Annotated in this window: 59 protein-coding genes; 45 read left to right on the top strand and 14 right to left on the bottom strand. The window is 61.2% G+C overall.

Annotation, left to right across the window (positions count from 1 at the left end):
* Positions 1–365: 365 nt before the first annotated feature.
* The 4 genes from YH64_RS09045 (at position 366) to YH64_RS09030 (ending at position 2,047) form a co-directional block, all read left to right on the top strand.
* On the top strand, positions 366–791 hold the full coding sequence (locus tag YH64_RS09045) for a hypothetical protein (protein ID WP_052945947.1): 426 nt from the start codon (positions 366–368) through the stop codon (positions 789–791).
* Positions 792–855: 64 nt separating this feature from the next.
* On the top strand, positions 856–1,107 hold the full coding sequence (locus YH64_RS09040) for a hypothetical protein (RefSeq protein ID WP_046803599.1): 252 nt from the start codon (positions 856–858) through the stop codon (positions 1,105–1,107).
* A gap of 479 nt (positions 1,108–1,586) precedes the next feature.
* On the top strand, positions 1,587–1,862 hold the full coding sequence (locus YH64_RS09035; protein ID WP_046803598.1) for a DUF1902 domain-containing protein: 276 nt from the start codon (positions 1,587–1,589) through the stop codon (positions 1,860–1,862).
* The gene (locus YH64_RS09030; protein WP_046803597.1) at positions 1,859–2,047 is read left to right on the top strand and encodes a type II toxin-antitoxin system HicA family toxin; all 189 of its coding nucleotides are present in this window, start codon (positions 1,859–1,861) and stop codon (positions 2,045–2,047) included. Before YH64_RS09035 ends, YH64_RS09030 begins: the two co-directional genes overlap by 4 nt.
* Positions 2,048–2,080: 33 nt before the next feature.
* Here YH64_RS09030 and YH64_RS09025 read toward each other — a convergent pair whose 3' ends face one another.
* From YH64_RS09025 to YH64_RS30125, 3 genes are all read right to left on the bottom strand, one after another.
* A complete protein-coding gene (locus YH64_RS09025; RefSeq protein ID WP_046803596.1) occupies positions 2,081–3,154 on the bottom strand; it encodes a LexA family transcriptional regulator in 1,074 nt (357 codons plus the stop codon).
* A 295-nt stretch (positions 3,155–3,449) separates the two neighbouring features.
* Positions 3,450–3,614, bottom strand: a complete 165-nt coding sequence (locus YH64_RS30130; protein ID WP_185975353.1) for a hypothetical protein — start codon at positions 3,612–3,614, stop codon at positions 3,450–3,452.
* On the bottom strand, positions 3,611–3,769 hold the full coding sequence (locus YH64_RS30125) for a hypothetical protein (protein WP_185975352.1): 159 nt from the start codon (positions 3,767–3,769) through the stop codon (positions 3,611–3,613). The genes YH64_RS30130 and YH64_RS30125 overlap by 4 nt, the downstream gene beginning before the upstream one ends.
* 63 nt (positions 3,770–3,832) lie before the next feature.
* On the opposite strand from YH64_RS30125, the gene YH64_RS09015 reads away from it, so the two are divergent.
* The 30 genes from YH64_RS09015 to YH64_RS08875 all read left to right on the top strand — a co-directional run bounded on the left by YH64_RS09015 (position 3,833) and on the right by YH64_RS08875 (position 29,389).
* Positions 3,833–4,351: a phage regulatory CII family protein gene (locus YH64_RS09015; RefSeq protein WP_046803594.1), complete on the top strand. Its 519-nt coding sequence runs from the start codon at positions 3,833–3,835 to the stop codon at positions 4,349–4,351.
* A gap of 2 nt (positions 4,352–4,353) precedes the next feature.
* Complete coding sequence (locus YH64_RS09010; RefSeq protein WP_046803593.1) at positions 4,354–4,875, top strand: DUF1367 family protein; 522 nt, start codon at positions 4,354–4,356, stop codon at positions 4,873–4,875.
* Entirely contained in the window at positions 4,872–5,231 is a 360-nt protein-coding gene (locus YH64_RS09005; RefSeq protein ID WP_046803592.1) for a Ref family recombination enhancement nuclease, read from the top strand. Before YH64_RS09010 ends, YH64_RS09005 begins: the two co-directional genes overlap by 4 nt.
* On the top strand, positions 5,228–6,007 hold the full coding sequence (locus tag YH64_RS09000) for a YdaU family protein (protein WP_082134383.1): 780 nt from the start codon (positions 5,228–5,230) through the stop codon (positions 6,005–6,007). The genes YH64_RS09005 and YH64_RS09000 overlap by 4 nt, the downstream gene beginning before the upstream one ends.
* Positions 5,949–6,746 carry an ATP-binding protein gene (locus YH64_RS08995; RefSeq protein WP_255444236.1) on the top strand — a complete coding sequence of 266 codons (798 nt, stop codon included), beginning with the start codon at positions 5,949–5,951 and terminating at the stop codon, positions 6,744–6,746. Before YH64_RS09000 ends, YH64_RS08995 begins: the two co-directional genes overlap by 59 nt.
* Positions 6,743–6,907, top strand: a complete 165-nt coding sequence (locus YH64_RS30120) for a hypothetical protein (RefSeq protein ID WP_185975351.1) — start codon at positions 6,743–6,745, stop codon at positions 6,905–6,907. The genes YH64_RS08995 and YH64_RS30120 overlap by 4 nt, the downstream gene beginning before the upstream one ends.
* Complete coding sequence (locus YH64_RS08990; RefSeq protein WP_046803591.1) at positions 6,904–7,269, top strand: endonuclease; 366 nt, start codon at positions 6,904–6,906, stop codon at positions 7,267–7,269. The genes YH64_RS30120 and YH64_RS08990 overlap by 4 nt, the downstream gene beginning before the upstream one ends.
* A 133-nt stretch (positions 7,270–7,402) precedes the next feature.
* Positions 7,403–7,609: a hypothetical protein gene (locus YH64_RS08985; protein WP_046803590.1), complete on the top strand. Its 207-nt coding sequence runs from the start codon at positions 7,403–7,405 to the stop codon at positions 7,607–7,609.
* Positions 7,602–7,994: a hypothetical protein gene (locus YH64_RS08980; protein ID WP_046803589.1), complete on the top strand. Its 393-nt coding sequence runs from the start codon at positions 7,602–7,604 to the stop codon at positions 7,992–7,994. Before YH64_RS08985 ends, YH64_RS08980 begins: the two co-directional genes overlap by 8 nt.
* Before the next feature lie 697 nt (positions 7,995–8,691).
* Positions 8,692–9,279, top strand: a complete 588-nt coding sequence (locus tag YH64_RS08975) for a terminase small subunit (RefSeq protein WP_046803587.1) — start codon at positions 8,692–8,694, stop codon at positions 9,277–9,279.
* Positions 9,266–10,729, top strand: coding sequence for a phage DNA Packaging protein (locus YH64_RS08970; RefSeq protein ID WP_046803586.1), 1,464 nt, complete (start codon positions 9,266–9,268; stop codon positions 10,727–10,729). The genes YH64_RS08975 and YH64_RS08970 overlap by 14 nt, the downstream gene beginning before the upstream one ends.
* Complete coding sequence (locus YH64_RS08965) at positions 10,730–10,927, top strand: hypothetical protein (protein WP_046803585.1); 198 nt, start codon at positions 10,730–10,732, stop codon at positions 10,925–10,927. It abuts the gene before it with no gap.
* Between the two features lie 2 nt (positions 10,928–10,929).
* On the top strand, positions 10,930–12,297 hold the full coding sequence (locus tag YH64_RS08960) for an anti-CBASS protein Acb1 family protein (RefSeq protein WP_046803584.1): 1,368 nt from the start codon (positions 10,930–10,932) through the stop codon (positions 12,295–12,297).
* A gap of 43 nt (positions 12,298–12,340) precedes the next feature.
* The gene (locus YH64_RS08955; RefSeq protein WP_143215304.1) at positions 12,341–13,195 is read left to right on the top strand and encodes a phage minor head protein; all 855 of its coding nucleotides are present in this window, start codon (positions 12,341–12,343) and stop codon (positions 13,193–13,195) included.
* A 2-nt stretch (positions 13,196–13,197) separates the two neighbouring features.
* Positions 13,198–14,436: a hypothetical protein gene (locus YH64_RS08950; RefSeq protein ID WP_046803582.1), complete on the top strand. Its 1,239-nt coding sequence runs from the start codon at positions 13,198–13,200 to the stop codon at positions 14,434–14,436.
* A gap of 12 nt (positions 14,437–14,448) precedes the next feature.
* Positions 14,449–14,916, top strand: coding sequence for a hypothetical protein (locus tag YH64_RS08945; protein WP_046803581.1), 468 nt, complete (start codon positions 14,449–14,451; stop codon positions 14,914–14,916).
* Positions 14,917–14,927: 11 nt separating this feature from the next.
* A complete protein-coding gene (locus YH64_RS08940) occupies positions 14,928–15,983 on the top strand; it encodes a major capsid protein (RefSeq protein WP_046803580.1) in 1,056 nt (351 codons plus the stop codon).
* Positions 15,984–15,992: 9 nt separating this feature from the next.
* A complete protein-coding gene (locus YH64_RS08935) occupies positions 15,993–16,304 on the top strand; it encodes a hypothetical protein (protein ID WP_046803579.1) in 312 nt (103 codons plus the stop codon).
* Between the two features lie 67 nt (positions 16,305–16,371).
* Positions 16,372–16,761, top strand: coding sequence for a hypothetical protein (locus YH64_RS08930; RefSeq protein WP_046803578.1), 390 nt, complete (start codon positions 16,372–16,374; stop codon positions 16,759–16,761).
* Positions 16,758–17,096, top strand: coding sequence for a hypothetical protein (locus YH64_RS08925; RefSeq protein WP_046803577.1), 339 nt, complete (start codon positions 16,758–16,760; stop codon positions 17,094–17,096). The genes YH64_RS08930 and YH64_RS08925 overlap by 4 nt, the downstream gene beginning before the upstream one ends.
* Before the next feature lies 1 nt (position 17,097).
* A complete protein-coding gene (locus YH64_RS08920) occupies positions 17,098–17,535 on the top strand; it encodes a hypothetical protein (protein ID WP_046803576.1) in 438 nt (145 codons plus the stop codon).
* Positions 17,528–17,896 (top strand): hypothetical protein, encoded by a 369-nt coding sequence (locus YH64_RS08915; protein WP_046803575.1) that lies wholly within the window; start codon positions 17,528–17,530, stop codon positions 17,894–17,896. The genes YH64_RS08920 and YH64_RS08915 overlap by 8 nt, the downstream gene beginning before the upstream one ends.
* Before the next feature lie 13 nt (positions 17,897–17,909).
* Entirely contained in the window at positions 17,910–18,908 is a 999-nt protein-coding gene (locus YH64_RS08910; RefSeq protein WP_046803574.1) for a phage tail tube protein, read from the top strand.
* A gap of 3 nt (positions 18,909–18,911) precedes the next feature.
* Entirely contained in the window at positions 18,912–19,541 is a 630-nt protein-coding gene (locus YH64_RS08905; protein ID WP_046803573.1) for a DUF6246 family protein, read from the top strand.
* An 11-nt stretch (positions 19,542–19,552) separates the two neighbouring features.
* Complete coding sequence (locus YH64_RS08900) at positions 19,553–22,510, top strand: tape measure protein (RefSeq protein WP_046803737.1); 2,958 nt, start codon at positions 19,553–19,555, stop codon at positions 22,508–22,510.
* A gap of 2 nt (positions 22,511–22,512) precedes the next feature.
* A complete protein-coding gene (locus YH64_RS08895; RefSeq protein WP_046803572.1) occupies positions 22,513–22,974 on the top strand; it encodes a hypothetical protein in 462 nt (153 codons plus the stop codon).
* Positions 22,971–23,453 carry a DUF1833 family protein gene (locus tag YH64_RS08890; protein WP_046803571.1) on the top strand — a complete coding sequence of 161 codons (483 nt, stop codon included), beginning with the start codon at positions 22,971–22,973 and terminating at the stop codon, positions 23,451–23,453. Before YH64_RS08895 ends, YH64_RS08890 begins: the two co-directional genes overlap by 4 nt.
* Complete coding sequence (locus YH64_RS30755) at positions 23,450–23,848, top strand: NlpC/P60 family protein (RefSeq protein WP_082134381.1); 399 nt, start codon at positions 23,450–23,452, stop codon at positions 23,846–23,848. Before YH64_RS08890 ends, YH64_RS30755 begins: the two co-directional genes overlap by 4 nt.
* Positions 23,838–26,498: a host specificity factor TipJ family phage tail protein gene (locus tag YH64_RS08880; protein WP_052945944.1), complete on the top strand. Its 2,661-nt coding sequence runs from the start codon at positions 23,838–23,840 to the stop codon at positions 26,496–26,498. The genes YH64_RS30755 and YH64_RS08880 overlap by 11 nt, the downstream gene beginning before the upstream one ends.
* 56 nt (positions 26,499–26,554) lie before the next feature.
* Positions 26,555–29,389, top strand: coding sequence for a hypothetical protein (locus tag YH64_RS08875; RefSeq protein WP_046803569.1), 2,835 nt, complete (start codon positions 26,555–26,557; stop codon positions 29,387–29,389).
* 311 nt (positions 29,390–29,700) lie between these two features.
* Here the strand turns inward: YH64_RS08875 and YH64_RS08870 are convergent, their stop codons facing one another.
* A complete protein-coding gene (locus YH64_RS08870) occupies positions 29,701–30,516 on the bottom strand; it encodes a bifunctional 2-polyprenyl-6-hydroxyphenol methylase/3-demethylubiquinol 3-O-methyltransferase UbiG (protein WP_082134380.1) in 816 nt (271 codons plus the stop codon).
* Positions 30,517–30,648: 132 nt separating this feature from the next.
* Between YH64_RS08870 and YH64_RS08865 the strand changes: the two genes are divergently transcribed.
* From YH64_RS08865 to YH64_RS08850, 4 genes are read left to right on the top strand one after another with little or no spacing between them, the layout of a single operon-like run.
* Complete coding sequence (locus YH64_RS08865) at positions 30,649–31,134, top strand: glycoside hydrolase family 104 protein (RefSeq protein ID WP_046803567.1); 486 nt, start codon at positions 30,649–30,651, stop codon at positions 31,132–31,134.
* A gap of 2 nt (positions 31,135–31,136) precedes the next feature.
* A complete protein-coding gene (locus YH64_RS08860) occupies positions 31,137–31,478 on the top strand; it encodes a hypothetical protein (protein ID WP_046803566.1) in 342 nt (113 codons plus the stop codon).
* Positions 31,475–31,900 (top strand): hypothetical protein, encoded by a 426-nt coding sequence (locus YH64_RS08855; protein ID WP_046803565.1) that lies wholly within the window; start codon positions 31,475–31,477, stop codon positions 31,898–31,900. The genes YH64_RS08860 and YH64_RS08855 overlap by 4 nt, the downstream gene beginning before the upstream one ends.
* Complete coding sequence (locus YH64_RS08850) at positions 31,897–32,385, top strand: hypothetical protein (RefSeq protein WP_052945943.1); 489 nt, start codon at positions 31,897–31,899, stop codon at positions 32,383–32,385. Before YH64_RS08855 ends, YH64_RS08850 begins: the two co-directional genes overlap by 4 nt.
* Here YH64_RS08850 and YH64_RS08845 read toward each other — a convergent pair.
* Positions 32,382–32,606: a hypothetical protein gene (locus YH64_RS08845; protein WP_046803564.1), complete on the bottom strand. Its 225-nt coding sequence runs from the start codon at positions 32,604–32,606 to the stop codon at positions 32,382–32,384. The two genes, YH64_RS08850 and YH64_RS08845, sit on opposite strands and share 4 nt — an antisense overlap.
* A 2-nt stretch (positions 32,607–32,608) precedes the next feature.
* Positions 32,609–33,604 (bottom strand): site-specific integrase, encoded by a 996-nt coding sequence (locus tag YH64_RS08840; protein WP_046803563.1) that lies wholly within the window; start codon positions 33,602–33,604, stop codon positions 32,609–32,611.
* A gap of 113 nt (positions 33,605–33,717) precedes the next feature.
* On the opposite strand from YH64_RS08840, the gene dusA reads away from it, so the two are divergent.
* The gene (gene dusA / locus YH64_RS08835) at positions 33,718–34,734 is read left to right on the top strand and encodes a tRNA dihydrouridine(20/20a) synthase DusA (protein WP_082134379.1); all 1,017 of its coding nucleotides are present in this window, start codon (positions 33,718–33,720) and stop codon (positions 34,732–34,734) included.
* A 63-nt stretch (positions 34,735–34,797) separates the two neighbouring features.
* Here dusA and YH64_RS08830 read toward each other — a convergent pair whose 3' ends face one another.
* Positions 34,798–35,256 carry a CBS domain-containing protein gene (locus tag YH64_RS08830; protein WP_006218678.1) on the bottom strand — a complete coding sequence of 153 codons (459 nt, stop codon included), beginning with the start codon at positions 35,254–35,256 and terminating at the stop codon, positions 34,798–34,800.
* Positions 35,257–35,292: 36 nt separating this feature from the next.
* The gene (locus YH64_RS08825; protein ID WP_046803561.1) at positions 35,293–36,606 is read right to left on the bottom strand and encodes a YihY family inner membrane protein; all 1,314 of its coding nucleotides are present in this window, start codon (positions 36,604–36,606) and stop codon (positions 35,293–35,295) included.
* 17 nt (positions 36,607–36,623) lie between these two features.
* Here YH64_RS08825 and YH64_RS08820 point away from each other — a divergent pair, with 17 nt between their 5' ends.
* The 3 genes from YH64_RS08820 to YH64_RS08810 all read left to right on the top strand — a co-directional run bounded on the left by YH64_RS08820 (position 36,624) and on the right by YH64_RS08810 (position 39,424).
* Positions 36,624–36,995, top strand: a complete 372-nt coding sequence (locus YH64_RS08820; protein WP_046803560.1) for a DUF2069 domain-containing protein — start codon at positions 36,624–36,626, stop codon at positions 36,993–36,995.
* On the top strand, positions 36,992–38,479 hold the full coding sequence (locus tag YH64_RS08815; protein ID WP_046803559.1) for a YdiU family protein: 1,488 nt from the start codon (positions 36,992–36,994) through the stop codon (positions 38,477–38,479). Before YH64_RS08820 ends, YH64_RS08815 begins: the two co-directional genes overlap by 4 nt.
* Positions 38,480–38,704: 225 nt before the next feature.
* On the top strand, positions 38,705–39,424 hold the full coding sequence (locus tag YH64_RS08810) for a response regulator transcription factor (protein ID WP_006218682.1): 720 nt from the start codon (positions 38,705–38,707) through the stop codon (positions 39,422–39,424).
* Here YH64_RS08810 and YH64_RS08805 read toward each other — a convergent pair.
* The 3 genes from YH64_RS08805 to YH64_RS30490 form a co-directional block, all read right to left on the bottom strand.
* Positions 39,406–40,965 carry a sensor histidine kinase KdpD gene (locus YH64_RS08805; protein ID WP_082134378.1) on the bottom strand — a complete coding sequence of 520 codons (1,560 nt, stop codon included), beginning with the start codon at positions 40,963–40,965 and terminating at the stop codon, positions 39,406–39,408. The two genes, YH64_RS08810 and YH64_RS08805, sit on opposite strands and share 19 nt — an antisense overlap.
* A gap of 8 nt (positions 40,966–40,973) precedes the next feature.
* The gene (locus YH64_RS08800; RefSeq protein ID WP_046803558.1) at positions 40,974–42,941 is read right to left on the bottom strand and encodes an EAL domain-containing protein; all 1,968 of its coding nucleotides are present in this window, start codon (positions 42,939–42,941) and stop codon (positions 40,974–40,976) included.
* A gap of 463 nt (positions 42,942–43,404) precedes the next feature.
* Positions 43,405–43,692, bottom strand: a complete 288-nt coding sequence (locus YH64_RS30490; RefSeq protein ID WP_255444270.1) for a hypothetical protein — start codon at positions 43,690–43,692, stop codon at positions 43,405–43,407.
* On the opposite strand from YH64_RS30490, the gene YH64_RS08795 reads away from it, so the two are divergent.
* Genes YH64_RS08795 through YH64_RS08785 form a run of 3 tightly spaced genes read left to right on the top strand, consistent with a single transcriptional unit; the run spans position 43,582 to position 46,816 of the window.
* Entirely contained in the window at positions 43,582–44,847 is a 1,266-nt protein-coding gene (locus YH64_RS08795; protein WP_255444233.1) for a bifunctional diguanylate cyclase/phosphodiesterase, read from the top strand. The two genes, YH64_RS30490 and YH64_RS08795, sit on opposite strands and share 111 nt — an antisense overlap.
* A 36-nt stretch (positions 44,848–44,883) precedes the next feature.
* Positions 44,884–45,951 carry a chorismate synthase gene (gene aroC / locus YH64_RS08790; RefSeq protein ID WP_046803557.1) on the top strand — a complete coding sequence of 356 codons (1,068 nt, stop codon included), beginning with the start codon at positions 44,884–44,886 and terminating at the stop codon, positions 45,949–45,951.
* A 37-nt stretch (positions 45,952–45,988) separates the two neighbouring features.
* Positions 45,989–46,816, top strand: a complete 828-nt coding sequence (locus YH64_RS08785; protein WP_046803556.1) for a M48 family metallopeptidase — start codon at positions 45,989–45,991, stop codon at positions 46,814–46,816.
* 100 nt (positions 46,817–46,916) lie between these two features.
* On the opposite strand, the gene YH64_RS08780 is transcribed toward YH64_RS08785, so the two are convergent.
* The 3 genes from YH64_RS08780 to YH64_RS30115 all read right to left on the bottom strand — a co-directional run.
* On the bottom strand, positions 46,917–48,869 hold the full coding sequence (locus YH64_RS08780; protein WP_046803555.1) for a LapD/MoxY N-terminal periplasmic domain-containing protein: 1,953 nt from the start codon (positions 48,867–48,869) through the stop codon (positions 46,917–46,919).
* A 17-nt stretch (positions 48,870–48,886) separates the two neighbouring features.
* Positions 48,887–49,570 (bottom strand): transglutaminase-like cysteine peptidase, encoded by a 684-nt coding sequence (locus YH64_RS08775; RefSeq protein ID WP_046803731.1) that lies wholly within the window; start codon positions 49,568–49,570, stop codon positions 48,887–48,889.
* Positions 49,571–49,675: 105 nt separating this feature from the next.
* The coding region (locus tag YH64_RS30115; RefSeq protein ID WP_185975350.1) for a VCBS domain-containing protein at positions 49,676–53,927 on the bottom strand (4,252 nt) is incomplete at its 5' end.

The raw sequence follows: 53,927 nt of genomic DNA, 5'->3' as shown, positions 1-53,927 counted from the left end.
CAGGGCGTCCTACCCTTCAATGCAACGGGCTCTCATCCGCTGCCCTGGTTTGTCCTCGTAAGGTCCCTCCCCAGGTACGACTCGTTTATCCTCCGGCCGTCAGAGCATTGCGATTTAGCGTCCTCGCCAACGACGTGCTGCACCTGGTTGGGCCAGGCCTGAGTACTACTTGTCCCGCTTCCCATTCCCACCCGACTTTGTGGCGGTAACGTCCTCTCGCTGGGATACGAGGCCGAGGGCTTGTTGCGGCGCCGTGTTTGCAGCGCATGGACGAATAATCGCATTTGCGATTGAATCTGTCAAGCGCAAATGCGATTGCGATTCCGGTTACCATGGTTGAATTGTTTTGTTACTAAGGGAGTGAAATGAAAGCCTGGATTCTGGCTATGGCCGGGTCGGTCGCGTTGCTGACGGGTTGCGCGGCGCCAAAGAAACCGCAGCCTGTTGCGCCGACGGCTCAGCTTGTCACCGCAGAAAAGGCATATGTGGACGCCAGCGTGGCCAAGCTAAAAAACTCGCTCAAAGACCCGGATTCCGCTAAGTTTTATGGAATCTACGCGATACAAAAGCCCGGGCAGCCGCGTCCCAGCATCTGCGGATTTGTGAATGCGAAGAACAGCTACGGGGGGTATACGGGGAAGACGATGTTTCTTGCTACGCCGGACGTTGCCGTTGTCGCGGGTGGCCTGATGATAAGAGGCCAGTCCCTGGGATCAGAAGTGATCGTAAGCAACTGTGCGCTTGCTGCCGGCCAGCCGGCTCCACCGAGCCAGGACATTGAGTACCGCTAGATAGGCAAAAGCCAACCGCAGGCGTCATGCTCAGGATGTACGCTTTAGCTTTCCCGGAGACCGTATGGACAAAGCCACGATCCTTGCGCTGATGGTCACAGCGAAGACGCCGAGCGGCCCCAACAGTTGGGAAACCCTGCTCGCCGCCTACGCCGAGCAACTTGAAGCGCTGACCCCCAAGCTGACCGAGGAAGAGTTGTTCCGCTTAACAGCGATAGGCGCTGCTATCTACCGGCGCTGGTGCCAGCATGCAGAGTCGGAGCGAGAAACGGCCGAAGCGCTGCTGCGCCTGGTGGGGAAGGGGCCGCTGCAATAAAAAAGCCACCCGGAGGTGACCCTCAGAGTCTCAGTGGCGATCGGAAAGGCTTTCCTGCCGCTGAAGGACGCCAGATGTAGTAGCTAGTTCGCACAGGTCTAATTCCGTCCCTTTTTGTAAGTCTTTGATAGTTAACGAACTTGGTTCTTTTTCTAAGGGTGTTAACTAAACAGCTTGTTAACTTAACGAGTAGCTAATTTCTCGCTTTTTTCCTATACTTCAGTTGCTTGTTGACGCTGTGTCAGCAAGTGCTCAAAGATAGATGCGAACTTCGTTAGCAATTGACGTTCTAAGTTAGTACGGACTTCTTGTTCGTAATGACTACGAAAGTTTGTTCGGAAGTTAGCTCAGAGTTCGCAGTAGCCGTAGAGGCGGCAAGTTCACCTCATAAACCCTCCATCTGTGCCGATTGATGTCTTCGCTCGCCCCTACGATGCGCAGCCATCCACAGATCGGCTCAATGCTCAGGGAGAGAAAGTATGTACCGAGTCGGATTACCATTTTGGAAACAAGTCGCGCGAGCCGGTCTTCGCGTGTCTTTTCGCGTGGATGTTTCATACGATAAAGAAGCTCAGGTTTACTTAGCCACCAGTCCAGACCTGAAGGGCTTCATCGTCGAGGCTGCCTCTATGGACGAGCTGGCGCGCGAGGCTAATGAGGTCGTGTGCATGTTGATGGAAACCAAGCTGCACAGTAGCAAGGCGAAGGCCGAGCCCATCTACCACCATATCGGAGCGGCGGTGGCTAGCGCGTGAACGGATACTTCGAAAAGATCATAGCCGTGCTTAAAGAGCACGGCTTTTCTTTGGTGCGTCAGGGTAAAGGCGCCCATCAAATATGGGGGAAGGGCGACGTCCATGTCGCCGTCTCCACCGGATGCAAATCGCGCCATACCGCCAACGCGATTATGAAAGACGCCGGCATCAAATACCGCTTCTGAAAGCCGCCTCTTAGGCGGCTTTTTCACGTCACCTCACGACCTCACCCACTGCCCCGCCTCGTCATCACGTAGCCGCGCGCCGGCCCAGACAACCTGACCAAGCACACGGGCAGGGTGCCCGTTCTCCAGCGGGATATCGGGGTAGGACGGGTTAAACGAGCGAGCGACCCAGCGGCCCGTGAGTTTGTCCTTAGCCACCGTCTTGACGATCATCTTGCCGTCATAGTTGATGGCATAGACGCCGCCGCCAGCCAGGTCGCGTAGAGTCAGATCCTCGTTCGGGACGACGAGAAGGGCGGCGCCGTCCTTGATGACCGGTTCCATGCTGTCGCCCTTTGCATACACCACCCGGGCCTTCCCGGCGTCTGCGCCCACCGACCGTAGGAACGACCTACGGAATTGAATCACGCCGGTTTGTGTCTCGTCGGCGTTCTCGATCCCATCGCCGGCCGCCAGGCGCACGTCTGCCAATTCCGGAACTTTCTCGAACTTGTCGTTGGCCGCGTGCGGCTCGCCTGGACCAACGTTAGCCACCACGCCTTCCTGCGTGCTGATCCGAAGCTTGGGCTCGCGCTCCGCTTGATGCGTCGTGCGTCCGCCTTCCCAAGGGGCAGGCAAGCCGGGTATCCGCATTGGGAATGCGTCGTCAGCGTGGTCCATGTCGACCAGCCCGCCGGGTTTGTGCGAGCGCAGAGCCGCAGCAGTCAGGTTTGGCAACGGCGCGGCCACAGGCGCAACATTGACACCCAACTTAAGCTGCGCAATGGCCAAGGCGAGAGCCCCTTGCAGCGCGTTCAACTGAGATGGCGCAAGCGCGCGCACGTCTCGTTCCGAAATGTCGGGGAAGGGCCAGGGGGCTACCGGCTCACGGATGGTGGAGGGTGCAGCGCCAGCGTCTCCTTTCTTAGGCCCAGCGCCGTCCATCAGCCATTCGACGTTCACATTCAAGGCGCGCGCCAAGTCCAGGAACAGGGACGACCCCTTATTCCTCCCGTTTTCGATGCTGGCAATCGTGGACTGACCCGCCCCTACGGCTTTCGCCAATTGGGCCTGGGATAGTCCTGCTTCGGTCCTCGCTTCAGCAAGGCGGTCTTTAAGGGCGCTCATATCGCAATTGTGATACTTACGGCCATCGCAATGGCGCTTGCGCGATAAGCGCAATTGCGATTAAATGACGCATGGACTGGAAAAACCTCATCTCTGATCTGCAAGCCATCGGCTGGACGCAAGTCCGAATCGCGAAAGCGATGGGAGACAAGCCTCAATCTTGGGTGGCTGACATTTGCAAGGGCCGTTACCGCGACTTGAAGTGGTCGGATGGCGAGCGCCTCATCAAATTGCACCGCCGCGAGACTCGTCGATCCGTCACGAAGCGAGCCGAAGAGGCGAGGGCGGCATGACATCAATGCACCGTCGCCGATTCGCGGCCCTCACTCGCCCACGCCATGCGGTCACGCTCGGCGCACAGCTCCTGAAAAAGATCCATGACCGACTTCTCGCTTGGTGCCTCGAAGACTCGACGGGCCAAGTCTTGCGCGTTGATCAACAGTTTTTCAGTTTCGCTCATTTCTCTTCTTCGCCTTTCAAGACGCCTTCCTCTACAGGCTCTGCTGGCGGAGTTTTGTCGGAAGGCTGCCGGGGCGGCTGACTGAGCCGGGTGGCATCGATGCGCGCGAAGAGGCGCGCTCGGGTCACTGGTTTGGATTCGTTGTTGTTTTCCATGTGCCGAACTTTATAGACGGCGCAGAAATACCGAAACGTTGAAATTTTGAAGGAATCAGCCCTATGACCGCTCACTACACAAACACCCAGTGGCGAGACACGCTCTACAACACGGTGCGCAAGGCTGATGGTGGCGTTTCGGCGGCCGCGACTTTCCTCACCGAGAGGCGTGACACGTCCATTCATCCTGAGTCTCTGCGCCGGAAGCTGAAGGGTGACGAGCAACTGGACGTGGACGTTGCGGTCCTGCTTACCGAGTGGCTGGAAAGAGACGTCACCACGTCTGGCAAGTCCCGCGATTGGTTGCTGTCGCTTTGTGCGCAGGAAGGGCTGTTCGTTGATTTCGTTCCGCCGCCGCCGACCAGCGGTCACCCGGACGAGCTGGCGGCCCTCCAAGAAAAGCTCATGGAGGTCATGGCGAAGGTCGGCAAGATCGCCGCCGAGCTGCGTGATGCGATCGCTGATGGAGTGTTGTGCCAGAACGATGCCGACATGCTCGTGCCGCTGTTCCGTGCAGGCCGAGTGATCTTGCACCGTATGGAGCGCAACGTACTGCGCGCCGTGACCAAGCGTGGAGGTTGATCATGGCCGACATCACCCTAGTTCGTCAGAACCCCACCCAGGCCTCCGAACATGAAAAGGAAGCGGCCCGACGGATGATCTTCGGCATGGTCGATGGCCTGGGCGAGCGCGGGCGCAAGCAATGGCGCCGTCTGTGGAATCAGCTTGTGCGGCTTGAGCCGGGCGAAATGCTATCGATCACCACGCACAAAGAGCGCACCGGCTGGTACCACCGAAAGCACATGGCGTTGGAATCCGCGCTGTTTGAGGCGCAGGAACGCTTTGAAGAGTTCGAAGCATTCCGTGCATGGCTTAAGACCGGCAGCGGTTTCGTTGACTGGTATCCCGGCCCGAAGGGCGGAGTGATCCCGGTGCCGCGCTCGATCAGCTACGCAAAGCTGGAGCAGGCGGATATGGAGCAATTCCATGAGGACGCCGTTGCCTTCCTGCGCACTGCACATGCCCAAAAAACTATGTGGCCGCATCTGCCGGCCGCGCGCGCCAGCGAAATGCTGGAGCTCGTCTTGCAAGGATTCGGCGAATGAAAGGCCGTAACCCCTCCGCGGAACAGAAGCGATTCTGGGATCTGCTTGTCACGAACATTGGCTGTGTGGCTTCCCGCATGGATGGCTTCTTTGATGGCCATTGCTCCATTCATCACATCGATGGCCGCACGAAGCCTGACGCCCATTGGCTGGTGTTGCCGCTGTCCGCAGGGAACCATCAGGACGGCACGGGCGCGCCTGGCCGCATCGCCGTTCATCCCTGGAAGGCTCGATTTGAGGCCCGCTACGGGCGTCAGCGCGATCTGTTGGTCTGGTGCATTGAACAACTACAGGCTCAAGGCTTGAATGTCCCTGACGGCGCCCTGCGTGCTGTTGGGATGCTGGAGCAAGCATGAATTATTACCCGCACCACATCGGAGACTTCAACAGCGCCACGCGACATTTGACGCGTATAGAGCGCAGTGTCTATCGCGACCTGATCGAGTTGTACTACGACACCGAGGCCCCTCTCTGCCCAGAATTTGAAAAGCTGTGCCGCCTGGTTCTGGCGCGTTCCGACGAGGAACGAACAGCCGTTGAACAGGTGTTGAACGAGTTCTTTACAGAATCCGAACAAGGTTGGAGCCATTCGCGCTGCGACGCTGAGATTGCCAAGTACCACGGCAACAAAGAGGCGAAATCGGCAGCGGGAAGGGCCAGCGCAGCGAAAAGGGCACAAAAAGCCCATCAACCGAGCAACGAGCCCGCAACAGATGCTCAACAGCCGTTGAACGGATGTGCAACTAACCAAGAACCAATAACCAAGAACCAAGAACCAGATAAAGAACCACCCCCTAGCCACCGCAAGCGGGGGAATGGATTTGATGCGTCGGCCATCGATCTGCCGGTCTGGCTTGATCGCGAAGACTGGCAAGGCTGGGTTGCTGACCGAAAGGCCCGCAAGAAGCCGGTGACGCAAGAAGCGGCCAAGCTCCAGCTAAAGCAGCTTGCCGACTTACGTGCCGAAGGGCACCAGCCTAGCGCGGTGATCGCCAACAGCATCGCCAGCGGATACCAGGGGCTCTACCCGCCCCGAACTCAAACCCGAACGAAATCGAATGGAGGGACAGCGCATGGAAACTTCAGCCAGCAGGACTACCACGCCGGGGTTGCAGCCGATGGCACGTTTTAAAACCGAGCAATCCACCCAGCGCTGCGAGCAGCACGGGGAATACGCGGCCATAACGTACATGGGCCATACGTCCGGCTGCCCCGCGTGCATCAAGCAGCAGCAAGAGCGCGAGGCGAGCGAGGCGCATGCGAAGTGGATGCTGGAGTTGCGCCAGCGCCGCGCCAACGAGCTGCTGGGCCGCGCCGCAATCCCGCCTCGGTTCGCCGACAGGACGTTGGAGAACTTTGTGCCGCACGCGGAAGGACCCAAGCGGGCTCTGGCGGTGGCCAAGAGTTTCGCGGATGGCTTCGATGAATGCCTGAAGACCGGGCAGAGCATCGTTTTTTGCGGCGGCGTGGGGGCCGGGAAAACGCATCTGGCCGTGGGGGTGTGCCACGAGGTCATCAAGCAAGACCGTGTAGCCGTGTTCACGTCGGTCATCGGCGCCGTTCGATCGATCAAGGATACGTATCGGAAGGGTTCCGAGCTGACTGAGGCAGAAGCAATTCAAAACCTCGTTGAACCTGACCTATTGGTCTTGGATGAGGTGGGCGTGCAGTTTGGCAGCGAAACCGAAAAGATGTACCTGTTCGAAGTGATCAACGGCCGCTATCAGGCCCTGAAGCCCACGATCGTAATCAGCAACTTGGCAAAGGATCCACTGACCGAGTACTTGGGCGAGCGTGTCATTGATCGCCTGCGGGAGGGTGGTGGCCGGATGGTGGTGTTCGACTGGCCTAGCTATAGGAGGCAAGCATGATGGAGTTGCCAGAACTCGCTGCGGTGCCGAACGAGCGGCGCTGGGCCGTGAAGATCTTGAGGGAGAGTGAGCGGGTCGGAGGCCGGCGCTACTCGATGACCGTATTGGCCATGGCCAAGCGGGCGCTTGGGATCGGGTTGAACGTGGGGGAGGCGGCATGATCGTTGTCGAATTGCCCTGGCCGCCCAAGGAACTGAGCCCCAATCACCGCGGGCACTGGGCGCCGGTTTCCCAAGCAAAGAAGCGATATCGAAACGCGGCGCGGCTGCTGGCCAGATCAGCCCTTTCCAAGGCGGACGGGTTCAGCCAGTTCCTCGGAGTGCGCATCGCGTATGAGTTCTTCCCGCCCGACGCTCGTGCCTACGACCGAGACAACCTGGCGGCCCGCATGAAGGCGGGCACGGATGGCATTGCGGACGCTATCGGCATGAATGACCGCGGGTTCCATTTCGCGCCTGCTGAGATCCGGGAAAAGGCGAAGGGCGGCATGGTCCGCGTAACTATCGAGCAGGTGACGCTATGACGATCATCGAGAAGCCCCGCGCCCGGCGGGAGGGAGGTATGTGGCTGGTGTGGTGCGCGGCGGTTGGACCCAGCCCGCGCGCGACATTCGAGTCCGCGTACTTGGCATGGGCCCGGCGTCGGGGGTGGCTGGTATGACGGTCGATCTCCAACGGTGGGAGTTGCGCGATCCGATGCTGGTGGTGATGAGCCGTCAGCAGGCCGCTCTGAAACGATCGTGCGAGGGCTGCGCGCATGCCAAGACCATCGAAACGCCCTTTATCGGCGACACGATCACGCGCTGCCTGAAGGGAAAGCCGTACGGGAAGAAGTGCGGCCGGTACGAGGTGGCCAATGGATAACAGTCTGCCGCGGTGGGTAGAGGACGAGATCCACAACTGGGCGCGCGCGCAATGGGAAGGGGAGTGGCCCGGCCCTGGTCGACCGGTGCATGACGAGCCGGCCGTATGCGCGTTCCCCGCAGAGCCCGGCCACGAGGGCGACGACGAGCCCCCGCGCATCCCCGTGAACCATGACCGCGCGCGCAAGGTGAACCGCCTGTATGAGGCGCTGCCTCTGGCGGAACAGCGCGTGATCCAGGCTGAGTACACGCGCCGCAATGAGTATGGCGACCTGCCTGCGCACCGTCGCCAGGACAAGGCGTGCCGGGTGATCGGAATCGCGCTGCCGTACTACAAGGTGGCGCTGGGCAGTTTCAAGCAGCAGGTATGGAGGGTGTTTTTATGAAGTACGCGCATGAGGTGATGGACTTGATGGCGGCCTATCCCGAGCGTCGCTTCAAGATGCGTCAGATCATTAACCACGTTGCGCCTCGGGCAGATGCTCGCCAACGTGCCGTAGTGCGCACAGGGGTATGGCGGGTCTTGCTCGCGCTGGAGGAAACCGGCCATATCGCAAGCTCAAGGGACGATGTCGTGAGTGGCGCCCATGCTGAGTACTGGTGGAAAAGCATAACATCGAGTAGTGGAAAAGCGTTTCAGAAACCATCACAATACGTCCGGGCCCTTGCGCCCTAAACAAACGAATCCCTGGCATAGCGCCGGGGCTTTTCTATTGGGGCTGCAATGTTCTACCGGTGCACCCTTGATGATGGTCGCGTTGTCTTGTCACAAGTAGTAGAGGGCCACAGTTGCTCGCCTGCTCCTGGAGCCACATGGACAGAGGCGCGTGAGCGAATCGATATGCATGCGCTGGAATATGTCCCCGGCCATGGATGGTATTGGGAAGGTAGCTTTCGAAGCTAGCGCAGGATGGTGCGCATCGGCCGTTCCGACCGCCAGGTCATAGGCCAAACCGCGCACCGCTGCCCGGACAAGCTGGCAAGTGTCCGACAACAACACCAGCAGCGCACCATACCGTTCCCCACATCTCCCGGGGCTTGGTCATGGCGGTAGGGGCGCGCAATTAACGCAAAGGAATAAACATGGCGCTGAATCCAAAACAGCGCCGCTTCGTGGATGAGTTTCTTGTTGACTTGAATGCCACGCAAGCGGCAGTCAGGGCTGGCTATAGCAAGAAAACCGCTCAGGAGCAGGGGAGCCGACTGTTATCAAATGTTATGGTCGGAAAGGCCATCGAGGCGGCCCAAGCCAAACGCTCCGAGCGCACCGAAATCACTCAAGACATGGTTCTGCGCGAATTGGCCAAGATCGGCTTCAGCGACATCCGTAAGATCGTCCGTTGGGGTAAGACGGAACTGCGCGCAACGGACGCTGGCGATGACGAGGGCGAAGTGACCGAGGCCTATCACGGTCTGGCTCTGGTGAGTGTGGACGATATTGACGATGACACCGCTGCGGCGATCTCCGAGATCTCCGAGGGCCGGGAAGGCCTGAAGGTCAAGCTGCACGACAAGAAGGGCGCGCTGGTGGACATCGGCCGCCATCTTGGGATGTTCAAGGAGCGGGTAGAACACACGGGCAAGAACGGCGGCCCGGTGGAACTCGCCACGCTGACCAAAGACGAATACCGCCAGGCCCGCCGCGAGATGCTGGCGAATGACGACTGCTGACCAGCGCGACTATGCCCGGCGCCTAGAGTGCGAGGAAGACGGGCTGTACTTTGCCCGGTACTTCTTCAAGCAGCGCATGGGCAACAAGATGATCGTCGCCCCGCACCACACAGTTATCCAGGACACTCTGGATCGGGTGGTAAGCGGTGAGATTACGCGGCTGATCATCAACATCCCACCTGGGTACACCAAGACCGAGCTTGCGACGATCAACCTGATTGGGCGCGGCCTGGCGCTGAACAACCGCGCCCGGTTCATGCATCTGTCGTACTCGCACAACTTGGCGCTGCTGAACTCCAGCACGGCGCGCGGGGTCATCAAGTCACAGGCCTATCAGGCAATGTGGCCGATGGCGCTGAAGGACGACGCTGACAGTAAGGCCATGTGGTGGACGGAGCATGGCGGCGGGGTGTACGCCTCCTCGGCTGCCGGCCAAGTGACGGGCTTTCGGGCTGGTCACATGGAGCCGGGCTGGCAAGGCGCGCTGATCATTGACGACCCGGTCAAGCCCGACGACGCATATAGCGACACGGTGCGGGGCGGCATCAACGACCGCTTCAACGAGACGATCAAGTCCCGCTTGGCGATCGAGACGACGCCAATGATCGTCATCATGCAGCGCATCCACTTTCAGGATCTAAGTGGATACTTGTTGCGGGGCGGGTCTGGAGAAAAGTGGCATCACCTGAATCTCCCGGTGATCATCGACAACAGCGATCCGTACCCGAGCGAGAACACGCACGGTATACCGATCTCGCACGGCCTGCCTGACGGATGGCTGTGGCCCTACAAGCACAACGAAACCCACCGGACGGCGCTCTTTGCCCACCGACGGACGGCCGAAGCGCAGTACATGCAGCGGCCGCGCCGATTCAACGCCGAGGGCGCTTTGTGGACTGAGGCGTTGATCGCCGCGGCGCACGCGCTCCAGATTCGGCATGATCGGAATCGGACTGTGGTTGCGATCGACCCGCAGGCCACGAACAGCGACGAGAGCGACGAAACGGGCATTGTGGTTGCCAGCTCTTACGGTGCAGGCGATGCCAAGCAGTACTCAGTAGACGGCGACTACAGCGGCAAGTTCTCCCCGAACGGGTGGGCGACGAAAGCCATGGGGGCCTACGACCAGCACCGCGCCGACGCCATCGTCATAGAGACGAACCAGGGCGGCGACATGGCTGAAGAAACCTTGCGCAATGCAGGTTTCAAGGGTCGCATTGTTCGCGTGCATGCCAGCAAAGGCAAGTACGCCCGGGCCGAGCCTATATCAGCGCTGTACGAGCAGGGAAGGGTCGCCCATCAAGGCAGCCTCTACATGCTTGAGAACCAACTAATGGAATACGTCCCGGCCACGGCGAAGAAATCGCCAGACCGGCTGGACGCAATGGTGTACGCACTCACAGAGCTCGGTGGCGCCAAGCCAATCGGCATGCTTCTCCCAGGACGGTAAATGGCAATCTTCAAGGTCACGCAGCGCGATAGTGGCAAGTCCATGGTCGTGCGGGCGAAGTGCGTCTCGTGCTCGCGCACCGTGGCTGTCGAGCATGCCGGGGCCGAGGGTACAGCCGTCTGGCGCGATCCGGATCAATCGAGCGTTGAACTAGTGCGCCACGACGACAGGCCCGGCCTGATTCTCAAATCGGAATGAGCATGTCAGATACGAACAACAGCGAACAGCTCCAGTTGGCGGTGAATGCCGCACTGAGCCAGGCGCAGATCGCCCGCGCCCGTATGGGCCTTCTGGGTGGCCATGGGATCGACAACAAGCGACCCCAGGCATGGTGTGAGTACGGCTTCCCCGACGAGATCGGGTTTTCCGACTTCTACGCGCTGTATCGCCGCGGCGGTATCGCTCACGGCGCCATCGGCAAGATTACGTCCGCGTGCTGGAAAACGAACCCTTGGGTGATCGAGGGCGACGACCAGGACAATGCGACGGATGAGACCGCCTGGGAACGCGGCAACAAGCAGGTGTTCACGCCGAAGTTCTGGCGCGCGGTGGCCGAGGCCGACAAGCGCCGTCTGGTAGGTCGATATTCGGGTCTGCTGCTGCAAGTTCGCGACAGCGGCCGTTGGGATGAGCCTATCAAGCGCAAGGGCTCTTTGCTAGTCAAGATGATCCCGACCTGGGCTGGAAGCCTCAAACCGGCGGGTTTCAACACGAACGCCCAGGACGAGGGTTTCGGTCGGGTCACCAAGTGGCAGTACACGGAACACGGGGTGAATGGCAATGCCGGGCGCCAGCTGGATATCCACCCTGACCGCGTCTTTATCCTGGGCGATTCGTCCTGCGACGCCATTGGCTTCCTTGAGCCGGCCTATAACGCCTTCGTCAGTCTGGAGAAGGTTGAAGGCGGATCGGGCGAATCTTTCCTGAAGAACGCTTCCCGGCAACTGTCGGTGAACTATGACAAGGAAGTGGACCTGGGCAGCATTGCCCAGGCCTATGGAGTTTCGCTGGACCAGTTGCAGGCCCGCTTCAATGAAGCAGCCCGTGAAGTCAATCGAGGCAACGACGCTCTGCTGGTGACGCAGGGCGCCACGGTCAACCCGCTGGTTACCGCTGTGGCGGACCCGGGCCCGGCCTACAACGTCAACCTGCAGACGGCCGGCGCCGCGCTGGACATCCCTACCAAGATCCTGGTGGGGATGCAGACTGGCGAACGCGCCAGCTCGGAAGATCAGAAGTACTTCAATGCTCGGTGCCAGTCTCGCCGTGCCGACCTGGGCATGGAGATTCACGACCTAGTGGAACATCTGACGCGCATCGGCGTGGTCAAGCCTATACCCGAGTACACGGTGATGTGGGACGACCTGACTGAAGCGACCCAGGCCGACAGGCTAGGCAATGCCAAGACGATGAGCGAGATCAACCAGACCGCGCAGGCTTCTGGTGCCGAGGTGTTCACCGCAACCGAGATCCGTGAGGCAGCGGGCTACGACGCGCTGGAAGACGAGCCGTTGCCAGATGAGGAAGACGAGGACGACGATGGCCCGATCACCGATCCTGCCGAGTAATCAGGCAGACCCGACGGGGGTTGATCGGCTGGAGCGGGGCGCCATGAAGGACTTTGACCGGCGCATGCGGCGGATTCGGAACGGCTACGTGGAGGCGCTGGGGCGAATCCCAGCCGAGCCGGCAGTCAATAAGCGGTACACGTTTAGGCTCGATCAGGCGTTGCTATCTTCGGTCTTTAGCGATACCGACCGCCTGGTCGAATCGATCTTGCTGGAGGGCGGCGAGCGGAATCTCTGGCTGTTTGAGTCATACGTGGGCGTGGCGTACCAGCGCGGCACAGCACAGGAATTCGCGAACCTTGGGCAGCAGTCGCCGGCCTACAAGGCGGGGCGCGATTCCTTGCAAGCCATCCTCAGGTCTGAACCCTACCAAGCACGTCTATCGCTTCTGCGGGCCCGTGAGTTTGAAGAGATGAAAGGACTGTCCGGCCAGGTCAAGGCGGACATGTCTCGCATTCTCTCCGATGGGATGGGGCGGGGGCTGAACCCCCGAGATATCGCCAGGAACCTGACAGAGCAGACGGGTATCGAGGCCCGCCGCGGTCACCGCATAGCACGTACTGAGGTGCCCATGGCCCTACGGCGTGCCCGCTGGGATGAGCAAGACCAAGCCCAGGAAGACTACGGTACCCAGGCGAAGCTGATGCACATTTCCGCGCTTAGCCCGACCACGCGCCTCACGCATGCCCGCCGGCACGCGAAGCTATTCACCAGCGAAGAAACCCGCGATTGGTACGCGCGCGACGCCAACGCCATCAATTGCAAGTGCAGCCAAGTATCAGTCCTGGTGGACGAGAAGGGCGAGCCTCTTGTGCCTGCGATTGTCGATCGGGCGCGCAAGAACTACCAGGTGATGAAAGACAAAGGCAACGGCCCCTGGGCCGATGACAAGGAATAGCCATGCCGATGCAGGTCAACATCCGCACGCAGGTCAACAGCAAGTCCATCCGCCGCGAGCAGCACAACGGCCGTGAGCACATCGTAATCCCCAGCTACACCATGCCGTTTGACGTGGTGATGAACGGTGGCTTGTACCCGAAAGACCAAATCGTCGCCAACTACAAGAAGCTTGAAGGCACGTTGGCCCCGCTTGGTCACCCGACCGTAAACGGCGCTTTTGTGTCCGCCTTCTCCCCGGAAGGAATCAACCTGGGGCATATCGGCGCCTGGAACCGCAATACAAAGCTGGTCGGCAACCGCGTCTACACCGAAAAGTGGATCGACGTCGAGGTCGCACAGAACACGGACGGCGGCCGGCGCGTGATTGAGCGCGTCGAGCAGCTTGAGAAGGGGGAGGGCGAGCCCGTGCATACCAGCGTCGCCGTCTTCCTGGAGCGTGAGCCGGCCGTCAACGCCGATGGCTATGAATGGACCGCCAAGATTCATGGCATCGATCACGACGCCATCCTGCTTGACGAGCCGGGCGCCGCCACCCCCGAGCAGGGTGTGGGCCTGATGGTGAACGCTGACCAAGCCAAGCCGCTCCATGTGAACGCCGGCGCGCTGGTGGGGGAATCTTTCCGCGAGCGCGAGAACCGCATCCAGGCCGCCGCCAAGACGCGCTTCGCGCCGGGTGCCGAGGATTACGTCTGGGTTGCCGACTTCACGGATACCCAAGTTGTCCTCGTGCGTAACGGTGGCGTGGCCGAAGTCTACGGCTATGCCATCGAAGGCGGAAAGATAGTCTTCGACGACGTCGGCTCGCCAGTTGTCCGCCAGGAATCCTGGGTCGCCACCGTGGTGAACAGCGTCAAACGAATTTTCAACCATCAGGCTCGGCCTGATAACACCCTGGAGGGCAATATGCCTCTGACCGCTGAAGAAAAGGCCGAGCTGACCACCGATATCAGCAAAGCCGTCGCCGCCAACGTGGCGGAACAACTCAAGCCGCTGACCGCCAAGGTTGAGGGCCTGGAGACCAATCAAAAGTCCCTGTCTGACGCACTGACTGCCAACGCCAAGGCCGAGGAAGCTGAAAAGAAGAAGGCCGTGGCCGCAGCGCATGGCGACATCGTTGCCAATGCGCTGCATGGCGAGCCCTTGGACGCGATGTTCAAGGCGCTGGGTACTGCGGCGCCGATCACCAACGGCCAGGTTGCCGATTCCGGCAAGCCGCGCTTTGACGACGTCCCGGAATAAGGAGCCCAGATCATGGCTGTGAAATGGAACAAGATTTACCGTGGCGGCGTTCATCGCACCACGCCCGAAACGCGCGAAGTGAACGCGCCGACCACGGGCGCCTTTCTGCCCGGCACGGCGGTCACGATCACCTCCGCCGCCGGCGAGATGACCGTCCAGAAGGGCATTACGGGCGTGCGCGAGTTCTGGTACCTGATCGGCGAGCAGTTGCACGGCTCCGTCGACGACAACCAGGTTGGCGGCGGTTCGTCCATGCGCCTCTACACGCCGCGTTCGGCAGACCTGATGGCTGGCCGCTTGGTGGCCGGCGTCGCGATTGCAGACGACGTGCCCCTGACGATCAACGCCGATGGCCGCTTCGCTCTGGCCGTCACTGACGACCCGATCCATGCGTACATCGACGATCCGGCCAATGCCTTCCCCGGCACGACCCCGACCACGTCGACGCTGGACCAGTTGGTCCCGATCAAGATCCGCTAAGGAGGCCGAAAATGGCTTTTTACGTAGACAAAAAGGGCCTGGAAGCGAATTCCGGCCTGAAGAAGCAGCACCAGTTCATCGTGAACGCGCGTACCGCGAACTGGGACCATGAAACCGGCCTGATGAAGGCCGCAGGCCTGGAAGTGAACGAGGCGCGCATCCCCGGCGAGGTGTGGCGTGACTTCGATACGCAGACCAAGACGCTGATGCTGTCCGATGAAGGCGGCGTCCTGCTGAACGACCTGATGCCCCTGGCGCGCAACGTCCACATCGGCAAGATCGTCAGCGAGTACCGCCGCTACGGCGCGGATGAGCTTGAAGTCCGGTCCAGCATCGACGGCCAGCACCGCAAGCCCGTGAACCACGTCAGCTTCGACTATGACGGCGCGATCGTTCTGGTTCACTCCACGCAAGTCGGCCGCATCTGGCGCGAGCTGGAAGGCATGCGCTCGGAAGGCTACGACGCTCTGCTGGATGACCAAGCCGCGGCTACGCGCTTTGTTCGCAAGCGCACCGTCGACAACTTCGTCGATGGCACGCCCGATCTGACGTACAAGAACTACCAAGCCTACGGCATCAAGAACAACCCGAACACCATCGCGTTGGACTTGGGCGCCGCCGGCCTGAACGTGGATCTGACCAGCCCGACGTTGACCTTTGCGCAGGCATGGGGCGCTTTCGTCGCCGCGCTGCAAGCGCTCCAGGGCCAGGGCAACAACGCGGTTGGCAATGTCACGTTCTACATCTCGGACGAGATCTGGTTCAATCTTCTGCGTATCGCCAACCCGGGCACCAGCAACGTCGAAACCATTCTCCAGGGCCTGCAACGCATTCCCGGTGTGGCTGGCTTCAAGCGCACGGACACGGTGACCGGCAATGAGTTCCTGGCCATCATCTTGTCCAGCGAATACATCCGCCCGGTCGTCGGCATGCCCGTCACCACCACCCCGATCCCGCGTGTCACGCCGATGGACGATTGGCACGTGCTGGTCTGGGGCGCCTCCGGTTTGCAGGTCAAGGCTGACTCGCAGGGCCGCAGCGGCGTGCTGTACGCCAGCGCGGCATAAGGGGGAATCATGGCGAAATCCAAGTACATCCTCCTGCGCAAGATCATTGGTGCCGAAGTGATGCTGCCCGGCGCGGTGATCGAGCTCACGCCCGAGCAGGCCGCCCATCCGCTGTATCGCACGCGCGTTCGCAAGGCCGATGACGCCGTGTCCCTGGTGCCGGCAACGCCCGGTGCAGGTTCGGGTGGTGCCGATCAGGAAAAGGGCGACGTCAAGAGCCGCCTGAAAGAGCTGGGTATCAAGTACGACGGCCGGAAGAGCGCTGAAGAACTTGTTGCCCTGCTGCCCGACGGCGACCCGCTGAAGCCCGCCGCAAACTAACCGCCTTCGGGCGGTTTTCTTTTGGCCCTGCCTGATGGTGGGGCCATTTCTATTTTGAGGTCTGGATATGGTGACGATCGACCAAGCCAAGCAGTATCTGGAAGGCCAGGGGATCGTCCTGCCGGATTTCGTCCTGGCTGCGCTAGTCGCCCAGGCAAACAGCATCCAGGAATGTCTGGATGAGCATTACACGCCGGAAACGGCGCTGCTGATCCAGTTGTACCTGCTGAGCCTGATGGGCCTAGGGCAGGGGGATCGCTACATCAGCAGCCAGACGGCGCCCAGCGGCGCGTCGCGCTCGTTCCGGTATCAGGGCTTTGCCGACCGATGGAGCGGCGCGCTGTCGCTGCTACGCGGCTTGGACAAGTACGGGTGCGCTTCCGAGCTGATCCCGCCTGATCCGACCAAGAAGGCGTTTGCGGGCATGTGGATCGCCAAGGGCGGGTGTCACGAATGAGCGCTACCGCCAACTGGAGCTATACGAACATCGCGACTGTCCGGCCGTTCGTGTCGATCGACATGATGACCGGCGAAACGGTTTTCGGCCCTGAGTTCGATATCGCCTGCACCTGGACGGCAGAAAGCAAGATGGAGCGCGAGTCGGGCGGGCAGAGTGGGGCGCGCGGGGCGGAGTTTCTGTCCCAGCACATCATTTTCACTGAGGACAAGCGCCCCAAGTATCTGGATCAGATCCGCTTTGACGGCTCGAACGGCTGGGAAGAAATCCGCTCGGTGACGAACTGGGATATGTCGTTCTTCGGCGAAGAGCCGGATCTCAAGCTGGTGACCTGACATGCCGGTCAAGGGCATCGAGCGCGTCAAGCGCGGCTTTCGGATCGCGGTCAAGGAAATCGGGGAAGGCAAGACCGAGCGTGCCGTCTACGAGACGTTATCGCAGGGCTCGGCGATGGCCGCCCAGATGACACCGATCGACTCAAGCAACCTGGTCAATAGCCAGTACGCACCGCAGATAGACGTGAAGGAAGGCAAGGTGTCCGGCTCGGTCGGATACACGGCTTCCTATGCGGCGGCGGTTCACGAAGCCTCCGGAAAGCTCAAGGGGAAGCCCCGGGCCGACTTTGGCAGGACGCGCGCAGGCGTGGGTTTCGGAGGCGGCACAGGCAACGGCAACTATTGGGACCCCAACGCAGAGCCCGAATTCCTTACGAAGGGCTTTGATCAGATCAAGGGCGCGGTGCCGGCCATTCTCAAAAGGATTTACGGTGTTTGACGCCTTCACTGATTGGCTCAAAGCGGTCGTTGGCGACGGATATCTGTACAGCCGCGGCATGTGGATTGACAGCCCGTCCGTCAACGGGGCGTTCATCGCATCTGTGCAGCAGATGGGCGGACCGGCGCCGGACGTCGAGGACCGCGTTATTCGATTCAAAGTGATCCTGCTAGGCCCGAGAGATGGCCGCAAGCACGTGGTCGCTGTCGAACAAACCATGGAATCACTGGCCCAGGCCGCTCTAGGCGATTCGTCGCCATGCGGCGCGGCGTCCGTGCGCGCGGTCGGCGAAGCCGTTGGCCCCGCCTACACGAGCGAGAACCGCCCCTGGTACTCGCTTGATTTTGAAGTGCTTTTATAACTGGAGGCCACTAATGGCTACTTGCAAGAACCAGAAGTATGTTGGCCGTGACGTGGTCCTGGAATACCACATCGGCTGCGGCGATCAAATCCCCGCTGAAACGGATTGGAAGCGCTTCGCCGCACTCCGAACGAAGGAATTCACCCTCGAATGGGAAACGGCCGACGCGACCGCTGACGACTCGGTGGGTGCATTGCGCGAGAACATCGCCACGTTCCAGACGCTCAGCATCTCGGGCGACGGCACGGCCAAGGCCTCCGGTGCCGGCTCTGAAAACCTGATCGAGATCACCAAGCACGTTGCGCGCCCCGACGCCACCGGCGGCCAGCCTGTGGCCTGGATGCGCATGACGTTTCCGGATCTGACGTTCACGGCATTCATGCTGGTGTCGAACATGAGCCGTAGCGCTCCGTTCGACGACGTAGTGACGTTCAGCCTGGAAGCGAGCGCCACCGGCAGTGACTTCGGTTTGATCGTCGAAGACACGCCCAACCCAGACGCTGCCGATCCGACTAGCGTTGAGGTTATCCCGTCGACGCTGAACCTGACGGTTGGGCAATCGTTCGACGCTGAAGCGGTCGTGATGCCCGTTGGCGCCTCGCAATCGCTGCGCTGGACGTCGTCCAATCCGGCCATGGCGACGGTGAACCAAGTTACCGGGCAGATTACGGCCATCGCCGCCGGCTCAGTGACGATCACGGCGGCGTCCACTGTAGCCCCCGGGGTTACCGACACGGTAGCTCTGACGGTGGTCCCGTTGGTCCAAGGCATTTCCGTCTCGCCCACCGCGGTATCGGTGGAAGAGGGCGCGACGCAGGCCTTGACGGCTTCTGTCTCGCCGACTGGCGCCGCTCCGGGCCTGGTGTACGAAAGCGCGTCGCCCGCTGTGGCCACCGTTAGCAACGTGGGCCTGATTACCGGTGTCGCCGAGGGCAGCACCAGCGTCAAGATCACCAGCGCGGCTCGTCCGGCTGTGAGCGTGACAGTGCCGGTGACCGTCACGCCGGCATAAATCATGATCCTGACCGAAATTGGCGAAGTCGGTGTGTACGAGGGGGACCAGGTTGTGCGCCTACGTCCCTCGCTGTATGCAATGTCTAGACTGGGAGACCCCGTCGAGATAGTCGAAACGTTTGCCACGGTCATGGGTGGGGCAGAGGATGAGGCCCAGGCGCGCCGGTTGTTCCAGGCCGCCTTGGGCGTCATCTACGCATGCGCCAGCGAAGACGTCGACCCCTCGTCATTGTTTGGCACGTACGAGACCATCTCCGGTTCGCTGGAATACGTGCCAGGGGCTGCGCCGGTGGAGCATGTGGTTCCGCTTGCTCGCTGCCTGCTGAAGCATGGCGTCACGGGAGCATTGCCCCCGTTGCCGAGGCGGCCGGGTGATGATGAGCCGGTGTATGTGAAGGAGTTCGTGGCCCGGGACCATGTGGCTATGGCCATGGCTCATCTAGGCGTTTCGGAGCGAGACGCTTGGGATCTGACGATGACCGGGATGGTCGGCGCACTGCGCGCCAAGTTCCCACCGGCCGAAAGTAACGCGCCTGGCGCCAAGGCACCAACCAAAGAACAGCATGACGCCACCATGGCGTGGTTCGACAAGATCGAAGCAAAGCGAAAGGCAGCTAAAGGGGTTCAGTGATGGCAGGCGGAATGAATGTCGGGTCGATCTACTACGAGGTCGAGGCCGACACGTCGAAGCTCGTCAACAGCTCCACCAGCGTCGATTCGACGTTGGACAAGATGAACAAGCGCTTTGGCCAAACGGATAAGGCGGCCAACCAAGCCCAATTTCAAATGACCCAGACGGCTGCGGCCGTCAAAGGGTTGGGGCGCGAGGCGGCTGTTTCGTCGTCTGCGCTAAAAGGATTTTCAGGTGTACTGGCGGGGATCATCTCGCTTCAAGGCGTTTCCGGCCTGATCCAGATGGCCGAGGCATACAACGAGATGGCCGAGCGGGTGCAGATGGCCACCGCGAACGCCGCCGAGTACAACACCGTGCAGGCTCGTCTGCTTGAGACGGCGAATAAGACCTATCGGTCTTTGTCGGAGGCCCAGGAAGTCTATATCCGCACGTCTGCCGCCCTTAAGTCGATGGGTTACGACACGGAATCGGCGCTGGACGTCACGGACTCGCTTTCGTACTCGTTCGTCAAGAATGCGACTAGCGTGGACCGCGCGAAGAGCGCCACGGATGCCTTTAGTAAGGTGCTCAACAAGGGCCGAGTCGAAGCGGACGCTTGGGAAACCATCCTGGCAGCGATCCCGACTGTTGTGGCGGACGTAGCCACGGCTACTGGGAAGACGGCGGAAGAGGTGCGCAGGTTGGGCGTGAATGGCCAACTGACCGCGCGCCAGTTGTCCGAAGGTTTGCGCACGTCGCTGGACGATAACAAGAAAGCCGCTGATGGGATGGCCACGACCATCAAAGACGCTTTCACGGCGCTTCGGAACAATCTTTCCGCGATGGTGGGCGAGGCCAATAGGTCCACGGGCGCGACAGGTGTGCTGTCCAAGGCGGTGCTGACGCTCGCCGAGAACCTGCAAACTCTCGTGACCGCGTTGCTGGCGATTGGCGCCGGCGCGATGGCGAAATATCTCGCAGGCATCACCGCCTCAACGCTCGCCAACGCCCGCGCGGCGCTGGGGGCTAAGGCGCAAGCGGCGGCCGCCCTTGAGCAAGCCATAGCCAACGAGAAGGCGGCGGCCGCTGCCGCAGGCCAGGCCGCAGCGCAAGTTCGTCTGGGCGGTTCGCTCGCCGCTTCCACCGCTGCTGCAAACGCCCATCGCGCGGCTCAGACCGCCCTGGCGGCTGCGCAACGCACGACGACAGCTGCGGGGACCGGGTTGGTAGCGATGCTGGGCGGCCCAGCCGGGATTATCGGATTGCTGGCCACTGCTGCTGCCGGCGTGTATTTGTTTGGCGACAATTCTCGGAAGGCAGCGCCCAACGTCGACGAGCTGGCGACTGCCGTAGACAACCTGACTCAGGCGCAACTAGAACTGCGGCGTGTCCAGGTGGGCGACGCGATTCAACAGATCGAGAAAGAGGCGCGCGATGCGGCTCGCAGCGTGTCCACGATTACTAAGGACATCATCGAGCTGCAAAAGGCCCAGCAGCGAGGCGCAAACTTGGGCGCCGATGGCCTGTCGAATGCCAACAAGTCGCTTGTCGAAGAGAAGGCGAATCTTGATGAAGTGAATGGTCGCCTTCAAAAGCTGTACGAGCTCCAGGAAAAGCTGGCCAACCAGAAGCCGCGCGAGCGGACGAGCGGAGGGCCCAGCAAGCCGGCGGACGCAGACCCGGAGGTCGCGAAGCGCCTACAAGGAATGCGCGATGAATTGGCCCTTGCAAAGCTTACTGGAGACGCTCGGGCACGCTTGGCGGCCATCCAGAAGCTTGGCGCCAACGCCACGAAAGAAGACCGTGAGGAGGCGGAACGTCTAGCCTCGGAGATCTACAAGCTAGAGCAAGCCCAGAAGGCTGGTGAATCCGGTTCGAAAAAGTCCACCGAGGCCGCGAAAGAGAACCAGAAGGTTATCGACGGGCTGGCCACTGCGCTCTATGAAGCAGGATTGGCCGGCACCGAGCTGGAAGTGGTGAAGGCGAAGGCCTCGCTGAACCCCTTCGCCACTCCCGAGCAAGTGGCGCAGGTTGAAGCTCTCGCGCGCGCGATAGGCAAGGTGAGTGAAGCCGAGCAGAACAAAAAGCTGCTGGGTCAGGTCGATCCAATTGCTGGGGCTCAGATAGAGTTTCAGGCCCAGATTGAGAATCTCCGCAAGCTCAACGAAGCCAAGCTGCTGGAAGATCAGCGATATCTAGAGTTGAAGGCGCAAGCTGAAACTGCCTATGACGAACGGGCGCGCGTGCTGCAAGAAGAGAATTTTCGTCGGCAGTCCGGATGGAACGAGCTTCTGATGTCAAGCCTAGACCAGTTGGGCGCCACCGCGACCGACACACTTGTTGGAATCGCAACTGGCGCTACGACCGGCGAGGACGCTGTCAAGGCGCTGGCGGGCGCCATTCTGAAGCAAGGCGTTAACGCGCTCGTTCAGATGGGTTTGCAGTACGTCAAGAACCTGATCATGGGCCAGACCGCCACCGCAGCGGCAACAGCCGCCGGCACAGCGGCGGCGGCCACTCTCGCTACGGCTTGGGCTATCCCCGCCGCTTTCGCTTCGCTCGCGTCGTTTGGAGCTAACTCAGCGCCTGCCATGGCGGGTATCGGCGCCACGGTGGGCCTGGCTGAAGGCTTGGCCCTGGTCGGTGGGGGTCGCCAGTACGGCGGTGGAGTGGACGCCGCGAAAATGTACCGCATCAACGAGAACGGCGCACCAGAAGTGTTCAACGCGGCCAATGGCCAGCAATTCATGCTGCCAAACCGACGTGGCGAGGTCGTCAGCAATAAAGACGCCACAGGGGGCAACGGCTCGATGCCTAGCGTGACGATAAATCTGATTGAGAATCGGGACCGCGCCGGCCAAGTTTCCCAAAGCCGGGATGGCGATGGCAATCTGACGGCGGATCTGTTCGTTGCCGATATACAAGGCGGGGGTGAGATGTCTCAAACTCTGGAATCCACATACGGCCTTAAGCGCCAAGGTCGGTAAGCATGGAAACCCTGATCGACTATCCGGCAGAGCTTCCCGCGCCCCTGTGGGCTCCGAATCAGTATGCAGTTACGTCGCCAAATCAGCGCACGACAATGGATTCCGGCCGGGCGCGCCAGCGTCGGAAATTTAGCTCTGTACCGGTGATGCGCTCGGCCACATGGGTTATGACGAGCGCACAAGCCCGGCTGTTTGAGCTCTGGTACAAGGAGACGCTAAAAGACGGCACCGAGTGGTTCAACATTTACCTACGGCATCCGATCGGTTATGCGGTGCGGGTGTGTCGCATTGCTGGCGTCTACAACGGTCCGATAGCTTGGGGGGCAGATGGCTGGCAGTTCTCTGCAACCTTGGAAGTGTGGGAACGCCCACTGCTTCCTGACGAGTGGCTAATTCTGCCTAGCTTCGTGGCCAATCCTGAAATCTTTGACCTGGCGATGAACCGGGAGTGGCCGAAAGCATGAGCACCCTTGCCGAAGTCTACGCAAGCGCGCCCGCTGGTGAGTTGATTATCTCCACGCTGGAAATAAACGTGGCCGGACAGACTCCGATTCGAATCTGCGATGGATTTGAAAACCAGCTCTTAGGTGTGTCGGGCTTATTCGTCCTATTCGAGGCGGGCTCGCTTTCCGTTGCGCTCCCCGCGAAGAACAACACAGGGCGTCAGACGCTGAATTTTGGTGTCGCCGGCGTATCAGCCATCGTTGATCGCTACTTCGATCTTGCGGAAGAGTCAGGGCAGCCTGTGCAAGTTATCTACCGCGAGTACCTGGAAAGCGATAAGAGCCAACCCGCCCGAAAGCCGTACGTCATGGAATTGCTGGGCGGCACGATTGAGGGCGACGAGGCAACTTTGAGCGCTGCATTCTTCGACCTCTTGAATTTGCGGTGGTCCAGGCAACTGTACACGGCGGCCAATGCGCCAGGTATCAAATATCTATGAGCCTGCAACGTTACCTCGCCACGCGGTACGTCGCCGGCGGACGAGGTCCCACTGAATACGACTGCTGGGGGCTAACTCGCGTGGCTCGCGTGGAGTTGTTTGGCGGTGTCATGCTGCCCAGTTGTGCCGACGCCAAGCCCGGCCTGATGCCCGTCATTACGCGAGAGGTCGCACGAGTGGCGCAAGCCCATTCTTTGGTGCCAGCAGAGCGACCACAGCCGGGCCATGTGGCCACCGCGTGGCATGGCCGCGTATGCGTTCATGTAGGGCTCGTTATCCGAGATCAAGATGGCGTTCTCAGGATCTTGGAAACCGACGAGCCGACCGGGCCGTGCCTTACGCGCGTTCGTCACTTCGAACAGCGATATTCAAGGGTTGTTTACTATGCGGATTGACATCTACTCTGCCCCCGAGTTGGAAACGCGGCTGGAGTCGATCGATTGGGCCGGCACGTTCGAGCAGTACTTAGACGCCACGATTCCGGTCTGGCGCGACATGGAAGTTCAGCGGTTCGTGGCTTACCTTGATGGCGCCAAGTGGCCGCAAGACCGGTGGGGCGAAACGCTGGCGCCGGGCGCAATGGTTCGCGTAAACACGATCCCGATGGGCGGCCTGTTCAAGATCATCGATCCGATCTTGTCAAAGCTGCTGAACGTGTTCCGCGGCAAACGCCCCGTGACAAATCGCGAAACGCCGGAATCGCGAAACCTGGAGGCGGCAGACGGGAAAGCCAATACCGCCAAACTTGGCAGTGTCGTTGCCGAGCCAGCTGGTCGGTATCGCCGCTTCGTAGACTATCTGACGCCGCCGCGCCGGTATTTCGTGAACAAACGAGAGCAATGGCTGGTCTTCCTTGCCAACGTCGGACCCGGGAATTACCAGATCGCGGATGCAGACGTGAGGGTCGGGGCTACGCCATTTAGCGCGCTGGGCGATGACGCGATCTACGGTGTGTATCCACCAGGTACGAATCTGTCCGGACAAGTCGCGGCGCAGATCTGGCACACGGTGACCGAGGTGGGCGGCACTTCATCGGGATCGGCGGGCCTGGAGTTGACAACTGATTTGGCGAATCGTGATAACACGGATTCGACCACGTACGCCTTGTCTGGCTTCACGATTGCTCGCAGCGAGGGCGAGTATCCGAGCGGGTGGGGTGTAGGCACAATCGTCGCCATTGAATACGCGCGACCGTACAACATAGCAGACCACTTTGTAGATCCCACCGAATCGGCGCCGGGCTATGTGATTAGTCGCTTCACCGGCTACTTTGGCCACATGCCCAGTGTCGCTGTCGGCGCGGTATTTCAAGTCGGCGCGTTCGGTTCAAATGCGAAGTGGCGAGTAAAGACGGTTGTATCTTCGCCTGGCGCAGGCATCTTTACTCTTGAATTTGAAGAAGACGCCGAGCTTTTTACGCCCATCCACGTCACGCCGGCCACGGGGGTCTCTTATACCTTTGGCGCTGACATCGAACGCACCATCACTGGTTTTGATCCGTCCAGCATCGACGTTTCTCCCGGTGTGTTCGAGACGGGCTCGGCGTCCGTGCGACTGCGGTTTGCTGGGGGGGCCGTGTATGGAGAGTGGACAAATGAGTTTATCGCTACCCCTGGCGGGGCCGTCACCAGCACGTTGGAGCTTGACGTCTTTTTCCCCAATGGGCTGTGCTTTTTGTCTGATGGCGGTGATGTAGAGTCGCGCTCGGTCAGCGTCGAATACCAATACCGCAACGTGGCCGGCGGTCCCCGCGTGACTGTGGCGCGAACCTTCTCCGACGCCACCGTGGATCAAATCGGATTCACCGAGCAATTCGCCATTGCTCCCATGGTGCCGGCGGTTCGCATGCGCCGCGTGGGCGCGCAGTCCACCAGCACACAGGCTCAGGATAAGTGCCAATGGTATGGCTTGAAAGCACGCATGCCGGATTATTGGGTCTATCCAGACTGGACGACCATAAGCGTGATGCTGCGCAGCGGTGGCAAGCTGGCGGCTCAGAGTGAGAACCAAATCAACGTGATTCCTGTCCGCGTCTTGCCAACGCTGACGCCAGAGGGCACGTGGACGGAGCCAGTCGCCACGCGCGACATAACCGCGTTCGCGCGCCACATCCTGAGATCTTCCGGAGTTGCTGATGACGCGATCGACATCGAAGAGTGGGTGCGCCTTGACGCGATCTGGAAGGCGCGCGGCGACACATTAGATTTCGTGTTTGATGCAACCACAGTCAAGGAGGCGCTTGATACAACCTTCGGCGCTGGCATGGCAGAGTTCACATGCGGAGATGGCCTAGTGCGGCCCGTTCGAGAGGACGTGAAGCCCATTAATGAATTCGAACAATCATACGGCCCCTTCAACATGAAAGGGCCGCTGCGCCGCAATCGCTCCACGCATTCAGAGATCACGGATTACGACGGAGTCGATGTCGAGTATGTGAATGCGGAGACCTGGGTGCGGGAGACTGTGCAGTGCCGTTTGCCTGGCGACTTAGGCGCCAAGGTTCAGAAGATGACTCTGGACGGGGTAACGGATCGCACGAGGGCGTGGCGTATAGGTATGCGTCGGCGGGCGGCCCTCTATTACCGAAAGAGGGACTACAGTTTTACGACGGAACTGGACGCTCTCAATAGCGAATACATGGGATATGTGGGCCTGTTTGGATATGGCCGCACCGGGCTTCTTGTTGGTATCGTGTCTGATGGCGCCGGTGGTGCAATACTGGAAAGCAGTGAGCCTGTCACCTGGAATGCCTCGGAAGGTCCGAATGTGGTCGCGTATCGCCGGCTTGATGGGTCATTCGCCGGACCGTTCCCAGCCTCGGAGGGCGCCGACGAATACCACATACGCGCCACGATTCCACAGCCCTGGCCGTCGATTTCGCTTAGCCACGAGCCCCCGCACTTGTACTTTGGGCCGCTCTCGTCATTCTGCTTTCCCGCTCTTATCTCTGGCGTCTCGCCACGCGGCGATTTTGAGGTGGCAGTGACGGCGGTGAACTACGACTCTCGGGTCTACGCATTCGACAACGGTTTTCCCCCCGCGTGACAGAACTAGCATCAACCTAGGCCCCTTTCGAGGGGCCTTTTTTATTGGGCCAAAGAATGACGACCTACAACACTGGAAACGCCCTTGGTAGCCCTGCGGTCAAGGATCTGTACGACAACGCAGAGAATTTCGATGCGGCGCTTAACGACCCGACTTCTGACAGTTGGACCGATCGGCTAGGGCGCGTTCGGAAGACCTGGTCGGGCATGGAGCGCCAGTTCGACTCCTTTATGGAATCATCCGACGAGGCGTTTCAGCAGTTCCTGTTGTCTTCGGGGTATCAAGACCTTGGTGACTATGCAGCAGGCCTACAGATCACTTCTCGGAACCAGATTTTTCGCAAGGACGGCGAGTTGTATCGCGCTGGAGCCGGGCTAGATTTGCCGTACACGACCACGGGGAATTGGGTTGATGAAGGTGCCAATTTCGTTTCCATAGGGGACGCCGCTTTGCGCCAGGAGCTGGGTACGGCTGCCCCAGGAGTGGCTGGAGCTGCCATCGTCGCATTTAAAAGTGACGTAGCAGGAGCCGTAGCGCGGACGGTCGAAGAGAAGCTGTTTGAAGTTCCCGCCAGTGCAGACGACATTGGAGCCGCCGGGGACGGAACTTCTGACGACACAATGTTTTTCGCTGCGCTGGAATCGGCCACCAGCGGCCAGCCCATCAATCTCCTTGGGCGAACGTTTGCCGTGTCAGCGCTGCCTAACGGCAACGACTATTTCAATGGTGCCTTTGTCGTCGCCGGCCAATACATGCCCCAACACAATCTGCCCCAAGCGCACCCGTGGGCTAACCCTGCACCGCACTTCAAAGCGATCAGTGCCGGCTATGACGCCGTTCGTGGCTTGAACGCGGCCTTCCTGCCGTTGCCGTCGACGGTACCCATTGCATACCGAAGCCAGGGCCTGCTGATTTGGCGTGAAGGCAGATATCACACGTTTGAAACGACTTCGTCTATCAAGATGGCCCGCACTTACGATGCCGGGTCCACTCTTTTCGATGAAAAGGTGATCTTTAAAGATCCGGCAGGACTGGATGCGCGGAACATGAACTTCGCCTTTATGGGTGGAACGCGCATCGGTGTATTCGCGGGGCGGTACAGCGCTAGTGCGCCGACTGCCCAATACGCGCCCGTGTTTCTATATTCGGATGACTTCGGGACCAACTGGAGTTCTGTTGTTCTGACCCTTCCTAGCGGGGCGCTAGGAGGCTCTCCATGCTCGCCTTCGGCTGACGGCGGCGTCATTCATCGCTACCCCGCTTCTGTGGGCGGGCACGACACCGACGGATGGATCACCTATGTCTATGGCCAGACGGGCAGCGACACAGCTACCGGGTACTTCTTCACGCTGGACAATGGCCTTACGTGGACTTTCGGGGCGATCTTCAGCCACACAGGGCCGGAGCGTCTGACGGAAACTTCCGTCTGCCGCGTTGGGAACGAGAACAAATGGCTGATGCTGATCCGTGACAACCGCGTGGCGACTGCGCCAGCGTACCTTGTAAGCAAGTCGACCAATATGGTCGATTGGGAACCATGGGTAGCGAGTGCAAGTGCAGCGGGCCGCAACCCGCCGGCGTTGATCTATGACCGCGGGTCTTTTTATCTCTTTGCTCCATCACGCCAGGCGCGCGAGATTTTGATGGACCGTGGAAGCCAACTGCTTTACATGAAGGTCAACGCACGCGCGGCGTTCGATGATCCCGTGGGAATCTGGAACACGCCCTGGCGGGATCTGGGGACTATGACGTACTGGCCCACTGGACCGCTGTTCATGCATCGCGATGAGCGCGGCCGCTGGTTCGGTCTATTTCAGACTGGTGAAACCGGCCAGGCGGGCGCGGATCAGGACAGCCTTCAGATGGTTCTGATCTCGAACAGCCCCACGGTGACTGCCGACGCAAAGGAAATTGTCCGGCTTATCCCGAAGCGAAACATCGTCGTCAATGGGGACTTTCAGGTTTGGAACGAAGGAGCGAGCCGACAGTCTGCGGCTGGTCGGGTATTTGGTCCGGAGCGCTGGAGCCTTGGCCGCACGAGTTCCCCATCGACGGGAGTATCGGTATCCAGGGTGGCTGGCGTTAAACGTCAGTTTGCAACCCGGCTACAACGTATCCCCGGCGATACGAATGCCGCCGGCGCGGTGAACTTCGGCTACACCTTTGAGTTGGGCGAGACATCTGAGATCGCGGGCAAGGCGATTGCCATTGGCTTTGATATTCGCCGAAGCCCCACCATGGATTCCAACATATTTTTGAGGTTCAGTTACTCAACCACCGCTAGTGAGCAGGCCGTAACTGCACTTAATGGAACCTTCACCACTGGCAACGTAACGGTATCGGATTTGGCTGTTCCGGTTGATCCCTACACTCGCCACGCTTTGTTCCGATACGACATACCGCTAGACGCTAAGCAAGTGAGGTTCTCGGTTCTCATGACTGGCGGAGCCGCCGTCGCAGGGGCCGACCATTGGGTCGACATTGAGGGCTTCTATGGTGTTTTGGGGCAGGCGGATAGTCAGCCCCTGCCGCGATCGATTGCCGAGGATTCCATTTTGTGTGCTCGACACTGCAATAAGACCTATGGTCCAGCTGATATCCCCGGCGCTGTCACAGACGCTGGAGCCCTGCAAGAGCGGTCTCGCGGTGCTGAAAGTTCGGCAGCGGTGAACATGGTTTGGAGATTCCCAATTCCCATGCGCGCCACTCCGACCGTGACGGTTTTTTCCACCACAGGTGCTAGCGGAAATTTGCGCAATGTGACGGGTGGCGGTGACGTGGCTGCTATTGCTGATGCCGTCGGCCAAAGTGGCGCAACGATCATCAACAATGCTGCTGTGACCAGCGGCGCAATCTGTCGGGCGCATGCCCTAGCAACAGCGAGGCTTTGAAATGTATATGACTCTTAGCACAGGTGCAGTCTGCCGGCTCAGTGACAACGCTGTTATCCCCGCCGATCCATGCAATGGAGACTATGCGGAGTTCCTTGCGTGGGCAGATCAGGGGAACACGCCGATCAACGAACCAGGTGGCACGAATACTGTGCGAATCACAGCTATCGAGGCGAGACTGGCCGAAATTGATCAGTTGAGCGTCCGTCCGCTGCGCGCAATTGTTGCCGGAGCGGCTCAGCAAGAAGACCGCTCCCTACTTGCTGAATTAGATGCCGAAGCCGCAGGCCTGCGCACGGAGATGGCGGTTCTTACGTCGGAGACTTCCGGATGATGTTGATAACCGACCCACTCAGTGTGGAGGGCAGCTTTGAAGCAATCGATGCCTGAAACCACGACATAAATTTCTTGACTTCGGGATTGTTGATGTTTTCGACGAGCTGGGAATCGTAATCGGCAATCGGTTCAATAAAGGTCGCAAAAAGGGGATTGCGATGAAAGAAAGCAGAGGCGTAGCGATCGATGACTTGCATTCCGTTCTTCGCGCAAAATTCTTCAAGCTCAATCCTGGAGAAGTTCGCCAAAGTTCCAAACACCTTGGTCCTAACTTCGTCAGCAGGTTGGTTCAGGAGGGCGGCCGCAGTATCAACGGCTTCGCTGCTGAACGAATCGAAAATGATGTGGCCGCCGTCGACGACATAGTCGGAGATGCGCTTTAGGAATGTGCCGAAGTCAGGGTAGTGGGAAAAAACGTTACGGCACGTGACTGCGTCGAATTTTTTGGCTGGAGGCTGCATTTCAAAAATGTCGCCAAATATCAACCCGATATTCCTACCAGCGGCATTTTCCTTAAATACTTCGAGCATTCCATTGGACACGTCCAGGCCAGTCGTTTGGTAGCCGGCGTCGTGCAGGGATATCGTCAGATAGCCAGTTCCACAACCTACATCTAGAACGCGGCCCGAAGGTACCAGAGTCCGAATCGCATCGATCATGACATCGCGAACATGCGCGCCTGTTGGCATCGTCTTGTAGATGTTGTCTATTCGGCGAGCCTTAGCGACGGGATATACGCTCCAGTGCTGCGTCCTTGCTTTGCGTGCGTCTTCTTGGGAAGTGGCATCCATCTTGATCCAGGCTTTGTGGAGTGAAGGAGGATCGATTGTATTGCAGCAACCATTCCTCCCTTCGCTGATGCGCTGATGTTGAATTTTCGATTCCGCTCTGGCGGATTTTTTTACGCCTGCAAGGAGGCAGAGATGGCACGAATCAGTGAAAAAGAAGCGGGCGGGCGGAACGTCCTGGCTTTTCTAGACATGCTGGCCGTGTCGGAGGGAACGGACGATGGCAGGCAGCCGACGAAGGACGACGGCTACGACGTGCTGGTGGGCGGAAAGCTGTTCACCGGCTACGACGATCACCCCAACGTGTTGGTAAAGCTTAGTCCTACGCTATCGTCCACCGCAGCGGGGCGCTACCAGATCCTGTATCGGTATTGGCCGCACTACAAGGCGCTGCTCAAGCTTCCTGACTTCGGCCCGCTGTCGCAGGATCGATACGCCATCCAGCAGATCAAGGAGCGCCGAGCCATCGCAGATATTCAGGCCGGACGGTTCGACGAGGCCGTGGCCAAGGTCCGCAACATATGGGCCTCGTTGCCCGGGGCCGGGTACGGACAGCACGAACAGAAAATCGAGCGCCTACGCGACGCATACGTGCGCGCGGGCGGAACCATCGCGGGGTAAGGATGGAAAGCTGGCAGACGTATGCCTATGGCGTGTTGGGGGCTGGGGGTCTCGCCATTTTGGGTCGCTGGGTCGTCCCAATTCTCAAGAGCAATCTGGAAGCTGCGCTGGGCAGCAGTACCTCAACACGAGACACAATTTCACTGCTTCAACAGGAGCGTGACCACTGGAAGGATATTGCCCACAAAGAGCGTGACCGGGCGGATCAGTTGATGGAGATGAAAGCCCAATTCGAACTGGTTAAGTACCAGTTGGAAATCTCAAATCAACGAAATGCTGACCTTATCAGCGAGGTTGCTTCCCTGCGAACAGAGGTGGCAGCACTCAAGGAGCGTAGCAAATGAACTTTGGTATTAGGGGGTGGTGCGCTGGAAATCGCCAGCGTCTTTCGTACATCGCGAGCATGACCAAGTTCTGGACGTTGTTCTTGTGCTTGATCGCGTTCGGTTTCGGCGCGGGGCTGGTGTACGAAAAGGTGCAGTCAACCGCCAAGATCGACAGGCTCATAACGCTCGTAGAGCAGAAGATTCCATCGGCAGTCAGCAAGCTTGATGAGGCAGCGGAACAGGTGAAAGAGAACACTGGGATGCTGGAAAAAGCGTCTCAGCAAGCCAAGACCGCCACAAGCACGGCGAAGAATGCCGCTACTCATGCAAGGTCAGCAGCGAAGTCGGCAAGCACCGCAGTAAAAAAAGTGGAGGAAGCACTGACGCCTACTGCGCCCACGCCTCCGGCCCGAGTCCCAGACTGGTTGAATACGCCATGAACCCGCTGCTGCGTGCCGCGCTTCCCTATCTGATCGGTGCCGGGGCGCTACTGGCCCTGGGCCTTGGTGTGGCTTGGTACGGGTCGCATCGTGAAGCAGAAGGTGTCACGCGCACGCAACTGGAGGCGGCAGCCAATGCCCGCCAGATCGAGGCGCAGTACCGGCGCCAGGAACAGGAGTTGGCGACCGATTATGCGGCTCGCCTAGAGGAAGCCAATGAAGCAACTCGTCTATCTATCGCTGATCGCGATCTTCTTGCTGCTAGCGCTGACGGCTTGCGCGTCACCATCGCCGCCCAGCGTGCCAGAGCCGCCCAAGCTGCCGCCCGCGCCGGAGTCTCTGAGCAAGCCGCTACCAGAGCCTGGGATGTTCTCAAAACGTGCACGGACGAATATGCAGCTCTGGCAGCAGACGCTGACCGAACCATCGACGGATTGAGGGCAGGCCACGCTTGGGCGAGTGCGGTGGCCAAGGCTAAGCGTTAAGTCTCTTGCGGCCCGCGATCCTTCGACAGCTTGATCTCGTCGTCCGACCCGATCTCACGCACCCATGAGCCGCATCCTTCGTCCGGGTATGTCGCGGCGATCTTGTACTGCGGGTCTCGGCGGCAGTAGGGCCTGCGTCCCTGGTCGGTGGTTTCACCATGCCAGTGGGTACAGGTCCAGCAGCCGCCGAGCTTTGGGGGCATGGGCTTGAAGTAGGACATTGCTATCTGTGCAGAGATTCGGGCCGGATCTGCGTGTAGCGGCGCAATTGATTCCAGCTACGGTGCCCGGTAAAGATCGCGACCTCTTGGATACCATAGCCCATTTCGAACAAACGGCTAGTGCCTTCATGGCGCAGATCGTGGAACCGCAGATCCTTGATTCCCAGGTGTGCGCAGGCGCGGGGAAACGTCGAAGAGATGGTTGCTGCTTTGTAGGGGAAAATTCGGCCTTTGTGGGGCTTCCGCTGACGCTGGATGATCTCCCAGGCAGCAGGAAGCAGCGGGACAACCTGATGGTTGCCGGCCTTGCGCTTGGGGTCTTTGCGGTCGCGGATGATCACCGTCTTCTTCTTGGTGTCCACGTCTTCCCAGGTTATCGAGAAGATCTCACCCGCCCGCATGGCGGTAGCTATGGCGAAGTCGACAATGTCCGCCATGGGGAGCTTATAGCGCTCGGACGTGTTGAAGTGGTCCTTCAGCGTCTTGAGTTCCTCGGCGGTGGGTCGCCTGGTTCGTTCCCGTGGGGTCGTCACGACCCCCAGCATCTTGAACGCTTCGCGGGCGTCCCTTATCGGGTCGCCAAGGAACGAGAAGTCCCAGAGGCTACGTGCTACACGTAGCACTGTGTTCAGGTAGGAAAGCTCCATGGACCACGTGGGAGGCGCGACCCCGCGCTTCTTGGTGTATTCGATTATTCTTGCACCAGTCAGCCCGGACAGGGTGACAGCCCCAAGCTCAGCCCGTAGCACCTTGAAGGATTCCTTCTTAGCGTCGCCCATCCGGTGAACTTCACGTTCGTAGCGGTCCAGGAGGTCGCCCACGGTCGTGACGCCCAGAGGTTTGGTATCCTTAAAGTCACCCCGTTCTATCTCAGCCTCTATGGCCGTGGCCCATCTATTGGCCAGTGCCTTCGTGGTGAAGGTCTTGGTTTGGGTGGGGTGTCCCTTCTTCCGTACCTGGGCGCGCCACTTGCCGCCTATCTGAATTATCGAAGCCATTCCGTAGCGATCTCGTAGCACTGATAGCAGGAAACGGAGTGTAAAGCAGGTATTGGGCGGGAAGCAATGGGAACGACAAACCCACGTATGTCCTTGAATTTTAAGGTAAGTGCTTGATTTCTAATGACTGGCGGCTGTGCGTCGCCCCGATGATTGACGTGACCGACCGCCATTGCCGTTTCTTCCACCGGCTGCTGGCCCCCCGCGCGCGCTTGTATACGGAAATGATCACCACGGGCGCGCTGCAGCACGGCAACATCCCGCGCCACCTGGACTTTGACGAAGCCGAGCACCCCGTTGCGTTGCAGCTGGGCGGCAGCGAGCCCGATGCACTGGCCCAATCGGCCAAGCTGGGCCGTCAATGGGGGTACGACGAGATCAATCTCAATTGCGGCTGTCCATCGGAGCGCGTGCAGAAAGGCGCTTTTGGGGCTTGCCTGATGGCGGAACCCGACCTGGTCGCCGATTGCATCAAAGCCATGCAGGACGCGGTCGACATTCCTGTCACCGTTAAACACCGCCTGGGTCTGGATTACGAAAATTCCTACGACTTTGTCCGGGATTTCGTCGGCAAGATTTACGACACCGGCTGTCGCGTTTTCATCGCACACGCCCGCAATGCCGTGTTGAAGGGCCTGACGCCCAAGGACAACCGCGAAATCCCGCCTCTGCGCTACGACGTCGTCAAGCAGCTGAAGCAGGATTTTCCCGACTGCACCTTCGTGTTGAATGGTGGCTTGGCGGATGCGGACCAGTCGGTGCAGGCGGCTGGCGAATTCGATGGCGTGATGCTGGGCCGCGCGGCCTGGCACACGCCGCGCGTGCTGTCCGAGGTGTCGCTGCGCTTGTGGCCGTCGGTACGCTTGCCCAGTGACGCGCAAGTCGTCGACGCCATGACGGAATACGCCGCCCGCCAGGTGGCCCAGGGCGTGCCATTGCGGGTGATGACCCGGCCGATGCTGGGCTTGGTGAACGGCCAGTCGGGCGCGCGTCGCTGGCGCCGGATGTTGTCCGACCCGGCCCTGCTTTCGGCTAACAACCCGGAACTGATCTACGACGCATGGCGCAGCCAGCGGCAGGCGCCTGACGTGCGCGGCGCCGCATTGGAAGCGGCGCCGGCAGGGGTGTAGCGTGGCGTCGGGGTGGCGGCTAGCGCTGCCTGAACCCCGGCCTGATCGTACTAATCAGGACAATCAGGACTTTGCCGGTTCGGCAGTTTCAGCCGGCCAGTCGCGGATATAGGCCTTCAGCATGTTGTTTTCGAACTGCTGCGCCGCGACGATCGCCTGCGCCATGTCGTAGAACGAAATCACGCCCATCAGGGTCGGGCCGTCCATGACCGGGATGTACCGCGCATGCTTTTCCAGCATCAGGCGCTGGACTTCATCGGCGCTGGTATTGGGCGAAACGCTGACCGGCGCGTCGTCCATGATCGACCGAATCGTGGTTTCGCCGGCCCCGCCGTGCGCGTGCATGTGGCGGATGATCTCGCGGAACGTGAGCATGCCGGTCAGGGTGCCGAATTCCATGATGACAAGCGAGCCAATATCCTGCTCGCTCATGGTTTGCACAGCCTGGGACACAGGCATGTCGGGCGACGCCGTATAGAGCGTATCGCCCTTGACGCGCAAAATCTCACTGACCTTCAACATCGGTTCCTCCCGGGCGGACTGCGCCCTGATGCTTTGCTATTTCTTGTTCGCTTCCAATTGCAGTAAGGGAGCGATTCCATTTTCGGTATTCTGCGCTTCTCCGCACAGTTCTTCCAGCGTGGGTGTATTTTGCTGTGAAATAACGGCCGAAGCGACTCGCAGAATTTCCGGGTCGTTACGGACCCTGGGCTGGCTGCGGTCCAGCAGGAAATTATCGACCACCGGCGCCATCGACGTTTCGCGGGCATCGCAGGTCAGCACCCAGTGGTCGTCGGGGCTGCGGGTGGCCAGGCCCATTGCGCTTAGCGTTTCCAGCACCTCGTTCAGTTCGTCCTGATGCAGCCGCAACTGGGACGCCAGCACATTGGCGGGCAGACCGGGCGGGTTGGCGGATTGCACACGGCGCAACGCGCGTAGCGCATCCAGGGCGTCGACGAATTGCGCGCCCGGGTAGCGGTTGATTTCCCAGCGGCCCAGCCGGATCAGCGGGGCGCTTGAGGCCAGGGTGGCGCCCAGCAAGACGGCCAGCCACGACAGGTAAATCCACAACAGGAAGATGGGCAGCGTCGCGAACGCGCCGTAAATGACCGTGTAGGTGGGGAACCGCGTCAGGTAGTAGGCAAAACCCGACTTCATGATTTCCAGCGCAACCGCCGTCACGCCGCCGCCCACCAACGCGTCGCGCCACAGCACGTCGCGGTTCGGCACGACGACAAATAGCGCCGCAAAGCCCAGCCCGGTCAGGACAAGCGGGATAAAAGAAACGATGACGCTGACGACTTCCGGCACGTCCCGGACCAGCCCCAGCGATTCGCGCGCCACGAACGAGGTCGCCCACAGGCTGGCGCCTGCCAGGACGGGGCCCAGCGTGATGATGGCCCAATACACCAGCGCCCGCTGCGGCAAGGGCCGCTGGCGGGACACATGCCAGATGTCGTTAAAAGCCTGGTCGATCGTCATGATCAACAGCAGGGAAGTCACCAGCAGGAATGCGCCGCCGATCGCCGTCAGGCGGGACGCCTGGCGTGCGAACTGGTTCAGGTATTCCATGATGTTGTCCGAGACGGACGGGGGCATCAAGCTGTTGGTCAGGAAGTCTTCCAGGGCGACACGGAACTCCTGGAACACCGGAAAGGCGGTGAACAGGGAAAGCACCACTGCCAGCATGGGCACGATGGCCAGCACCGTCGTGAAGGTGAGGCTGGAGGCAACCTGCAGCAGCTTTTCTTCGCCGGCGCGTTGCAACGTGAACCGGAAGACGCGTCCGGCCCTTGCTACCCATGAAGAGCGCGCGGTCGAGGGTTCGGGGGCCACCGGCGTAGCGGCGCCGGGCTCGGCGGGGCGATTCATCAGGCGATAATAGCAGCATGAATCCCGAACTCAACCCCCGTCTACGCCTGCTGGCCTCGGCGTCATTGTTCGCTTTGATCGTCTTGTGCATTACCTGGGAAACGGTGGTGGCGCCGCTGCGGCCGGGCGGGTCCTGGATGCTGCTGAAGGCGTTGCCGCTGGCCTTTCCGTTGCGCGGCATTTTGCGCGGCAACCTCTATACCTATCAGTGGGCGTCCATGTTGTCGCTGCTATATCTGATGGAAGGCGTGGTGCGGGCGATGTCGGATCCGGCGCCGCTTTCCGTCCTGATGGCCTGGGGCGAAATCGTTCTTTCGGCTATCTTTTTCCTTAGCGCCATTTTCTATGTGCGGCCCGCCAAGCGCGCCGCCAGGAGCCAACGCGCATGAATGCCAGATCTCTTTCCGAACTTCAAGCGGTCAACAGCTTTGCCGCGTTGCCCGCTGCTTTCTACACCCGGCTGGCGCCGCAAGGCCTGAATAATCCGCGCCTGTTGCACGCCAATGCGGACGCTGCGGCGTTGATCGGCCTGGACCCGGCCGCGTTGGATACGCCGGAATTCCTCGAAGTGTTCTCCGGCCGCGCACCCTTGCCGGGCGGCGACACCTTGGCGGCGGTCTACAGCGGCCATCAGTTTGGCGTGTGGGCCGGCCAACTGGGCGATGGCCGTGCCCATTTGCTGGGCGAAGTCCAAGGGCCGGATGGCGGCTGGGAATTGCAGTTGAAAGGCGCCGGGATGACGCCGTACTCGCGCATGGGCGACGGCCGCGCCGTGCTGCGATCCTCGGTACGCGAATACCTGGCCAGCGAAGCCATGCACGGCTTGGGCATCCCCACCACGCGGGCCCTGGCGTTGGTGACATCTGACGACCCGGTCATGCGGGAAACCGTCGAGACGGCCGCGATCGTGACTCGGATGTCCCCCAGCTTCGTGCGATTCGGCTCGTTTGAACATTGGTCGTCACGCCGCCAGCCCGAACTGCTCAGGACGCTGGCCGATTATGTGATCGACCGCTTTTACCCTGAATGCCGCGAAGCGCCGGCCGATCCGGCCCAGGCCCAGATTGCCCCGTATCTGAATCTGCTGCGTGCCGTCACGCACCGCACCGCGCGGCTGATGGCGGATTGGCAGGCCGTGGGCTTTTGCCATGGCGTGATGAACACCGACAACATGTCCATTCTGGGTTTGACCCTGGATTACGGCCCCTATGGGTTCATGGACGGTTTCCGGCTGGGGCACGTCTGCAACCATTCCGACTCGGAAGGGCGTTATTCGTGGAATCGTCAGCCGTCGGTGGCCCTGTGGAACCTGTATCGCCTGGGCGGAAGCCTGCACGCGCTGGTGCAAGACGTCGAGCCGCTACGGGCGGTGCTGGACGAATTCGAGGCGGTTTTCACGCGCGCTTTCCACGACCGCATGGGCGCCAAACTGGGGCTGGCTGCTTGGCAGCCGGCCGATGAGCCGCTGCTGGACGACCTGCTTAAACTGATGGACGCGAATCAAGCGGACTTCACTTTGTCGTGGCGCCGATTGGCGGATGCGGTGCTGGGGCAGCGCAGCGGGTTCGAAGACCTGTTCATCGACCGTCCCGCTGCCGGCGCATGGCTGGATCGTCTGTTGGCGCGCCACGCACAAGAGGGCCGCCCCGCGCAAGAAGTGGCCGACGGCATGAACCGCGTGAACCCGCTATATGTTTTGCGAAATCATCTGGCTGAAGAGGCGATCCGGGCTGCCAAGACGGGCGACGCCAGCGAAATCGACACTTTGATGCGGCTGCTGCGCGACCCGTACACGGCGCAGGCCGGGTACGAACGTTACGCCGGGTTGCCCCCGGATTGGGCCGGAAGTTTGGAAGTCAGCTGCTCGTCTTGACGCGCGGATTATCCCGAATTGCGCAAAGGTGGGCGGTGGCGGGGGCGCTTTCCTGCGATTTACGCGAAAAAGCGATGATAGAGAGCGAAATATCACGCTTTTTTTCTCTGCAATCATTCGTTTCCATTGTAAATCTCGTAAGATTGTCGCCTGCGGGACACTCAGGATCGCATACCGCATCCATGGGGCATTTGTCGACAATTTTCAATATAAAGCACTCTGAATATGCCTGGCGCAGATGGTTTGCTATGTATCGGTCTGCTCGAGGATGACGCTGACTTCCGCGAGGAATTGGCGTTAGGCTTGGGCGGCTATGGTTTTCGGGTAGCGTTTGCTTGTGACAATGCTGCGGCGTTCTATCGCCGATTGCAGGAACAGCCGTGCGACATTGTCATCCTGGACGCGCATCTTCCTGGCGAAGACGGCTTTTCGGTCGCGACGCGTTTACGAGCCTTGAGCCCCGTGGGCATTGTCATGCTGACCGGCCGCAGCGCGCTTGAAGACCGCGTGCGCGGGCTGGAAGGCGGCGCCGACGTCTACATGACCAAGCCCGTCGACCTGCTGGAACTCAGTTCCGTGATTCGCAGCCTGGCGCGCCGGATGCGGCTGGCCAAGGCCCCGCGCCCCGCCGATGCTGAAACCCGCGCCTCGGCCGACAGCACCTGGTCCCTGCAAGACGGGGGCTGGATCCTGGTGGCCCCGGACGGCGCCTCGCTGCACCTTAGCGCCCAAGAACGGACGTTTTTGATGGCGCTGATGGACGCGGCAGGTAATGCCGTCAGCCGGCAGGTGCTGGCAGAACTGTTTTTGCCTGAAAGCCCGGGCGGTTTCGAATTGCGCCGTATTGACGTATTGGTCAGCCGCCTGCGCGCCAAGGCGCAAAGCGCGGGCCTGAAGTTGCCGGTGTTGTCGGTGCGCGGTCAGGGTTACGTTTTCGCCGCCTGATCCGCGCCCGGCTCTCCGGGGGCATTGACGGGCAGGGTGATTACAAAGCGCGTCCCCACGCCCACCTTGCTGTGCAGGGTCAACGAGCCGCCCTGGTTCTGACAAATGCGCCGGGCCAGATATAGCCCGATGCCCATGCCTTGCGTTTCCCGATGCGCGGAACGCCGAAAATGCGGTTCGAACACGCGCGGCTGGTCCTGTTCTTCGATGCCCGGCCCGCGATCCACCACCGCCAGCCACGCCATCGGCGCATCCCCTTCACGTATCTGACCCACTTCAATCCGAACCGGCTCGTTGGCCGGTGAATACTTGATCGCATTGTGAATCAGGTTGCGCACGACCACGCTGGTCAGCGGGCGGTCGCAGAACACCGGCAAGCGGTCGTCGGCGTCCAGCAGCAGCGCGTGCGCGGTGTCCGGCCGCATCGCCGTCACCACATCGCGTGCCAACTCCGCCAGATCCGTGTGCTCGCCCCTGGGCGTCCAGGCCTGATCGCCCAGGCGGTCCTGGTTCAGCAGCTGGTCCATCAATTCCGTCATCCGCGAAACGGACCGATGAATACGAGCCAGGCGCGTGTCGACCGCCTCACCGCCGTCGGACAGGATCATGTCCAGCGATTGCGCGGCCGCGCTGATGGTGGCCAACGGCGCGCGCAGCTCGTGCGAAATCAACGCGTTCATCTGGCGTTGCGTGTCCAGCGCGCCGGCCAGTTCCGCCACGCGCAGTTCGCCCTGGGCAACATGTTCGGCATCCGCGTGGTCCTGAACCGCCCGGCGGTCGCCGGCGCTTCCATGACGTTGGCCGATCAGCGCCAAGCCGAGCAGGGCGCCGGTCACCAACAACAGCCGCGCCACTTCAATCAGCGAACCGGACGTGTCTGCGCCGTTCGATAGCCAGGCCTCGCCGCCCAGCATCCACGCAGTCGTGGCATGAATACACGCCAAGGTCAGCGCCAGCTGGCGGCCGATTTTTTGCGTTGCGGTCTGGACGGCGAACCAGACGGCCAGGCCCGCGCTGATGCCGGCTCCCAGCCCCGCGATCAGGGTTGGAATCAGCCCATCTTCGGTTTCGTAGACGAATATCAGCGCCAATGCGGCCACGCCGGCCAGCGCCATGCTCAAGGCACGGCATGCGGTCGCGATGGTTGCGGACCGGGCCACGCCGGCACCTGTCACCAGCGGCGCCGTTACGGCCAGCAACGCGGCATAAGAGCCGGCTTGCAGGGCGCCCGGCGGCAGCAATGTGGGCAAGGTGCGAAACACGCCTTCCAGTGTCACGAAGGCCAGGCCGACGCCGTAAATCGACGCGCGGGCGCACGCCCACACCAGCGCGCACGTCAGGCCGCACGCAATGGCGACGCCCGCCGTCAGGCCAAGCTGTAGTCCTGCAATTGGGGGAGAGACACCGTAGGCCCGCGCGACCGCCGGCAAGAAGAATGCACACACCAGCAATAGCCCCAGTGGCGACAACAGGGCTTGCGATCCTGTCGCGGCGCGGCGTTCGCCTCGTGCGCCGAAAAGGCCGTGGATGCGAAGAAACAATCCTTCCTTCAACTAGTAACCCATTGGTGATCCGGCGCCAGCTCGCGCGTATGGGCGAAGTTTACGACAGCCCCACGTATCGCGCGGACGCCCAGGTCTTCCAGAATGAGCTGGGTGGCGGAATCGGGAACGTCTTCGGCGTATACGGCCATGTCCAGCGTTGCCGCCGTGGCCATGACCGTGGCGGCCAGGTGCTGGCTGCCCGGGCTATGGCGCAAACCCGTAATGAAGCTGCCGCACAATTTCAAATAGGAAACCGGAAATTCGTGCAGCCGTTCCATCGCGCCGAATTGCTGCGACAGCCTGGACAGGCCGACGCGGGCGCCCGCCGCGGTCACGATGCGGCACAGCTGGCGCAGGTCGCCGGCTTGTTCGATCAAGCCATCGGCGTCCACTTCGATGATCAGCCGTCCGGTCAACGCGGGGCGATCCGCCAACATGCGTTCAAGCCGCGACAGGAAAGAAGTCTGGGTCAAAGAGGCCAGGGATACCGGCACCGTCAGCGCGGCAGAACGGGTGAACAGCCAGTCCAGCCCCAGCCGGATCGCCTGGATATCACATTCCGCCGACAGGCCAAGCCGCACCGCCGGTGGCATGAAGATCGAGGCGGGGACCGGGTCGCCGTCTGTGGTGTCATGCAGCGTCAGGCTGGCCTCGTGATGCAGTAATTCGCCCGTCACGGCGTAGAGCGGCAGCACCGACAACGAAAAGCGGTGTTGCTCCAGTGCGGTGACCAGGGCGTCGTGCCAGCTGTACTCGCCGATGCGCGTGCTGTCGGTGGCCTGGCTGGCGGGGGTGATCTGGTCGTCGTCGGCGCTTTCCGCGCACATCAGCGCGTGATCCAGCCTGGCCAACGTATCGCTCATGTTGTCGCCGGGCGCGAAAGCGGCCATCGCCAGCGCCCACCGGCACCATCCATATTTGTCCATGGGCACGCGCAGCGCGCGCAGTTCATGGCGTACGCGTTCGGCCAGGACGCTTGCCTGCGGCGCCGAGGTGCACGGCAGCAACAACGCAAAATCCGACCCGCTGATCCGGGCCAACTGCGCCGACGGCCCGCCAAATTCCGCCACCAGTTTGCGCAAGCGGTCGGAGGAAGACCGCAACCATTGATCAGTGAACGCCCGCGACAGATGGCGGTTGATCTGGGCCAGGTCTCGCTGGCGGAACATCAGGATGTGGCCGCCCGCATCGGTGGACTTGTCCGCCAGCGCCGCGCGGAAAAGGTCGATGAAGTGCTTGCGGTTGGACAGGCGGGTGATGGGGTCGCGGTAAATCTCGCTTTGCAGCGACTCGATCTTTGCGTTCTGCTCCTCGACGGTCGCGGCCACCCGACGCTGCGCGTCGACGAACGCCTGATCCACCCCGGCCAGCTCGCAAGACCCGGCGGGCGGCGCGCTGCTGCCCGGCGCCAACGCACGCACGCGATCACAGATGTCGCGCGAGGTGCGCGTCTCGATCCAGCGCACCAGGTTGAAGGCAAACAGCGACCAGAACACGCCGGCCGCCAGCACCAGTCCCAGAACGCGTACCCCGCCTTGCCAGAGCGTGTCGCGAGCCAAGCGCCCATCCGCCTGCACGGTGACGGTGCCGCGCGCGCCGCCATCCATCGACACGTAGGGGCGCGACACGGCGGGGGCCTGCACGTTCAGCCAGGCCGTACGCCAGTCGCTGTCGCGACCGGCCGTTGCGGCCTTGTGCCGTTCCAGCACCGTGGCGCCGCCTTCATCGGCGATACGCACCATGGAATACAGGCCCTGTCCAAACAGGTCATCCGCCAACGCCGCCCGTTCATCGGGGCGGGACGAGGCGTGCGCCAACGCCCACGACAAGGCGCTTGCGCCGCCTTCGCTCTGTTGGGCAAGTTGCGTATTCAGATAGCGATGGGCAGCGACCATCCCCAGCGCCTGTGCGCCAAGCAGAATGAAGCCGACCAGCAGGGCAGTGCAGAAAAGTAATCGGCGTAATGTCGACATGTCGGTCAATTCCCTTCGCGGGCAGCAAGCAAGCCAAGATTACTGGGTCGCCCGGGTAAAGGGGGCGCCGGGCAAAGAACGTGCCCAACGCGAAAAAAGCTGGATAAGAAACGTGACACACGTTACTAATACCTCAGCAGCGCCGCTTACACTGTAATTCGGCATGTCACAGAACGTACAGAATATTACGAAATTAGGCGCCACGTCAGACAAGCTGTGCAATTATTTCGATCGTGATAATCGTCCCATTGAGAACTATTGAGACACCACGTATTAATTTTTGGGCTTTACCTGTCGTAGTAAGGGTAGGGCATGGGTCTGCGGACCGGCCGGCTAACGCTATCCAAGGACCGACATGACCCCCCTCGAGCATCCTAAGAACCTTCGAAATACAAGGAAAAGAGGCGCGTTGCCTTCGAAGTGTGGCGTTTTTTTGCGAAAATAATGCATAATTTAAAAAATGTTACAGCCCTTGGGTTTCCTTCTGGACCGCAACGCCAAGGGTTTCCAGATAGGGGGCTCCGTGCGTGAGAGTTACCTGCTCGCACTGTGTCTGACGCTCGCAGGCGCTTTGGCGGCGATCAGTCTGTTTTTTGTGCGCAGGGAGCGCGCCCTGCGTCGTCGCTTGATGCGCGATGAGTTGACCGGCGTTTTGAGTCAGCAGGAATTGCACCGTCGCGCCCGTGCCTGGCTGACGCAAAAAGAGGGGGCCGCGCGCCGAGGCGCTTTTTTTCTGGTCAGCTTTGAACAATACGCCGAGATCAGCGCCATGCTGCGCGCCGGCGAAGACCAGGCATTGCTGGTGCTGGTTGCCGATCGCCTAAGCCTCATCACCCGGACGCTGGGTGGCATGGTGGCCCGAAGCGGCACGGATTCATTCACTATTTGCGTGCCCGAAGTGGACGAAGTGGGCGCCGCCCAGGTGTCGGCCAAGCTGCTGGAAGACCTTAGCGAACCCTACGCGCTTGGCGGGCGCACCCTGATTGCGGTATTCAGGGTGGGGGCGGCGCTCTATCCCGAGCATGGCCGCACGGTCGAAGAACTGCAACGCTGCGTGCAGGTGGCCATGGTGCCGCTCAAAGAGCGCGGTGGACCGGGATGGAATCTCTTTGACTTCCGTCTGCTGGCGCGGCATCGCGATGAGCAGGGCCTGGAAAATGATCTGCGCCTGGCCCTGACCACGCCGGCCATGGAGCAGTTCGAATTGTTCTACCAGCCCGTTTGCGATAGCGGCTCCGGCGTCGTGCAGGGCTGCGAGGCCTTGCTGCGCTGGCATCACCCCACGCTCGGCAGCGTGTCGCCCGCCGTTACCATCGAGCTGGCCGAGCGCAGCGGCCTGATCGTGCCGTTGGGCGCCTGGATCCTGGAGCGTGCATGCTCGCAGGCCGCCCTGTGGCCCCCGGCGTGGCGCGTGCATGTGAATCTGTCCGTCAAGCAAATGAATGAAGACGGCCTGGTGCAGCTGATTGCCGACGTGCTGAAGGCCACGCAGCTGTCGCCTCGCAAACTGGTATTGGAAATTACCGAGTCGATTTTCATCCTGCACTACGAGCGCCACGTGAAGATGTTGAACACGTTGCGCGCGCAGGGCATCGGCATTGCGCTGGACGATTTTGGCTGCGGCTATTCCAGCCTGAACCACCTGCGTCATCTGCCCATCGACTGGGTCAAGATCGACCGCAGCTTCATTTCCGCGCTGGAGTCCGATGCCGGCAGCCGCGAAGTGGTATCCGCTCTTTTCGGTTTGTGCCAGGCGATGCGTCTGCCTGTTGTGGCCGAAGGCGTTGAAACCGAAGGGCAGCGTGAAATTCTGAAGTCGCTGGGTTGTCGGGTGATGCAGGGCTTCCTGTTGGGCCGGCCGGCTCCCGCCTCGGAAATCCAGGCTTTGGCTTCGGCGGTGTCATAATCGGGGTTGCTTGCAAATCCGACCTGTTGACTCCCTATGCCCGGCAATACCCTAGGTACCCTTTTTACCGTCACGAATTTCGGCGAATCCCACGGGCCGGCCATCGGTTGCGTCGTGGATGGCTGTCCCCCGGGGCTAAGCCTGGACGTCGCCGATATCCAGCTTGAACTGGATCGCCGCCGCCCTGGCACGTCGCGTCACGTCACGCAGCGCCAGGAAGCCGACCAGGTCGAAATCCTGTCGGGCGTCTACGAAGGCGTCACCACCGGGACCCCCATCGGTCTGCTGATCCGCAACACGGACGCCCGCAGCAAGGACTACTCAAACATTGCCGATACGTTCCGGCCGGGCCATGCCGATTACGCCTACTGGCGCAAATTCGGCGTGCGCGATCCGCGCGGCGGCGGCCGTTCGTCGGCCCGCCTGACGGCGCCCACGGTGGCGGCCGGCGCCATCGCCAAGAAATGGCTGGCCGAACAATATGGCGTGAAGGTGCGCGGCTACATGAGCCAGCTGGGCCCCGTCGCCATCCCGTTCGAGTCCTGGGACGAGGTGCCCAACAATCCGTTCTACGCACCCAACGCGCAGATCGTGCCGGAACTTGAAGCCTATATGGACCAGTTGCGCCGCGATGGCGATTCCGTCGGCGCCCGCATTGAAGTCGTCGCGGAAAACCTGCCCGCTGGCTGGGGCGAACCCATCTACGACCGTCTGGATGCCGACATCGCGCACGTGATGATGGGCCTGAACGCCGTGAAGGGCGTTTCCATCGGCGCGGGTTTTGACTGCATCGCCCAGCGCGGTTCCGAGCACGGCGACGAGATCACGCCCGATGGTTTCCTGACCAACCATGCGGGCGGCGTGCTGGGCGGTATTTCAACGGGCCAGCCGATCACGGTGTCGCTGGCCATCAAGCCCACGTCCAGCATTCGTGTTGAACGCCGCTCGGTCAATCGTGCGAACGAGCCCGTCATGGTGCAGACGCTGGGCCGTCACGATCCTTGCGTTGGCATCCGCGCCACGCCCATCGCCGAAGCCATGCTGGCGTTGGTACTGATTGACCACGCGCTGCGCCATCGCGGCCAGTGCGGCGATCCGCTCTGATCCCCGACACTCTTGCCATCGACTTCAGGAGGCCGACTTGAAACGTAATCGTCATCTGTTGCGCGGCGCCGGCGCCGTGCTTGCCTTGGCACTGCTGGGCGGTTGCACGGGCATGAACACCACGCAATCCGGTGCCATCGGCGTGAACCGTACGCAATACATGTCCAGCCTGGTGCCGTCCCAGGCGCTGGAGCAGGAAGCCAGTCAGCAATACGCCGACATCCTCAAGCAGGCGCAGGCCAAGGGCCTGTTGGACCGCGACGCGCAGCAGCTGTCGCGCGTGCGCGCCATTTCGCAGCGGCTGATCGCGCAGGCTGGCGTATTCCGGCCAGACGCGGTGGGCTGGAAATGGGAAGAACACGTGATTTCCAGCGATGAAATCAACGCGTGGTGCATGCCCGGCGGCAAGATCGCCGTCTATACCGGCTTGCTGACCAAGATCAAGCCCACCGATGACGAGCTTGCGGCGGTGCTGGGCCACGAGATCGCCCACGCGCTGCGCGAACATGCGCGCGAGCGCGTCTCGCAGCAAATGGCCACGAACCTGGGTTTGTCGGTGCTGTCCATCGCCACGGGCTCCAGCGCCGCGTCTGACCTGGGCGGCCAACTGACCGACGTGATGTTCTCGCTGCCCAACAGCCGCACCCACGAAACCGAGGCCGACCGCATGGGCGTCGAACTCGCTGCCCGCGCCGGTTTCGATCCGCGCGCCGCCGTGACGTTGTGGCAGAAGATGGGCGCGGCCAGCAGCGGCAACGCACCACCGGAAATCCTGTCGACGCACCCGTCGGCAGAGTCCCGCATCACCGACTTGCAAGCTGCCGCGCAGCAAGTCCTGCCGCTGTATCAGCAAGCAAAGAAATAGCCGCATCGTCCTGCGATCGCGGGGAATAAAAAAATACGCCGCCTGGAGATCCAGGCGGCGTATTTGTTGATGCAGGTGCCGGCTACGTCTATGCCCGCGCCTATGCCGATGCCGCGCCGGCCGCGGGTTTGACGCCCGGTCCGCGCATCACGGCAATGCCCAGGCCGGCCAGGATGCGCTGCGTTTCGGCGTCGGGCACGTCCTCGGCGTAGACGTCGATGTTCAGCGAACGTGCCGTCTCCAGCACCGACGCGGTCAACTGCTGGCTGCCCGGGCTTTGCGACATCCCGCCCACAAAACCGCCGCCCAGTTTTACATAGGACAGGGGCAGGCTGTGCAGCTGCGCCACGGCGCCAAACTGCTGCGCCAGGCGGCGCACGCCGATATGCGCGCCAAACTCCGAGGTCACGCGCGCCAGCGTGGCGATCTGTTCGTGGCATTCCACCAAGCCGTGCGCGTCGATTTCAAGATACAGGCGGTGCGCCAGCGGACGGCGTTCGGTCAGCAACAGCGCCAATTGACGGAAGAACTTCTGGCCCCGTAGCGACGGCAGCGCCACGCGCACCGCCAGTTCACCCGGGTTGTCCGCCAGCCAGTCCAGGCCAAGGCGCACCGATTCCAGATCGCAGTCGGCCACCAGGTCCAGGCGCACCGCCGGCGGTATGAACAGCGTGGCGGGAATGGCGACCTGGTCGGGCGCCGTGCGTAGCATCAGCATCGCTTCGGTGCGCAGCGCGGTGCCGTCGGCAGCCAACAGATGCTCGGTCGCCAGCTCGAAATGGTGGTCTTCCAGCGCGGTCAGAATCGCGTCCTTCCACGCCCGTTCACCCGATTCCGACGGGGACTGCATGTCGGTCGCACCCGCAATCACCACTTGATCGCTATTGGCGCTTTCGGCTCGCATCAATCCAAAGTCCAGCCTTGCCAGCACGGGGCCAGCCTGGCTGCCTTGGCCATAGTCCGTCATGGCCAGAGCCCAGCGGCACAAATGCCCTTCGCCAACGGGAATGCGGGTGGCATGCAGATCGGTGCGCAGCCGTTCGGCAACCATCATCGCCTGGGGCGCGGCGCAACCGGGCAGCAGCAATGCAAAGTCCGAACCATTCAAGCGCGCCAGCAACGGGGCCGACACGTTCAGCGCCTTCAAGGCACCCTGGATGCGTTCGCAAGCGGCGCGCAGCCACTGGTCGATGAATTCGCGCGGCATGTGGCGGTTCAGGTCGGCCAGATCGCGCTGACGGAACACCAGCACATGGCCGCCCGTCACGCCAGGCGCTTCCAGCGCGCGGCGGAATTCGTTCACGAAATACTTGCGGTTCGGCAGGCGCGTGACGGGGTCCTGGTTCAGTTCCAGTTCCAGCGATTCGATCTTGGCGTTCTGTTCTTCAACGCTGGCGTAGACGCGTTCGCGCGTCTGGTTCAAGGCCTGCACCACGCCCGACAACTCGGGTACGCGTGCCTCTACCTGTTCGGGCGGCGTGTCGCGCCCGATGCTGCGCACGTGGTCGCTGATTTCGCGCAGCAGGCGGTTCTTGATCCAGCCCACCAGCACGAACGCAAACACCGCCCACAGCACGCCCGCGCCGATCACCAGCGCGATCATCTTCAAGCTGCTGCGCCACAGCGCTTCCCAAGCGTAAGAATCGTTGGCGATCAGGGTCACTTCACCCACTTGACGCCAGCCGTCGCTGACCGCGTGGCTGGCTGGTTGCGTGTCCAGCGGCGCCAGCTTTTGAAACCATGCCGGCACCGACTTCGGCGTGGCGGTGGAGCGACGTTCGATCAGCACCTTGCCATCCGGATCCGCCAGCCGCACCAACGAGAAATGTCCGCCGTCATACAGCGCCGACACCAGCAATTCCTGCAACACCGGGTCGTTGTTCGCGGGCTGCGACAAGGACAGCGCCAGCGACACGGCGGCGTCGGTGCTCTGCACCTGCAACTGGCCGGACAGGTATTCCCGCGCCGAATTCACGCTAAGCGCCAGCGTGCCCAGCAAAATGACGCCGATTGCCAAGGTAACGCTGAGCAGTAACTGTCGAAGTATGGACATAGTCTTATTTCCGGACATCAGGGGCGGATGCCTTCCCGTTCCATGCGTTGAAGTAGATCACGCCAGCGGCTCAGGCGGTCAACCGGCGCGGCGGGCTTGCCGTCCACGTAGACGCCGTCGGCGTTAAAGCTGAACACCGGCGTCAGATCGCGTCGCTGCGTAGCCGGCAGGATGGTTGAAATCAAGCTGTCCAGCACCAGCGGGACCGCATTGGGGGTGTCGTAATAGCCCAGCACCATGTGGGCGACCTGGCTGCTGCTGGCCGGTCCGCCCACGCGCGCGCGGACGTAAATGAAACGCAGCTTGTTGGCGGGCACGCCCATCGCAAGCAGCGTGAAGTACTTGCCGATGACGTAGTCTTCGCAATCGCCGGCGCCCCTGCCCAGGGATTCCAGCGGCGTGGCCCAGTAGTCTGCCTGCTTCCAAAGGGTGATGTCTTCGCCGGACAGCAGGGACTGATTCCAGAAATCGTTCGCGGTCGTCAGCTTGTCCCGCTCTTCGCGCGGGGGCGGGTTGCGCAACAGCTGTAGCCAGTTGCCCACCGCCTTCGCGCCTTTCGGGCCGTAGCGGCTGGCGGCCAGGCTTTGCAGCCGGTCCGAGCTGACCTCCAGGGCGAAACTTCCGCCCCAGACGCAAGCCAGGCACAGCAACACCAACCGGCATAGGCCCCGCAGGCTGCGGAAACGGTGAGTCGAGGACATGAAACGGATTTTCACATTTTTCCAGCGCGTATAAGGCTCGCCTGAAAAAAATATCGGGGGGATGGCGGTTGCCCGTCGTCCCCCCGGTGCTTACGCGACTACGGCTTAGCTGTGGTCGACGTTCAGCTTACCCTTCTGCAGCAGGTCATTGATGATGGCCTGGTTGCTCATGGTGCCGTTGCCCGTCAGGTCCACGTTTTCCAGCACGATCTTCTGGTCGACGCCTTGGGCGATCTGGCCCTTGGTGTTGATGTCGATGACCGTGTTGTTGCCTTCCTTATGGATGTTCAGGAACTGGGTCAGCGTGCCGTCCTTCTCACCGATCAGCAGGTCCTTCAGGTCCAGGACGTCGCCGCCATTGGCCAGGGTGTCCGCCGAGAAGTCCTTGATGGTGTCGACGGCCGGGGCGCCAACCGAGCCCTGGTCGTTCAACTCCCACTTGAACGTGTCGCTGCCCAGGCCGCCGTACAACGTGTCGTTGCCCTTGCCACCGATCAGGGTGTCATTGCCAGCGCCGCCGTCCAGCGTGTCGTTGCCCGCGCCGCCATGCAGCAGGTCGTTGCCGGCGCCGCCGTACAGGATGTCGTTGCCGTCATCGCCGTACAGGGAGTCGTCGCCGCCCTGGCCGTAGATGATGTCATCGCCCGTGCCGCCGTGCACCGTATCGTTGCCGCCGCGCGGATCATCCGCAATGTTGAACTGCGCGTGGTTGGCCTTCAGGTAGTCATAGACCTCGGCGCTGGTTGCCGCATGACCATTCTGGTAAGCCAGGAAGTCTTGCAGCGCCTTCAGGCCCTGGCCATCGTGCGAACCGGCGGCCACATTGCCCCAGGCAAGATGATCGGTATTGATCGTGTCGCCAAAGATGATGTCGTTGCCGGCACCGCCGTTGATGACGTCATTACCCACCACGGCCGGATCGGTGCTGGAGCTGCCGCCTTGCAGGGCGGCAGCCAGGTCCTCGGCCTTCATCACGATATCCACGTCGCCGCCGGGGGCGGCAATGACGTTGCTCGCCGAGAAGTTCGTGCGGCTGATGTCGTCGATCCACACGCTGGCGTTGCTGCTGCCAGCGGTGTTGTCGGCCACATCGAACACGAAGCGGTACGTGCCGCCGCCATACGTGTTGGTGGTGATCGTTGCCCAGTTCGACAAGGCGCTGGTGACGGAGCCCTTGTCAATCGTCATCCAGCTGCCGTCAGACTTCTGCACCTGCAATGCCCAAGTGAACACGTCGCCGTTGCTGAAGTTTTCGGTGGTGACGTTGAAGCTCATCTTCGCGTAACCGGAATAGGTGAACGTCGGCGTGATGGCGTTGGTGCTGCTGCCGCCATTCGTGTCCACCATTTTCCAGTAGTCATTGCGCCAGCCGGAGTTATCCACGCGGCCGGCGGAGCTTCCATTGCCGGTGCCCGAAATAGTCCAGCCGTTGGCATTGCTCCATCCGCTGCCCGACTCAAAATCTGCCAGAGTCGTTGTGGACGAACCGCTACCGAAGCTGGCGTACGTCTGCACCGAGCCACCCGAACTGCCCGTGTTGTCGAACAGGCGCAGGAAGTCTTCGTTCACGCCGTTGCCGATGCCGATGCCGTGCACGGTGCTGAGATTGGACAGCGGCGCGAAGGCGTTGACGGATTCCTGCACGGTGGTCTGGTCCGTGGTGCTGCCGTCGCCACCGGTCGAACCATTGCTCTTGATGTAGTACGTCGGATCACCGTCGGTCAGGAAGAATGTGACGTTCTCGTAACCGGCCGCTGCCGTCTTGCCCGCCGCGGTCTGGCCGTTGAACCACGTCACCGCGCTGTTGAATGCGGCTTCGTAGTTGGTGCCGCCACTGGCCGACAGATTGTTGATGGCGTTCAGCAGCGTCTGCACGTTCGAAGACGTCAGGTTCTGCAACGTAACCGGTGTGTCGGCCGACTTCTCGAACCCGATCAGCGTGACGTTGACGATGCCGTCGTGGCCCACCAGCTGGCTGGCAAGGTTCAACAACGCAGCCTTGACCAGCGCAATGCGCGACTGACCCGAACCGCTGGTCGATCCGTCCAGCTTGTACGCCATGCTGCCCGACGTATCCACGACCAGGGCAATGTTGTAGTTCTTGCCCGGCTCCACGGTCACGACCGTACCGCCCTTGTCGCCCAGGATGATGTCGTCGCCCGAACCGCCGTTCAGCACCGGCGTCGTGCCCGTGCCGCTGCCGACGTTTTCGCCCGTCACCATATTGTTGGTGTTCAACACAAAGTTGTACGTGCCCGACGTGTTCTGGCCACCGTGGTCCGTACCGCCGTTGTCACGCACCTGGAAGCCGATCGAGGTATCCAGGCCGTTGGCCGAAGGCGTGAAGATCAGCTTGCCGGCGGCAATGTCCGCTGCCGAAACAGCGGTGTTCAGGCCCACGGGGTTGCCGTTCAACGTCAGCGTGCCGTCGGTCGGCAAGCGCGAGATGATCACGCTTTGCAGCGCATTGCCTTCGGCGCCGTCGCTGAAGTTGAACTCAGACAGGGTGAAGACGTGGCTGTCGCCGATCTCCACATTGGCCGAGTTGTCCGCGGCGACCGGTGCGTCGTTCGTGCCGACGATCGACACCGAGATCGGTTGCACCGTCGTGCCGTCGCCCGTCGTCACATTGAACGTCTCGGACAGCAGGGCGCCTGCCGGCAGGTTCTGCACCACAGCCAGGCTGTTGTTCAGCGTGTAGGTCCAGTTGCCGTTGGCATCGATCGAGAATGTGCCGTACTTGCCGACCACGTTGGTCTGCGCCATGACGCCGCTTTGGCCGACGTCCGCGTCCACCACAGTCAGCTTGCCGGTGGTGGACAGGCTGTAGTCCTCGGTCACCGTGCCAGAGGTCTGGCCGGTGATGACCGGGGCGTCGTTCGTGCCGGTAATGGTGACCGTGACCGGCAATTGCGCCGTACCGCCGTGGCCGTCGTTGACGGTCACGGTGATGGTGTCGGTCACCTGCTGGCCTTCCTTCAGGCCTTGGACGTTCGCGCTGGTGTTATTCAGCGTGTAGGTCCACTTGCCGCTGGAATCGACCACGAACGTGCCATACGTGCCCGCGCCGTTGTTGCTGACGGACCAGGTGTGCGTGTCGGTGAGGTCGATGTCCGACTTGGTCAGTTGGCCATTGGCGGTCAGCGTGCCGTCTTCCTTCACGGCGCCCGTGGCGTTGCCCGCGATGGTCGGGGCGTCGTTCGTGCCCGTCACCGTCACGGTGATCAACTGCGTGGCGGTACCGCCATGGCCATCGTTGACGGTCACGGTGATGGTGTCGGTCACCTTCTGCCCGTCGGCCAAGGCTTGCACCTTGGCGCTGGCGTTGTCCAGCGTGTAGGTCCACTTGCCGTTCGCATCCACCACAAAGGCGCCGTACGTGCCCTTGCCGGCGTTGTTCAGCGTCCAGGTGTGGGTGTCCGTCGTGTCGATGTCAGCCTTGGTCAACTGGCCGCTAACCACTTGCGTGCCATCTTCGGTCACGCCGCCCGTGATGACGCCGCCCATGGTCGGGGCGTCGTTCGTGCCGGTAACGGTGATCGTGATGGTCTGCTGCGCGGTGCCGCCATGGCCGTCGTCGATGGTCACGGTAACGGTGTCGGTCACTTGCTGGCCCTCGGCCAGGGCTTGCACCTTGGCGTTGGCGTTGTCCAGCGTGTACGTCCACTTGCCGGTGTTGTCCACCGTCAGCGTGCCGTACGTACCCTTGCCGTTGTTGCCGACCGACCAGGTGTGCGTGTCGGTAGCGTCAACGTCGGCTTTGGTCAGCTGGCCGGTGACCACTTGCGTGCCGTCTTCCTTGACGGCGCCGTTGGCCACGCCACCGATAGTCGGGGCGTCGTTGGTGCCAGTGATCGTCACGACCACTTGCTGTTGCGCCGTACCGCCATGGCCGTCGTCAACGGTCACGGTGATGGTGTCGGTCACTTGTTGGCCGGCAGCCAGGGCTTGCACCTTGGCGCTGGCGTTGTCCAGGTTGTAGGTCCACTTGCCGGTCGCATCAACCGAGAACGTGCCGTACGTACCCTTGCCGGCGTTGTTGACCGACCAGGTGTGGGTGTCGGTCGCGTCAACGTCGGACTTGGACAACTGGCCAGAGATGCTGCTGGGCGCAGTATCTTCCTTGACGGTGCCGACGGCCGTGCCCGAGATCGTCGGGGCGTCGTTGGAGCCCGTGATCGTAACGGTCACTTGCTGCTGCGCCGTACCACCATGGCCGTCGTTAACGGTCACGGTGATGGTGTCCGTCACTTGCTGGCCGGCAGCCAGGGCTTGCACCTTGGCGCTGGAGTTGTTCAGGTTGTAGGTCCAGTTGCCGTTGCCATCAACGGAGAAGGAGCCGTAGGTGCCCTTGCCG

It is taken from the genome of Achromobacter sp. LC458 (genome assembly GCF_001005835.2).
Taxonomy (GTDB): Bacteria; Pseudomonadota; Gammaproteobacteria; order Burkholderiales; family Burkholderiaceae_B; genus Achromobacter; species Achromobacter spanius_B.
This window is presented reverse-complemented; position numbering and strand designations above follow the sequence as displayed.

Bases quoted from the DNA above. Each gene is read 5' to 3' on its own strand.
- YH64_RS09045 (WP_052945947.1), top strand. From the start codon at position 366: ATGAAAGCCTGGATTCTGGCTATGGCCGGGTCGGTCGCGTTGCTGACG.
- YH64_RS09040 (WP_046803599.1), top strand. From the start codon at position 856: ATGGACAAAGCCACGATCCTTGCGCTGATGGTCACAGCGAAGACGCCG.
- YH64_RS09035 (WP_046803598.1), top strand. From the start codon at position 1,587: ATGTACCGAGTCGGATTACCATTTTGGAAACAAGTCGCGCGAGCCGGT.
- YH64_RS09025 (WP_046803596.1), bottom strand. From the start codon at position 3,154: ATGAGCGCCCTTAAAGACCGCCTTGCTGAAGCGAGGACCGAAGCAGGA.
- YH64_RS30130 (WP_185975353.1), bottom strand. From the start codon at position 3,614: ATGAGCGAAACTGAAAAACTGTTGATCAACGCGCAAGACTTGGCCCGT.
- YH64_RS30125 (WP_185975352.1), bottom strand. From the start codon at position 3,769: ATGGAAAACAACAACGAATCCAAACCAGTGACCCGAGCGCGCCTCTTC.
- YH64_RS09015 (WP_046803594.1), top strand. From the start codon at position 3,833: ATGACCGCTCACTACACAAACACCCAGTGGCGAGACACGCTCTACAAC.
- YH64_RS09010 (WP_046803593.1), top strand. From the start codon at position 4,354: ATGGCCGACATCACCCTAGTTCGTCAGAACCCCACCCAGGCCTCCGAA.
- YH64_RS09005 (WP_046803592.1), top strand. From the start codon at position 4,872: ATGAAAGGCCGTAACCCCTCCGCGGAACAGAAGCGATTCTGGGATCTG.
- YH64_RS09000 (WP_082134383.1), top strand. From the start codon at position 5,228: ATGAATTATTACCCGCACCACATCGGAGACTTCAACAGCGCCACGCGA.
- YH64_RS08995 (WP_255444236.1), top strand. From the start codon at position 5,949: ATGGAAACTTCAGCCAGCAGGACTACCACGCCGGGGTTGCAGCCGATG.
- YH64_RS30120 (WP_185975351.1), top strand. From the start codon at position 6,743: ATGATGGAGTTGCCAGAACTCGCTGCGGTGCCGAACGAGCGGCGCTGG.
- YH64_RS08990 (WP_046803591.1), top strand. From the start codon at position 6,904: ATGATCGTTGTCGAATTGCCCTGGCCGCCCAAGGAACTGAGCCCCAAT.
- YH64_RS08985 (WP_046803590.1), top strand. From the start codon at position 7,403: ATGACGGTCGATCTCCAACGGTGGGAGTTGCGCGATCCGATGCTGGTG.
- YH64_RS08980 (WP_046803589.1), top strand. From the start codon at position 7,602: ATGGATAACAGTCTGCCGCGGTGGGTAGAGGACGAGATCCACAACTGG.
- YH64_RS08975 (WP_046803587.1), top strand. From the start codon at position 8,692: ATGGCGCTGAATCCAAAACAGCGCCGCTTCGTGGATGAGTTTCTTGTT.
- YH64_RS08970 (WP_046803586.1), top strand. From the start codon at position 9,266: ATGACGACTGCTGACCAGCGCGACTATGCCCGGCGCCTAGAGTGCGAG.
- YH64_RS08965 (WP_046803585.1), top strand. From the start codon at position 10,730: ATGGCAATCTTCAAGGTCACGCAGCGCGATAGTGGCAAGTCCATGGTC.
- YH64_RS08960 (WP_046803584.1), top strand. From the start codon at position 10,930: ATGTCAGATACGAACAACAGCGAACAGCTCCAGTTGGCGGTGAATGCC.
- YH64_RS08955 (WP_143215304.1), top strand. From the start codon at position 12,341: ATGAAGGACTTTGACCGGCGCATGCGGCGGATTCGGAACGGCTACGTG.
- YH64_RS08950 (WP_046803582.1), top strand. From the start codon at position 13,198: ATGCCGATGCAGGTCAACATCCGCACGCAGGTCAACAGCAAGTCCATC.
- YH64_RS08945 (WP_046803581.1), top strand. From the start codon at position 14,449: ATGGCTGTGAAATGGAACAAGATTTACCGTGGCGGCGTTCATCGCACC.
- YH64_RS08940 (WP_046803580.1), top strand. From the start codon at position 14,928: ATGGCTTTTTACGTAGACAAAAAGGGCCTGGAAGCGAATTCCGGCCTG.
- YH64_RS08935 (WP_046803579.1), top strand. From the start codon at position 15,993: ATGGCGAAATCCAAGTACATCCTCCTGCGCAAGATCATTGGTGCCGAA.
- YH64_RS08930 (WP_046803578.1), top strand. From the start codon at position 16,372: ATGGTGACGATCGACCAAGCCAAGCAGTATCTGGAAGGCCAGGGGATC.
- YH64_RS08925 (WP_046803577.1), top strand. From the start codon at position 16,758: ATGAGCGCTACCGCCAACTGGAGCTATACGAACATCGCGACTGTCCGG.
- YH64_RS08920 (WP_046803576.1), top strand. From the start codon at position 17,098: ATGCCGGTCAAGGGCATCGAGCGCGTCAAGCGCGGCTTTCGGATCGCG.
- YH64_RS08910 (WP_046803574.1), top strand. From the start codon at position 17,910: ATGGCTACTTGCAAGAACCAGAAGTATGTTGGCCGTGACGTGGTCCTG.
- YH64_RS08905 (WP_046803573.1), top strand. From the start codon at position 18,912: ATGATCCTGACCGAAATTGGCGAAGTCGGTGTGTACGAGGGGGACCAG.
- YH64_RS08900 (WP_046803737.1), top strand. From the start codon at position 19,553: ATGAATGTCGGGTCGATCTACTACGAGGTCGAGGCCGACACGTCGAAG.
- YH64_RS08895 (WP_046803572.1), top strand. From the start codon at position 22,513: ATGGAAACCCTGATCGACTATCCGGCAGAGCTTCCCGCGCCCCTGTGG.
- YH64_RS08890 (WP_046803571.1), top strand. From the start codon at position 22,971: ATGAGCACCCTTGCCGAAGTCTACGCAAGCGCGCCCGCTGGTGAGTTG.
- YH64_RS30755 (WP_082134381.1), top strand. From the start codon at position 23,450: ATGAGCCTGCAACGTTACCTCGCCACGCGGTACGTCGCCGGCGGACGA.
- YH64_RS08880 (WP_052945944.1), top strand. From the start codon at position 23,838: ATGCGGATTGACATCTACTCTGCCCCCGAGTTGGAAACGCGGCTGGAG.
- YH64_RS08875 (WP_046803569.1), top strand. From the start codon at position 26,555: ATGACGACCTACAACACTGGAAACGCCCTTGGTAGCCCTGCGGTCAAG.
- YH64_RS08870 (WP_082134380.1), bottom strand. From the start codon at position 30,516: ATGGATGCCACTTCCCAAGAAGACGCACGCAAAGCAAGGACGCAGCAC.
- YH64_RS08865 (WP_046803567.1), top strand. From the start codon at position 30,649: ATGGCACGAATCAGTGAAAAAGAAGCGGGCGGGCGGAACGTCCTGGCT.
- YH64_RS08860 (WP_046803566.1), top strand. From the start codon at position 31,137: ATGGAAAGCTGGCAGACGTATGCCTATGGCGTGTTGGGGGCTGGGGGT.
- YH64_RS08855 (WP_046803565.1), top strand. From the start codon at position 31,475: ATGAACTTTGGTATTAGGGGGTGGTGCGCTGGAAATCGCCAGCGTCTT.
- YH64_RS08850 (WP_052945943.1), top strand. From the start codon at position 31,897: ATGAACCCGCTGCTGCGTGCCGCGCTTCCCTATCTGATCGGTGCCGGG.
- YH64_RS08845 (WP_046803564.1), bottom strand. From the start codon at position 32,606: ATGTCCTACTTCAAGCCCATGCCCCCAAAGCTCGGCGGCTGCTGGACC.
- YH64_RS08840 (WP_046803563.1), bottom strand. From the start codon at position 33,604: ATGGCTTCGATAATTCAGATAGGCGGCAAGTGGCGCGCCCAGGTACGG.
- YH64_RS08830 (WP_006218678.1), bottom strand. From the start codon at position 35,256: ATGTTGAAGGTCAGTGAGATTTTGCGCGTCAAGGGCGATACGCTCTAT.
- YH64_RS08825 (WP_046803561.1), bottom strand. From the start codon at position 36,606: ATGAATCGCCCCGCCGAGCCCGGCGCCGCTACGCCGGTGGCCCCCGAA.
- YH64_RS08820 (WP_046803560.1), top strand. From the start codon at position 36,624: ATGAATCCCGAACTCAACCCCCGTCTACGCCTGCTGGCCTCGGCGTCA.
- YH64_RS08815 (WP_046803559.1), top strand. From the start codon at position 36,992: ATGAATGCCAGATCTCTTTCCGAACTTCAAGCGGTCAACAGCTTTGCC.
- YH64_RS08810 (WP_006218682.1), top strand. From the start codon at position 38,705: ATGCCTGGCGCAGATGGTTTGCTATGTATCGGTCTGCTCGAGGATGAC.
- YH64_RS08800 (WP_046803558.1), bottom strand. From the start codon at position 42,941: ATGTCGACATTACGCCGATTACTTTTCTGCACTGCCCTGCTGGTCGGC.
- aroC (WP_046803557.1), top strand. From the start codon at position 44,884: ATGCCCGGCAATACCCTAGGTACCCTTTTTACCGTCACGAATTTCGGC.
- YH64_RS08780 (WP_046803555.1), bottom strand. From the start codon at position 48,869: ATGTCCATACTTCGACAGTTACTGCTCAGCGTTACCTTGGCAATCGGC.
- YH64_RS08775 (WP_046803731.1), bottom strand. From the start codon at position 49,570: ATGTCCTCGACTCACCGTTTCCGCAGCCTGCGGGGCCTATGCCGGTTG.